Consider the following 55661-nt stretch of genomic DNA (forward strand, 5'->3'; position numbering starts at 1 on the left):
GACAGCGAGCGCTACGCGGTGCTGGACGCGGCCCCGGTGGACGCCGTGCCGCCCGCGCACCGGGCGGTGGAGCAGCCGCCCAGCCACCGGCACGCCGAGTCGGACACCGAGCCCGAGGTGGTCGACCTGACCGCGCACGACGAGACCGAGCTGCTGGAGCTGCCCGAGCTGCGGGCCGGCCGCTCCTGACCGGCCGCTGACGCGCAACGGCCCCCCGGGAGGTTCCGGGGGGCCGTTGCGCGTCCTGCTTCGGGGTCAGACGTTGACGCCGAAGTCCTGGGCGATGCCGGCCAGGCCGGAGGCGTAGCCCTGGCCGATGGCGCGGAACTTCCACTCGGCGCCGTTGCGGTAGAGCTCGCCGAAGATCATCGCGGTCTCGGTCGCGGCGTCCTCGGAGAGGTCGTAGCGGGCGATCTCGGCGCCGCCCGCCTGGTTCAGCACCCGGATGTAGGCGTTGCGGACCTGGCCGAAGCTCTGGCCGCGGTTGTTGCCGTCGTAGATCGACACCGGGAAGGTGATCCGCTGCACGTCGGCGGGCAGCGCGGCCAGGTTGACGTTGATCTGCTCGTCGTCGCCCTGGCCCTCGCCGGTGCGGTTGTCGCCGGTGTGCACGACGGTGCTGTCCGGGGTGCTGGTGTTGTTGAAGAAGACGAAGTGCCGGTCCGAGTAGACCTTGCCCTCGCCGTTCAGGACGATCGCGCTGGCGTCGAGGTCGAACTCGGCACCGGTGGTGGTGCGCACGTCCCAGCCGAGGCCGACGGTGACCGCGGTCAGGCCGGGGGCCTCCTTGGTCAGCGAGACGTTGCCACCCTTGGAGAGGCTCACGGGCATGGTCTGTGGTGTCCCTTCGGTCGGTTCTGCCCAGAGAACGCCGGACGGCCGGTGAATGGTTCCACCGCTTCGCGGACGGACGGATTGCGCCGCCCGCGCGGCGCCCGGCGCCGGATTCAGATTCTCGGGTAGCGGCCCTGCAGGGTCCAGACGTTGGGGTTCTCGGCGAGTCCCTCGTGCAGCTCGGTCAGGTCGGCCAGCAGGTCCTGCAGGAAGTCCCGGGCCTCGCGGCGCAGTTCGGCGTGCCGGACGACCAGCGGCTGCTCGTCGGGGAGCCAGGTCGCGGTGACCTCGACCCAGCCGAAGCGGCGGGCGAAGCGCAGCAGCTCGGTGTTCTGGGTGAAGTCGAGGTCCTCGGTGCGGACCCGGGCCTCCCGGCTGCCCCGCGGGCCGTCGTCGAGCCGCTCGGCGATGTCGCACACCGCCCAGGCGAAGTCCAGCACCGGGACCCAGTGCCAGCGGGTCTCCAGGCCCGCGCCCTCGTCCGTCTCCAGGTACACGTCGCCCGCGAACAGGTCGTGCCGCAGCGAACGGACCGACGCGGTGCGGTAGTCGGTCTGCGGGGGGTCGGGGAAGCGGGTGGAGAGGGAGTAGCCGAGCTCGATCACGCCCGCCATTGTGCCGGTTCGGCCGGAACGGTCTTAACCAGGTGACGGGGCCGGGGGCGGGCGGGATGATGGGCGGCATGACTGAGCCCGTGCGCGTACGGGGTTCGGTGGTCGTGCCCGACGCCGAGCTCGTCTGGCGCTTCTCCCGTTCCTCCGGCCCCGGCGGGCAGCACGTGAACACCTCCGACTCGCGGGTCGAGCTCCGGTGGGACCTCGCGGCCTCCGGGGCGCTGCCCGCGGTGTGGAAGGAGCGCGCCCTGGAGCGGCTGGCCTCCCGGCTGGTGGACGGGGTGCTGGTGGTCCGGGCCTCCGAGCACCGCTCGCAGTGGCGCAACCGGGAGGTGGCCGCGGCCCGGCTGGCCGCGCTGCTGGGGGAGGCCACCGCGCCGCCGCCGAAGGCCCGGCGGGCCACCAAGCCGAGCCGCGGCATGGTCGAGCGGCGGTTGGAGGGCAAGCGGCACCGCTCGGGGCTGAAGCAGGGCCGGGGCCGGATCCGTCCGGAGTGACGGGCCGTCAGCCGAGCTGCCGGTAGCCGCCGCGCAGGTACAGCAGCGGGCGCCCGGCGGGGGACGGCACCCGGGCGGACAGCACGCGGCCGAGCACCAGGGTGTGGTCGCCGGCCGCGATCCGCTGCTCGGTGCGGCACTCCACGGTGGCCAGCGCGCCGTCGATCAGCGGGGCGCCGCTGTGCGGGCCGCGGTGCCAGGCGGCGTCGGCGAACAGCAGCCGGTCGCCGAGCCGGCCCTTCATCGCGAACCGGGAGGCCAGCGTGCGGTGCTCCTCGCCGAGCAGCGACACCGCCCAGGTCTCGGCCCGGGCCAGCAGTTCGTCCATCCGCGAGTCCTCGCGGACCGAGACCAGCACCAGCGGCGGCTCCAGCGACACCGACAGGAACGAGGTGGCGGTCATGCCCGCGTCCTCGCCGTCCCCGGGGTCGTGCACGGTCAGCAGCGAGACGCCCGCGGCGAGCTGCCCGAGGGCGGCCCGGAACTCCTCGGGGGTGGCGCCGGCCGCCGCCGCGGGGGCGGGGGCCGCGGGGGCGGCGGGGGACTGCTGGGAGCTGTACACGTACCGCACGGTAGTCGCCGGTCGGGCGCGCCGGTATCGGGCCGTGGTCGTAGTCCGGTCGTAGGTCCGCCCGGTCCCGGGTCGCAAACTCCTTGATCATTATGTGATTTGAGTCACAGTCACCGGCTATTGCTGACCGAGCGTGCCTATCGCAGTGCTCCCTGTGATTCAGTTCTTCTGGCAATCGGACGACAACCTTTCAAGAACCATCCGAAGCAGCCGGGGAGCCCCCGCATGGAAGCCGAGTCGGAGCCCTACGTCCGCCTCGCGACCCTCCGCACCTTGCACCGGGTCGTGGCGGACCTCAACGCTGCCCGGAGCCTGGCGGGGACCCTGCAGGCGGTCGTCGAGGGCGCGGTCCACGGGCTCGGGTTCGACGCCGCCGCGGTCAGCCTGGTCCGCCCCGACGGCGACCTGGTGGTCGCCGCCGTCTGGGAGATCGAGGAGAGCGCCTTCGGCGGCCCCGCCGTCCTGCTCGGCCAGGTCGGATCGCGCGAGTCCTGGGAGCGGATGCTCCAGGTCGCCGACCACTGGGGCACCCTGCGCTTCCTGCCGCACGACCGCGGCTGGGCCATCGCCACCGACGTCCCCACCTGGACCGGCGACGGCCCGATGCCCGTCTACGGCAACGACTGGCACCCCTCCGACGTCCTGCTCGCCCCGATGTACAGCGCCGGGGGCGACCTGCTCGGCATCCTCTCCGTCGACCGCCCGCGCAGCGGCAAGCGCCCCGGCGCCTGGACCCGCGAGGCCCTGGAGATGTTCTCCCTGCAGGCCTCCATCGCCATCGGCAACGCCCGGCTGCGGGCCGAGATGCAGCGCGCCCTGGCCCGGCTGGAGAAGGAGCAGCAGGCCCTGCGGGCCAGCGAGGAGTCCTTCCGGCAGGCCTTCGAGTACGCCCCCAGCGGGATGGCCATCACCGAGCTGCACGGCGAGGCCACCGGCCAGCTCAGCCGCGTCAACGACGCCCTGTGCCGCCTGCTGGGCCGCCCCCGGGCCGCCCTGCGCCAGCAGCGCTTCGTCGACCTGGTCCACCCCGACGACCTCGACCTGCTGCGGCGCACCAGCGCCGAGGGCGGCCGGGCCGAGCTGCGGCTGTCCCGGCGCGACGGCAGCTACCAGTGGGTCTGCCTGCGCAACTCGGTGGTCGCCGACGCCGCCGAGGGCCCCAGCTTCCTGCTCACCCACGTCGAGGACATCGAGGACCGCAAGCGGCACGAGCTGCAGCTCGCCCACCGGGCCAGCCACGACGCGCTCACCGGCCTGCCCAACGGCGCCGAGCTGCGGGCCCGGCTCGCCCGCCGGCTCTGTCCGCTCGCGCCGCCCCCCGGCCAGGCACCCCCGGGAGCGCCCCAGCAGGGCGCCCACGCCGCCCCGGACGGCCGACCGGCCGCCGAGGTGACCGCACCCCCCGCGCACGGCTACGCGGCCCCCGACGGGGCCCTGGAGCGCGACCGGGCCGCCTTCGCCGCCGGGGAGGTGCTGCAGCACACCGGCGTCCCCGCCCACCACGTGCACGCCGTCGTCCCCGCCGAGCAGCCCCCCGGCGACCTCTGGCACGGCCACCGCCGCGGCGCCCCCGGCGGGGAGCGCGGCCTCGCCGTCCTCTACTGCGACCTCGACGGCTTCAAGCTGGTCAACGACCGGCACGGCCACAACACCGGCGACGCCGTCCTGATCGAGATCGCCCGCCGCCTCCAGCAGGTCGTCCGGGAGGGCGACACGGTCGCCCGGATGAGCGGCGACGAGTTCGTCGTCCTCGCCGACAACATCGGCCGCGAGGAGGCCAAGGAGCTGGCCGGGCGGCTGCGCGGCGCGATCCTGCCGCCGATGCGGATCGACAACCGGGCGGTGCGGGTCGGCGTCAGCCTCGGCATCGGCTGGGCCGGCTGCGGCATGAGCATCGACGAGGTGCTGCACTCCGCGGACGAGCGGATGTACGACGAGAAGCGCACCCGCGGCGGCGCCGCCCGGGGCTCGCGCGGCGAGCGCTCGCACCGCCGGGCGGGCTGAGGCCGGACGGTCCACCGCTTGCCCCCCGCTCACCGGGGACAGGTAGGGTGCCCTGGGTACGAGAGCAACCAGTCCAGTGGGAGTCGAACGTGACCACGCCCGGCAACAGCGGCGCAGCGCCCGAGGGCGCGGGCGAGGAAGACCCCTTCGCGTACCTGTACCGCCCGGCGGAGGGCGAGCAGCCCGCCGCCGCCGACCGCCCCCGCAGCGGGTACCAGCGCCCGATGGAGGTCGGCCGCGCCACCTACGGCGAGCGGCCCGCCTACCCGCAGGCCCCGCAGCCCGGGTACGGCCCGGGCCCCGGCGGCGCGCCCGGCTACGGCGGCCCCGGCCAGGAGGCCACCACGGCGCTGCCCCAGCAGCCCCGGTACGCCGAGCGCTCGCGCCCGCGGCCCGGCGAGGACCGGCCCGCGGGCCGCGGCAAGGCCGCGATCATCGGCGCCGTCGCCGTGGTCGCCGCGATCGCGATCGGCGCGGGCGTCGCGCTCTCCACCGGCGACCCGGGCGGCAAGCCGGCGGCCGACCCGACCGGCAAGGCCGTGCCGACCGCGGCCGCGAACGCCGGGAACAGCCCGAGCGCGCCCGCGAGCAGCGCCGCGCCCAGTCCGGGCGCCGCGACCGAGCCGATCACCGACGCGGTCAAGCTGCAGGCGACGGGCGCCGCGACCGACAGCACGGTCAAGGGCGCGATCTCCGCCGACGGCAGCTACCTCGTCCTGCAGGCCGGGTCGACGTTCACCTGGACGGTGAACGCGGACGCCGAGGGCAAGGCCAAGTTCTGGCTGCACTTCAACAACACCGGCACCGACCAGCCCGCGCAGGTCACCGTCAACGGCAAGGACCACACCGGCGGCGTGACCTTCAAGAACTACTCGAAGAACGGGTCGGCCGACCCGGCGTACTCCTGGTTCAGCACCAACATATGGCCGGTGCTGCAGGCCGGGTCGAACACCATCACGCTGACCGTCCCGGCCGGGGCGGGCAACCCGGTGCTGCTGGACCAGGTCGCGCTGACGCCGATGAGCGTCAACGACTACCCGAAGTAGCGGCCGCGGCGCGGGGGAGGGTTCCCCCGCGCCCCCGGTTCAGGCCCGGCCGGAGACCACCCGGGCCAGGTGCTCGACGGTGGCCGCCATCGCGTCCCGGGCCGCGGCCAGGTAGCCGCGCGGGTCGGTGGCGGCGGGGTCGGCGGCCAGCCGGGCGCGGATCGCCGGGGTGCAGGCCAGGTTGAGCGCGGTGCCGATGTTGACCTTCACCATGCCCCCGGCGACCGCCTCGGCGAGCGCGGCGTCCGGGACGCCGGAGCTGCCGTGCAGGACCAGCGGGACGGGGACGGCGGCGGCCAGGGCGCGGATCAGGGCGTGGTCCAGGGCGGCGGTGCGGGTGGTCATCGCGTGCGCGGAGCCGACCGCGACGGCCAGCGCGTCCACGCCGGTGTCGGCGACGTAGCGGGCGGCCTCGGCCGGGTCGGTGCGGGCGCCGGGGGCGTGCGCGCGCAGCGGCGGCTCGCCGTTCTTGCCGCCGACCCGGCCGAGTTCGGCCTCCAGGTGCAGGCCGTGCCGGTGGGCCCAGGCGGTGGCCTCCGCGGTGGCCTTGACGTTCTCGTCGTGCGGGAGCGCGGAGGCGTCGAACATCGCGGAGGAGAACCCGGCGGCCGGGGCGGCGCGCAGCAGGTCCGGGTCCTCGACGTGGTCGAGGTGCAGCGAGACGGGGACGCGGGCGGCGGCGGCGACCTCGGCGCAGGCGCGGGCGATCGGCAGCAGCCGTCCGCCGCGGTAGGCGATCGCGTTCTGGCTGAGCTGCAGCACGACGGGCGTCCCGGCGGCCTCGGCGCCGGTGGCGACGGCCTCGGCGTGCTCCAGGGTGATCACGTTGAAGGCGGGCAGGCCGCGCCGGTCGTGGACGGCGGCGGCGAGCAGCTCGGAGGTGCGGGCGAGCGGCAAGGGGTGCTCCCGGTGGGGTGAGTAGCGGGGCGCAGGTTTCCGCTGCTCACCCGACCGCGAAGCGTGCCGGGAGGCCGGGCCGCCCGTGCCGGGCGGCGCCCGGTCAGGCCGGGTTGCCGGCCCGGGCGAAGCGGTCCGCGCCGACGATCCACTCGCCGCGGCGCATCACCGCGGCGAGTTCGTAGCTGTCGGAGTCGAGGACGACCAGGTCGGCGTTCTTTCCGGCCTCCAGGGTGCCGATGGTGTCGCCCAGGCCCATCAGGCGGGCGGGGACGGTGGACAGCGAGGTGACGGCCTGGTTCAGGGACAGGCCGAGGACGGTGACGGCGCGGCGGAAGGCGACGTCCAGGGTGAGGGTGGAGCCGGCGATGGAGCCGCCCTCGACCAGGCGGGCCACGCCGTCCTCGACCCGGACCTGCAGCGGGCCGAGCGGGTACAGGCCGTCGCCCATGCCGGCCGCGCCCATCGCGTCGGTGATCAGCGCGACGCGCTCGGCGCCGGCCGTGCCGTAGGCCAGCTCGACGACCGAGGGGTGCAGGTGGACGCCGTCGTTGACCAGCTCGACGGTGACCCGCTCGTCCTCCAGCAGGGCGACGATCGGGCCGGGGGCGCGGTGCTGGATGCCCGGCATCGCGTTGAACAGGTGGGTGGCCACGGTGGCGCCGGCGTCGATCGCCCGCAGGGTGACCTCGTAGTCGGAGTCGGTGTGGCCGACGGCGGCGATGATGCCGAGCTCGGACAGCATCCGCACCGACTCCAGGCCGCCGGGCAGCTCCGGGGCCAGGGTGAACATCTTCGTGTGGCCGCGGCCCGCGTCGGCGAGCTTGCGCACCAGCGCCGGGTCCGGGTCGCGCAGCAGGTCGGGGCGGTGGGCGCCGCACCGGTTGTGCGAGATGAACGGGCCCTCGAAGTGGATGCCGGCCAGGACCCCGTCCTCGACGAGCTCGGAGAGCACCGCCGCCTGGCGGCAGACCTCGTCGATCTCGCCGGTGACGGTGGAGGCCATCGTCGTGGTGGTGCCGTGCTCCAGGTGCGTGCGGGCGGCGGTGAGCGCCTCCTCGGCGATGCCGGAGGCGTACGAGGCGCCGCCGCCGCCGTGCACGTGCAGGTCGACGAAGCCGGGGACGACGGTGTACCCGGTCAGGTCGAGGTCGCTCGGCTCGGCCTCGCCGCCGAGGCCCGCGACGCGGGTGCCCGCGACGGAGATCCGGCCCGCGTCGATCACCCCGCCGGGCAGGACCAGTCGGGCTCCGGCCAGTGCAGTACGGTCCGCGGTCACGCGGTCACCTCCATGGAGAGCAGATCCCAGGCGAGCAAGCCGGCGCCCAGGGACGCGGCGGTGTCTTTGAGCATGGCCGGAACGACCTTCGGGGGCATCTGGAAGGTCAGGCGCTCGGTCACCGCGGCGCGCAGCGGCGCGAAGAGCGTGTCACCGGCCTCGGCCAGCCCGCCGCCGACGATCACCGTGGACGGGTCGAGCAGGCTCTGCGCCAGCACGATGCCGTCGGCGAGCGCGTCCACCGCTTCCTGCCAGACCGCGAGGGCCCGCGGGTCGCCGGCGTCGACGGCGGCCGCGCAGGCGGCGGCGTCGGCCTCCGGGTCGCCGCTGGCGCCGGCCCAGGCCCGGGAGACCGCGGAGGCCGAGGCCAGGGTCTCCAGGCAGCCGCGGGCGCCGCAGCCGCACTGCGGGCCGCCGGGGCGGACCACCACGTGGCCGATCTCGCCGCCGTAGCCGTGGGCGCCCGCCTCGATGGAGCCGTCGATGCCGATGGCGCCCGCGATGCCGGTGCCCAGCGCGATGAACAGGAAGCGCCCGACCCCCTGCCCGGCGCCGACCCGGCCCTCGGCGAGGCCGCCGGAGCGGACGTCGTGGCCGAGGGCGACCGGGATGCCGCCGAGGCGCTCGCCGAGCAGCTTGCGCATCGGCAGGTCCCGCCAGCCGAGGTTGGCGGAGAAGACCGCGATCCCGTTCCTCTCGTCGATCGTCCCCGGCACGGCGACGCCCGCCGCGAGGGGGGCGGCACCGAACCGGGTGCGGCCCTCCTGCGCCAGGTCGGCGGCGAAGTCGAGGATGGTGGCGACGACGGCGTCGGGGCCGTGCTCCCGCCCGGTCGGTCGGCGTGCTTCGAACAGCACGGAGCCGTCCTGGGCGACCAGCGCGGCCTTCATGCCGGTGCCGCCTACATCGAGTGCGATGACGTGCTTCACGGGGGACAGTTTCCCTTGGCCGGGTCTAAGAGGTCTAGTCCAGTTGCTCGATTGGTCTGGTCCTGAGAGGTGAGGTTTATCGCTCTTTGCCGCCTCCTGGGCGGTTTGGGTGGCGAAGCCGTTACCGGCCGTGCCGCAGGACGGGAGGTCAGCCGAGGACGATCGAGCGGGTCAGGTTGCGCGGCGCGTCCGGGTCCAGGCCGCGGTGCGCGGCCAGTGCGACGGCCAGCCGGTGCACCCGCACCAGGTCGGCCAGCGGGTCCAGGCCGCCCGGACCGGAGTCGGCCACCAGGCGGCCGCCGACCGCGGCGACCTCGTCGGCCAGGCCCGCGGGCAGCTCGCCGAGCATCCAGGCGGCCCGGCCCGGGGCGGTGATCGAGACCGGGCCGTGCCGGTACTCCATCGCCGGGTAGGCCTCCGTCCAGGCCAGCGCCGCCTCGCGCATCTTCAGGCCGGCCTCCTGGGCCAGGCCGTTGGTCCAGCCCGCGCCCAGGAAGGAGATCTGCTCCAGCGCCACCAGCTCGTCCGGCACCTGCCAGGCGACCGCCAGCTCGGCGTCCGCGGCCGCCTCGGCGACGGTGCGCACCCCGGCCGGGAGGGCCTCCTCCTGCTCCAGGTGGGCGCGGAGCAGGGCGAGCACGGTGGTGGCGAAGCGGGTCTGCACCACCGAGCGCTCGTCGGCGAAGCCCAGGTCGACCAGGTGGCCCGCGGCCGCGGCCACCGGCTGGTCGGTGCAGGCGGTGACCGCGGTGGTCGGCAGGTCGGTGCCGTCCAGCAGCCGCAGCACCTCGGTGGTGGTGCCGGAGCGGGTGATCGCCAGCACCCGGTCGTAGCGGCGCGCGCGGGGGAACTCGGAGGCGGCGAAGGCGTCGGTCTCGCCGTGGCCGCCCGACTCGCGCAGCGCGGCGTACGCCTGGGCCACGAACCAGGAGGTGCCGCAGCCGACCACGGCCACCCGCTCGCCGCGCCGCGGCAGGCCGGCCGGGCCGGTCGCGGCCAGGGCGGCGGCGGTGCGCCAGTCCTCGGGCTGGGTGGCGATCTCCTGGGCGGTGCGGGAGGGGTGCGGCATGGGTGAGGGCTCCTTCGGCTTCCCCGGGGACTGCGCACGGACGAGGGAGTTCCATGCGCAAAGCTGATTGATTTATAGCCGTTTCGCGCACGAGTGCGCAATGAGGGGGGTGGGGTCCGGGTGTGCGAAGCTGTCCCGACCGGGCGCGGGGCCGCCCGGGGCGAGCGCGGGAGGAGCGGGGACGGTGTCCAGGTACGAGCGGTGGAACGCGCTGCTGGAGCTGCTGGCCGAGCACGGCAAGCTGGAGGTCGACGAGGCCGCCGCCGCGCTGGACGTCTCGGCCGCGACCATCCGCCGCGACCTCGACCAGCTGGCCCGCCAGCAGATGCTCACCCGCACCCGCGGCGGCGCGGTCGCGCACAGCGTCTCCTACGACCTGCCGCTGCGGTACAAGACCGCCCGCAACGCCGACGCCAAGCAGCGGATCGGCGCCCTGGTGGCGGGCCTGGTCGAACCCGGCGAGGTGGTCGGCCTCAACGGCGGCACCACCACCACCGAGGTCGCCCGCGCGCTGGCCGTCCGCCCCGACCTGGCCGAGCACCCCGAGGGCGGCCGGCGCCTCACCGTGGTCACCAACGCGCTCAACATCGCCAACGAGCTGACGGTCCGTCCGCAGGTGAAGATCGTGGTCACCGGCGGCGTCGCCCGCCCCCAGTCGTACGAGCTGATCGGCCCGCTGGCCGCCCAGGTGCTCGGCGAACTCGCCCTGGACACCGCGGTGCTGGGCGTCGACGGGTTCGACGCCGGGCACGGCGCGACCGCCCACCACGAGGGCGAGGCGGCGGTCAACCGGCTGCTCGCCGAGCGGGCCCGGCGGGTGGTGGTGGCCGCCGACTCCTCCAAGCTGGGCCGCCGGGCCTTCGCCCGGATCTGCGGCCTGGAGGCGGTCGACACCCTGGTCACCGACGACCAGGTGCCGGACGCGGTGGCGGCCGCCTTCGCCGAGGCGGGCGTGACCGTCCTGACGGCCTGACGGTTCGAACGCTCCGGCGGGGCGACCGCCCTGACGGACCGGATGTCCGGATACCGGACGGTTGTGCAGTCCACGTTGCGCGGGGTGCAACACGATCTGACACTTCGATAACTTCCGCCCCCACAGGTCTGGACCACTGCGCACGGCAACTGCCAGGGTCGCCGCTGTCACCCTCCCGAAGGCGGTTCCCCTTGAAGCGATCAGCGCTGATCCCTCTCCCCCTCGCCGGATGCCTGCTCCTGGCCGGCTGCGGCGTCCTGCCCGGCGGAGGAGAGGTGACGCTCGACCTGGTCGCGGCCGACTACGGGACCGACGCCTCCAACAGCAGCAGCATCTACTGGAACAAGGTCGCCAGGGCCTTCGAGGCCGCCAACTCCGGCATCAAGGTGCACGTCGACGTGGTCGCCTGGGCCGACATCGACAAGCACGTCGCCGAACTGATCGCCAAGGGCGACACCCCCGACATCGTGCAGACCGGCGGCTTCGCCGACCAGGTCGCCGCCGACCGCCTCTACCCCGTCGGCGACGTGCTCTCCATGGAGGCCCAGGCCAACCTGCTCGGCTCCTTCAGCAAGGCCGGCCAGGTCCTCGGCAGCCAGTACGGCATCCCGTTCATCTCCTCCAGCCGGGTGTTCGTCTACAACAAGACGATCTTCGAGAAGGCCGGCATCGCCGAGCCGCCCGCCACCTGGGAGGAACTGCGCAAGGACGCCGACCTGATCCGCACCAAGCTCCCGAAGGTCACCCCGTACGCGCTGCCGCTCGGGCCGGAGGAGGCGCAGGCCGAGTCGATGATCTGGACGATGAGCGGCGGCGGCGCGATCTCCGACAGCGTCGGCAACTACACCATCGACAGCCAGGCCAACCGCGACACCTTCAAGTGGCTGCGCACCAACCTGGTCGACAAGGGCCTCACCTACGACGACCCCGGCAAGGTCAACCGGCAGGACGCCTTCACCGCCTTCACCAAGGGCGAGGTCGGCATGCTCAACGGCCACCCCGCCCTGATCAAGGCCGCGGCCGCGGCCGGCGTCCAGTACGGCACCGCCCCGATCCCGCGCCGGAGCAAGGACGTCAAGGACGTCACCTTCGGCGTGGCCGACTGGCTGATGGCCTTCAAGGCCAACGGGCACCGCGCCGAGATCAAGAAGTTCCTGAACTTCACCCTCAACAAGCAGAACACCCTCGACTTCGACGAGGAGTACAACATGCTCCCCGTCACCCAGGACACCCTCGAGGACATGTCGCAGAACCCCGCCCACCAGGACCTCACCCAGTTCCTGCAGAACCTGCCCACCGCCAGCTTCTACCCCTACGGCGACCCGTCCTGGGACAAGGTCAGCAGCATGATCAAGCAGAAGATCGGCGGCGCGGTGCGGTCCGGCGGCGACCAGGTGCTCGGCGAGCTGCAGTCGGCCGCCGGGGCCGAGGCGTCCCGCGCCCACCAGGGCTGACGCGGCGGGCCGACGGGGCGGGCGGCTAGCCTGGGGGCATGGCCGAACTGACCGAACGCGACCGGGCGGTGCTCGAACTGGAAGCGCGCGGGTGGCGGACCGCCGGGGCCAAGGAGCAGGCGATCCGGCAGGAGCTGGGCATCTCCGCCACCCGCTACTACCAGGTGCTCAACGCCCTGCTCGACCGCGCCGAGGCGCTTGCCCACGACCCCGTCCTGGTCAACCGGCTGCGCCGGGTCCGGCAGGCCCGGCGCGACGCCCGGCAGTGAGCCGCGCCGATCGCCGACAGCTGATCGCCGCCCGCCGCCGCCCGGCGGCCGGTAGCGTCGGGGTCATGGGAATCGCTGAACAGATCACGACCCAGGCGGGGCGGACCGGACTGGCGGGGCTGCTCGCCGACCCGAAGTCCGCCGTCGTGGGGCTCGACTTCGACGGCACGCTCGCCCCGATCGTCCCCGACCCGGACCGGGCCCGCGCCCACCCAGGGGTTCTCCCCGCGCTCACCGCGCTGGCCCCGCTGGTCGGCGCGGTCGTCGTGGTCACCGGACGGCCCGCCGCGACCGCCGCCGCGTACGGCGGTTTCGCCGCCGCCCCCGGCCTCGGACACCTCACCGTCCTCGGCCACTACGGCGCCGAGCGCTGGGACGCGAGCAGCAACGCCGTCACCGCCGCCCCGCCGCCGCCGGGGGTGGCCGCCGTACGGGAGGAACTCCCGGTGCTGCTGCGGGAGTTGGGCGTGCCGGAGGGGACGTTCGTGGAGGACAAGGAGCGCGCGCTGGCCGTCCACACCCGGCGGGCCCCCGAGCCGGACGCCCTGCTGGAGCGACTGCGCGGCCCGCTCGGCGAGTTGGCGCACCGGAACGGGCTGGTCGTGGAACCCGGCCGGATGGTCGTCGAGCTGCGCCCGCCGGGGGTCGACAAGGGCGTCGCCCTCCGCGGGTTCCTGGCGGAACGGGACGCGGGGCCGGTGCTCTTCGCCGGGGACGACCTCGGCGACCTCGCCGCCTACGCGGAGGTCGCCGCCCGCCGCGAGAGCGGCCACCCCGGCCTCCTGGTGTGCAGCGGACCGGTCACCGGCGAGCCCCCGGTCGCGGAGCTGGCCGAACGCGCGGACCTGGTCGTGGCCGGGCCGGCGGGGGTGGTCGACCTGCTGAACGGGCTGACGGAGCTGCTGAGCTAGGGCGGAGCCAGGGGAACGCGGGGGAGGAGCACGTCAGCGAGGTCGCGGGGCAGGGCAACTGACTGCCTGCTCCGCGACCCGGCTGTGCGTGCGCGGTCGGCCGCCGAGTGATTCGGGTTCACACCTCTGGAGTGAGCCCCCGTGTCGACCGCCATCACGCCCCTGACCAGCGGAAAGAATTCGTCCTACTCCTCTACTGGTATGGAGAACTTCAGCAACGGGGGACCTCTGGTTTCCCCAACCAGTGTGGCCAGTGACAGCGGCAGGCCATCGTTCCCCTCTTCCAACAGTGTGGGGACTTTCAGCAACAGCAGCCTTCCCGGTACCGAGCGCACCGTGTTCGCCCGGCCCCTCCGTGGGGTCCGGGCGATCCGTCTTTCGGTGATGAGGGACGAGACGACCAGCCCGGAGCGGCAGCGCGAGTCGTGCAACCTCGCCGCCGCGCTACAGAACATCGATTTCGGTGAGGGGGAGAACCTGCGTGAGGCCGTCGACCTCGCGGTGTCGGCGAGCAAGACCGCCCCCTGGCAGCGCCCGGAGTTGGGGGCGTGGCTGGCCCGTCCCGACGAGTGGGACGTGATCGTGTGGTGGCGCTTCGACCGTGCGGTACGCGGGCAGGGCGACATGCACGAACTCGCCAAGTGGGCGAGCGAGCACCGGAAGGTCATCGTCTTCGCCGAGGGCATCGGCGGCGGGGCGCAGGTCTACGACTTCCGCAACCCGATGGACCCCATCACGACCATGATGCTCAACCAGTTCGCGTTCGCGGCCGAGATGGAGTCGTGGGCGACGAAGGAGCGTGTGACGGGTGCGCACGCCGCCATGCGGACGATGAACTACCGGCACGCCAACGGTGCCCCCGCCTACGGCTACAAGATCGTGCCCATGCCCGCCGAACTCGGCGGCGTCGGTAAGACCCTGGTGCAGGACGAGAGCGCCGTGAGGGTGCTGCTGCGGATCATGCGGGACCTGTTGGACGGCGTTGCGGTGTACAAGATCTGTGCCGCGCTGACCGCCGAGGGGGTGCTGACGCCCCGCGACCACTGGTCCCACCTCAACGGCAAGCCGACCGGCGGCAAGGTCGGTGCCGGGCGCAAGGGCTCGAAGGTGGTCAAGGTGTTCCGCTGGACCCGGCAGCTCATTCGGCGCATCCTCACCACGCCCGCGCTGCTCGGCTGGAAGATGCACCGCGGCAACCCGGTCCGCAACGCGCAGGGCGAGCCGGTCATGGCCACCACCGAGCCGATCCTCACCCGCGAAGAGTTCGACGTGATCGGCGCCCTGTTCGAGGACAAGAAGCTCGGCGAGCAGAAGGAAGCCCCCGCCGACGCATCCCGGCTGCTCCACATCGCCCTGTGCGGGGCGTGCGAGGGCCCTATGTACAAGCAGGGCCGGGCCACCTCCCGCACCCAGCAGGACACCTACCGGTGCAGCAGCAGCGCCAACCACACCCCGTGCGCCGCCCCGACCACGATCCGGGCGGACTGGTTGGAGGAGTGGGCCGAAGCCCGGTTCCTGGACCTCGCCGGACGGATACCCGTGCTGAAGACGCTGATCACCCCCGGCTACGACCCGCAGCGGGAGATAGACGAGGTGGCGGCCGAGTACGACGCCCACCAGGAGCTGAAGGGACAGCAGCGCTCCCGTACCGCCCTCAAGTCGTGGGAGCAGCGTCTCGCTGCTCTTGACTCCCGCCTCGCCGAACTGGAGGCGACCCCGGCACGCCCGGAGAAGCGGGAGCGGTTCGCCACCGGGCAGACCCTCGCCGACGTGTGGACCACAGCGGATGACGAGACGCGCCGCGGGCTGCTGCTGGAGGCAGGGTTCCGGGTGTTCGTCGGCAAGGCCCGTCCGGGCGGCTGGAGGCGCCTTGACGAGTCCCGGCTGCGCCTGTCGGTGGTCGGCGATCTGGATCCGGCCATCGAGTCGTGGGCGGGGCTGCGCGACGAACTCGGCACGGGACCGGACGGCGCCCCCGCGGCGGGCAGCAAGATGCGGATCCACACGCCCGTGGACCTGGCCGCGTAGGCCGTCAGCGCCCGGGGTGGTGACGGGGTGACGCAGATGACGCAGAATCCAGGTTCTCTTTACACGCGAGTGTCTATAAGAAACTGGTTTTTGCCTCACCAGCGTCACCCCGTCACCACCGCTGGCCATCGTCCCCCTCTCTTACTTCCGGGAGGGGAGCGGGCGACCAGGACGGCAGCGCCCGGCGAGCGCTGGAACTCGTCCCCCTCCTCTACTTCCGGGAGAGGAGGGCACCGGACGCCCCGGGTGTTGCCGGTCGGTACTCGCAGGAATTCGTCCTTGTCCTCTACCAGTGAGAGGCAGAAGCGACCAGGGCAGCCGAGCACCGAAGGAGAGAACGCCCCACTCCCCACAACAGTGAGGGCAGCACGCACCAGGGGACGTCTGGTTTCCCATGCAAGTGAGGGCACAGAACAGCACCACCTCGCCCCTTCCCGGCTCCGGGCAGGGGCTTTTTCATGCCGCCGACACGGCAGCGAACCGGAGGAAGCACCGTGAGCATCCCGAACAGTTCCCGCTACACCGAGGAAGACCGCGAGACCCGCAGGCTCCGCTCCCGCGCTGACGCCTTCCGCTACAGCGCCCCCATGGAGCGGCTCGCCGAACTCAAGCGCGACCGCCGAACTGGACGGCGCAGTGAAGGCCGACAAGCACCGTCCCGAGGCAGAACAACGCTCCGAGGCGCCGAGGGCGGGACGGACGTCCGTACGCCTCGCAGAGCCCGTTTCAGGACCCGTCGGCGACGACCAGGCCGACACCCTCGCCCCGCCCCGTCAGCTTCCCGAGGCAGCCCTAGCGGCGTAGCGGACCGCCCTACAGCGTTCGGGGTGACGGGGTGACGCTGGAGACGGAAAATCTGTGTTCTCTTTACACGCGAGTGTCTATAAGAACCTGGTTTTTGCCTCACCAGCGTCACCCCGTCACCCCGGAGGGAATGTCTGGCCTCTCCTTAACAGTGAGGGGGAAGTTCGACACCGCCTCGGCCGAGGCCCTGCGACCAACTCGGGAGCACCTGCGGCAGGTCGAGGACCAGCACCGCGCGGCATGGGCGGACGTGCTCGATGCTGCCGTCAGCGTCGGGTGAGCCACAGGGCGGCAACGCTGCTGCCCAACGTCGCCGTGCTGAGGGCCCATGCTCGGATGCGGGAAGCGCGCGGCATGCGTCGGATGGTCAAGTGCAGCCCGCCCCAACGGAGTTCGAATTGCGGACGGCCGTTCAGTTGCTCGCTCATGCGTACTAGGTAAGCGAGTCGAGCTCTCGGCCGCGAGCCTCCGCAGGTAAGTCATATGGAAGGGTGGCCAACCAGAATGCCGCGAAAGCCCCGTCCCCCGTGCTCTGTCCCCGGGTGCCCCGAGCTGACCACGGGCGGACGCTGCCCGAAGCACCAGCGCGAGGCAGAGCAGCAACGAGGGGCAGCAGCAGAGCGCGGGTACGACGCCCGGCGCTGGGCCCGGATTCGCCGTGCCTACCTGTACGCCCACCCCTGGTGTCTCCTGTGCGCGAAGCAGGCGACCACCGTCGACCACCACCCGGAGTCGCGCCGCTCGCTGGTCGCCCGAGGTGTCGCCGATCCGGACGCTTGGCACCGGCTCCGCCCGCTGTGTACGCAGTGTCACAGCCGCGAGACGGCACAGCACCAGCCCGGAGGCTGGGCGAGCGAGCGCGTCAAGCCCCTCCGAGGCCCTGACCTGCGGTGATGCCCAGGGGGGTGACTCCCCTCCCCGGGCCAAAAGACCGGCAGGGAGGGAAAAAACTCTGATGGCTAATACAACCATTCTTGCGGAAATCCCAAGGAATCTTTCGTCCCTGCTGGGCCGAGTGGCCTTGCTTGAAATACCCACTGATTAGGAGAAACCATATGGCGCTCACCCTTGCCGAGTCCGCGAAGCTCTCGACCGAAGACCTTCAGAGGGGTGTGGTCGAAACCTTTGTCCAGGAGTCGCCGATCCTTGACCGGCTCCCGCTGATCCACTTCGAGGGCACTGCGTTCCGCTACAACGAGGAGTCCGCCCTTCCCGGGGTGTCCTTCCGCGCGGTCAACGAGGGGTATCCGGAGAGCGTGGGCGCAGTCAGCCCGCGTATCGAGACCCTGGCGATCCTCGGTGGTGACTCCGACGTGGACAAGTTCATCGTCAAGACCCGCGGCAACATCAACGACCAGCGCGCGATCCAGGAGACGCTGAAGGTCAAGGCCGCGTCCGTCCACTTCTCGGACCAGTTCTTCAACGGCGACACGCAGGTGAACCCGCTCGGGTTCGATGGCCTGCGTAAGCGCCTGATCGGGCGCCAGGTCCTCGACGCCAAGGGAGCCGGGCCGGTCGCAGGCGGCTACGACTTCTTCGACGCCCTGGACGCGCTGACCGCTCAGGTACGCGGGATCACCAGCCAGAACGGCGCGCTGTACATGAACGCCGCGATCATCGCGAAGATCCGCTCAGGGTTCCGCCGACTGGGCGGCTCCGAGCTGCTGACCGCCGAGATCCACGGCAAGGAGGTCACCATGTGGAACGGCATCCCCATGCTCGACCCCGGCCAGAAGCTCGACGGTACCGACGTCCTCCCCCTGACCGTCGGGAGCGGCGGCACGGAAACCGGTGACATCTACGCCGTGCGCTTCGGAAGCTCCGACGCCGATGCGGGCGTGACCGGCCTGACCAACGGCGGCATCCAGGTGACTGACCTAGGCGAGGCCCACGACAAGCCCGTGTACCGCACCCGCATCGAGTTCTACTGCGGCATCGCGCTGTTCGGCGGCAAGGCCGCTGCCCGTCTGATGAACGTACTCAACGGCTGACCCGCACCACGCTGACAAGCCCCGCCCCGTCCTCCCCTCGCTGGGTGGCCAGGGCGGGGCTTTCTGGCGTTTCTCGCGCACCTCGCGGACCAGGGCCAGACGAGACGGCTGCTCGTTACCAGGGGCCTGTATCCCGGATACTGTCCTCCTGAAGGGCAGGCGTCACCGATTGGCGGGAGGGGCGGCAATGTTGGACGAACGGGAGGCGATCGGGAAGCGCGTTCGTCGACAGCGGCTCCGCCTCGGGATGACCCAGGCAGACCTTGCGGCGAAGCTCCGGCGTTCGCAAGGGTGGGTGTCGAAGGTTGAGCAAGGGCGCATCGAACTCGACCGGGCCAAGCTCATCAACGAAGTTGCAGCAGCCCTGCACTGCCATCCGAACGATCTGATCGAGCGTCCGTTCATCGCTGGCAAGGCGTCAGAGAACCAGTGGCAGGTAGCCGCTGCTTCCATTCTGCGCGAGCTGCGTCGGTACGACCTGACGCCCACCTTCGACGGGCAGCCCCGTACTTCCCGGCAGTTGTGGCAAGAGACGGAGCGACTCCACCGTTTGCGGGACGCTGCCGCGAACGTCTCCATTCTGCGCGTACTGCCAGACCTGCTGCGCGAGGCGCAGGCCCTGGCAGAGGTCGCTACCGGGCATGAACGCGAAGAAGCGTTTGGCGTCTACGCGGTGTGCTGCAAGTTCGCTCACACGGCCGCACATGCGCTTGGGCACCCCGAGTTGGTGGCCATGTCATGCGAGCGGGCCAGTTGGGCAGCCGAGCGGTCAGGAGACGTCGTCCTGCCTGCTGTGGCAAGTTGGATGCGGGTCTGGGACATGTGGGCAACTGCTGACTGGCACGACGCAATTACCTTGTCAGACAAGGCACTTCAGGCGATCGAAGGGGAGTACGCCGCAGGGGAGCCGCTCGCAGTTCGAGCCTGGGGAACCCTCCAACTTCGTGCCGCTGTTTCGGCTGCACGGGCCGGGCTGCCCCAGGAGACCGAGGACCGCATTCGGATGGCGCGCACCGCCGCTGAGCGCATGGTCGTGAGTGAAGCCCCGGTCTTCGACAGGCACTCCCTGACCTTCTCGCCCGGAAACGTGCAGATCCACTCCATTTCTGTGCAGTTGGAGATGGGGGATCACGCCAAGGCCCTGCTGCTTCATGAGCGAGCCGACCATGAGCAGGTCGCCATACTGCCCGGCTCGCGGCGCGGCTACCACCACATGGACATCGCCCGCGCCTGGCTCTGGGACGGCAACAGGGACAGGGCCCTCGCGGAGTTGGAGAAGGCCGAGAAGATCGCGCCTCAGCTTGTACGGAATCACCCGGTTGCCCGCGCCACCCTTCGCAAGATCGTTTATGCGGAACGGACCGTCACCCGTGAACGGCTGCGTCGCATGTCCGACCGCTTCCACCTGGACGGATAGCGGTATTCCGCCGATTCATATTCGACCGTAGTCGCACGCATACTCTCGGTCGCATGGACGGACGACGGATCAGAGACCAGGAGGCGGCAGACCCCCCGCCGCCCTGGAGGCCCGGCCTTGGGGATCTTGCCTATGACACTGCCGTTCGAATGGTGGGTGTTGTGGTGGAGGTCCCCGGGGATGGTGTTTACGCCTACCACCTGAGTCCGCCCGCCGGTGGGAGCGAGTGGACGGCGGAACGCGGCGGCTCCACCCTTCGGCCCGTGAACACCAAAGCGGATGACGGTGCCTGATGACGCATCTGGAATCCTCTCGGGTGCCCCGGCGTGGTGACGTGCTGCACTGTTCGGAGGGGGCGGCGTGACCCGGGTGACGCTGGTGACGGGCACGCTGGTGCTCGGGGTGTGCGCTGTGCCGTCGGGTGTGGTGCTCGGGCTCGCACTGGCGGCGCCGAACGACGGCCGCCGTTGGTTGGCGTTCTTCGTCGCCCTGGCGCTCGCCATGGTCGGCGGCGCGTTCGGCCCGGACTGGGTGGAGGGGTGGCAGCGCCGACGGCATGCGACAGCACAGATTCGGCGCGCACTCCGTGACGGAGGACGTGTCGTACGGGTGGAGTACGTCCGAGCTGTCGGTTTCCTGCTGGAGATCGAAGGCACAGGCGATGACCACTTCGTCCCCGAGGACGATGCCGCAAGGCTCACCCGGCGGTGCGCCGAGGACGCCGCGCGCAAGTCGCTGGGCATCCCCGAGGACGTGCCGGTCACGCTGGTCATCACGTCAGAGGATGACTGGCTGCTCCGGCAGACGCGCGGCGTCGTGGTGCCGGTCGAAGACTGACGCTCACTGATCTTCCGGAGCGACCCTCCGCGTTCCGGAGCTTCGCCGGTCCCACCCGGCGCAGGGGCGCGCTGGTCGCGCCTCGGGGCGCCCCGCCCCCTTCTCCAGACAACAGGGCGGAGTGCCCCCTTTCCCAACTCCCTGCCCCGGTCGAGCCGTACGGCGGACAGCGCTCGACCGAGGGCGGGGCTCATAGACAACGAGGAGTAGCACATGGGCTTGTTCGGCAGGAGCAGCGGAAGCGGCGGCGACGGCAGCGGGAGCCACCCGAACGCCGACGCGATGAGCGACGACGAGTTCTTCGAGAACCTGGGCAACCTGACGGACGCCGTCCGCAACGGCCCGGTCGGAGAGACCACCGACGCCGCCGACGCCGCCGCCGCGAAGTTCGGCAACGACGGGCGGGCGTGATGGTGCACAGCGACATTCCGCAGGACAGCCACCCCGAACGCCGAGCGGGCTGCGTGGTCCTGGTCACGCTGGAGACGGACGACCCCGACGACCGGCGGAACGGCTCGGTGCTGCTGGTGGTGCCGTCCTACAAGACGCACCCGATCCTGCCCGGGGGCGCGGCACACAAGGGCGAGCTGATCGGGCACGCCGCCGCGCGGGAACTGCTGGAGGAAACCGGACTCGTGCGGGCGATCACGCGCGGCCTGGTGGTCGACCAGACCCCGGCAAACGACCAATCCGGCGCCCCCGAGGGCATCAACTTCGTGTGCGACGGCGGGACGATCTCCACGTCCGACGCCATGGCGATGGCCATCCCGGTGCAGTCCGAGATCACCGCGTTCGCGTGGGTGCACCCGGACCGGCTCCACCAGGAGCTACCCGCATACCAGGCGCGCCGGATCGAAGCAGCCTTGACCGCACGCGAGTTGAACATGGGGTACTCGCTGCTGTTCGAGGGCGAGACGTACGGCGCCGCTGCCTAGCAGTAGTGCAGCGCGCTTCCGATCGGCCCCGTCCGCAGACCAGTAGCGGACGGGGCCTCTACCTGCCGGGAGTACTACGCGCCAGCACTCGGCGGGGCTGCCCGGTCCGTGACGAACGTTCCCCGTGGGTGGCGCACAGTCACCCATCCTTGATCTTCGAGAAGTGCCACTGCCTGGCGGACGGTCGGGCGGGACACACCGTAGTGGTCGGCCAGCGCTTCCATGGGATCGATTGCACGGCGCGGTGCCCAGTCTCCTCGCTCGATTCGGGCCCGCAGGATGCCCGCTAGCTGCTCGCGCAGGGCTTCGGGCGCATCGCGGTCCACCAGGTCATCCGGGCCAAAATCCATGGTCAGACGGTATCTGGGACAGGTTGCCAAACGCATATCGTCAGGTCATGGCTATTTACATTGACTTACATTGAATGATGTAAAGGCGTATCGTCTGCCACGCAAGAACCCCCCGGGCGGCTACCCGGGGGGCTCAACGTCCGCACAGCTTTCGAGGAGCTGCCAGACATGTTCGATCGTATCGTCCTTGCCCTGCTCTGGGCCCTCTGCTGGGCTCTGCCGACTCGGCGCCGAGCCGTCCCGATGGAGCCCGAAGTGACGCCCGCGCCTACCTCGCTGCCCGTCTGCAAGCGGGTCCAGCCGATCCACCCTCACCACCTGCGCAAGACCATCCCGCCCCGGCCGTTCGAGCACCGGATCTCGCCGCGGGTTCTCCAGTGGGAAGCGACCCCGGAGCCCGAGCGGCGCGCGATCCTTGCCGAGCTTGCCGAGCGGGACCGCGTGGCGTGGCTCAAGCGTGAAGCAGAGATCCGGCGGCGCCGGGACACCCCCGCGGCACAACGGCGCCGACGGGTCGAGATGTTCGCCGCGGTGTCGGACCTGCCGAGCGTGGTCGAGTTCGAACTGAGCATGCGGGAGGTGCTGGCGGTATGAACGACACGACCAGCACCCCCGGGAGCACCGCCCCCGAACCGTCCGCCCGACGCTGCTGCCTCTGCGGAGCCGAGGGCCCCGAGGTGGCCATAGCGGGCACCGCAGAGCGGCCGAGCGGCCCCGCTATCGAGTACTGGGCCTGCCCCGCCTGTGCGCCCACCGTGGCGCTTCTCTGCTAGTCCTAGCAGTACAAGAGCCCCCGCCCGCGACCTACTCCGGGCGGGGGCACCCTTCGCCCCCGTAGAACCGCCAATCCGAATCACACGGGCCGCGCAGTTCCCCGCGCCCCTGGCTTCGCGTCGGTGGGGCGCGGCAGTCCTCCCCGCGCCCCTGGCTCCGCCTACCGGAGCGCGTCGAGCTGGTCCAGGAACCACTGCTGGGGCGGGAGGGCCGTGGCGGCGGCGGCGAGGCGCTTGGTGCGGTCGGTGCGTTCGGCGGGGGGCATGGCGAGGGCTTCGGCGAGGGCGTCGGCGGTGGCGATGACGTCGTACGGGTTGACGGTGATCGCGTCGTCGGCGAGTTCCGCGTACGCGCCGGCCTCGCGGGACAGGACGAGGGCGCAGCCGTGGTCGGAGACGACGGGGACCTCCTTGGCGACCAGGTTCATGCCGTCGCGGATCGGGTTGACCAGGGCGACGTCGGCGAGCCGGTAGGCGGCGAGGGAGCGCGGGAAGTCGTCGTCGACGTGCAGGATGAGCGGCTGCCAGTCGGCGGTGCCGAACTCGGTGTTGATCTCCTCGGCGACGCGCTGCACGGCGGCGGTGTAGTCGCGGTACTCGGCGAGGTCGGTGCGGGAGGGGTAGGCGAAGGCGATGTGGACGACGTTGCCGAGCCACTCGGGGCGGGTGCGCAGCAGGTGCCGGTAGGCGAGCAGGCCGCGGACGATGTTCTTGCTGAGCTCGGTGCGGTCGACCCGGACGATGGTGCGGCGCTCGCCGACGGCCTCGCGCAGGGCGGCGAGGCGTTCGTCGACGTCGGGCCGGTGGGCGCGTTCGCGCAGGAACTCGGCGTCGGCGCCGAGGCCGTGCACGCCGAGGCGGGTGGTGCGGCCGCCGTGCGTGACGGTCAGCGCGGTGCGGTCGACCTCCGCGCCGAGGACGGCCTCGCAGCAGTCGGCGAAGGCGAGGGCCCAGCGGCGGGTCAGGAAGGCGGCGCGGTCGGCGCCGAGGATGCCCTCCAGGACGGCGGCGGCGACGTCGTCGGGCAGCAGCCGGTAGTACTCGGGCGGGGCCCAGGGGGTGTGCGAGAAGTGGCCGATCCGCAGGTCGGGGCGGAGTTCGCGGAGCAGGGCGGGGGCCAGCGAGAGGTGGTAGTCCTGCACCAGGACGGCGGCGCCGGGGGCGGCCTCGGCGGCGAGGGCCTCGGCGAAGGCGGCGTTGTAGGCGCGGTAGGCGGCCCACTCGGTGCGGAAGTCGGCGTCGAAGGCGGGCTGCACGGGCGTCTGGTAGAGCAGGTGGTGGACGAACCAGAGGGTGGAGTTGGCGACGCCGTTGTAGGCGCGGGCGAAGGTCTCCGGATCGATGTCCAGCATCCGGACGGCCTGTCCGCCGACGTCGTGCCCGGCCAGGTCGAGGCGCCCCTCGGGGGCCTGCCGGGCGGCGGTGCGGTCGGCGTCGGAGAGCGCGGCGCAGACCCAGACCGCGTGCGGGTCGTCGATCGCGGAGAGCCCGGAGACCAGGCCGCCGCCGCCTCTGCGGAGGGTCAGCGAACCGTCGTCCTCCGTGCGGAAGGACACCGGGCCGCGGTTGGAGGCCACCAGGATCGGGGCGGCTCCGGACTGCTGGGGGCGTTCGGACGCGTGATCGGCCATACAGCCAACCTTGCCGTGCGATCAGCCGACCAAACCACTCGGCGCGACCCGCGGCGGGTGAACTCCCGGGGTCGGCCGCGGCCCGCGGGGCCGCTCAGCGGTTGCGGTACTCGGGGACGGTGGCCATCGGGGGGCGTTCGGTGGCGGGGACGGGGTGGGTGCGGGGGGTGAAGCCGTCGGGGGTGCGGGTGTACTGGGTGAGCAGCGGGCGGACCAGGTCGGGGTCGGCCTTGAGGCGGTGGGTGCGGTCCAGGCGCTCCAGGGCGGTGCGGTAGATGGTGGCGGCCATCCGGCCGAGGGCCTGGCCGTCCTGGTGCCGGTGGTGCCGGACGCCGACGTCGACCTGGGCCAGCGCGTCCAGCCCGGCGAGCTCCAGGGCGTCCACCAGCAGGCCGAGCTCGACGCCGTAGCCGGTGGGGAAGGGCAGCTGCTCCAGCAGGGAGCGACGGGCCGCGTACTCGCCGCCGAGGGGCTGGACGAAGCCCGCGAGCTGGGGCCAGTGCAGGTTGAGCAGGGGGCGGGCGACGAGCTCGGTGACCCGGCCGCCGCCCGCCGGGACGACCGCGCCGCCGTCCTCGAAGGGGCGGTCGTACATGGCCTTGACCAGCTGCAGGGCCGGGTCGGTGAGCAGCGGGCCGATGGTGCCGGAGACCAGGGCGGGGTCGAACTCGCGCAGGTCGGCGTCGACGAAGCAGACGATCGCGCCGCTGGTGGCGAGCAGCGAGCGCCACAGCACCTCGCCCTTGCCGGGTTCGGCGGGCAGCCGGGGCAGGATCCCGTCCCGGTGCACGACCCGGGCCCCGGCGGCGGCCGCGGCGGCGGCGGTGCCGTCCTGCGAGCCGGAGTCGACGACCAGCAGTTCGTCCACCAGCGGGACGCGTTCGACCAGCTCGGTGCGGATCGCGGTGACGATCTCGCCGACGGTGGACTCCTCGTCCAGCGCGGGCAGCACCACGCTGACCGTCCCGGCCTCCCCGGCGGCGCGCTTGGCGGCCAGCAGCAGGTCGAGCGGACGGTCGGCGGCCGTCCAGGACCGGCGGCGCAGCCAGTCGGCGACCTCAGGCAGTGCCCCGGGCTCGGGCTGCTCCGGCAAGTCTCGCTCCCTGTCTCGGTTCGTCTCGGGTGTCGGACGCGGGGGTCTGTCCGACCGGGCCTTCGGATACAGTCTTCGTACTGCGACCGTGCCTTCGCACGCGGGGGTCGCTCGCAGCGTACGACCACAACTTCACAGAGCTCATCCAGAGGGACTGAGGGAACGGCCCGTTGAAGTCCCGGCAACCCTCCCGCGCGGCCAGCAGGCCCGGCGGGACAGGTGCCAATTCCGTCCCGGCGCGACCGCGATCCGGGGAAGATGAGGAGAAAGGGCCTCGCCACCATGGCTGTTGACACCGCCGCATCCACCGCCGTCGACCTCGGTCCCGCGACCGCGCTGTCCTGTCGCGAGTGCGGCACCCGCTTCCCGCTCGGCCCGAGCTTCGCCTGTCTGGAGTGCTTCGGCCCGCTGGAGATCGCGTACGACTACGCGGGCTACGACGCCGAGGAGCTGCGCAAGCGGATCGAGGCCGGTCCGGCGTCGATCTGGCGCTACGCCCCGCTGCTGCCCGTCCCGGCCGACGTGGCGGGCAAGCCGAACCTGAACCCGGGGTGGACCCCGCTGGTCAAGGCCGACAACCTGGGCCGCGAGCTGGGCTTCACCGCGCAGCTGCACGTCAAGGACGACTCGGGCAACCCGACCCACTCCTTCAAGGACCGGGTGGTGGCCTGCGCGATCGAGGCCGCCCGCGCCTTCGAGTTCACCACGCTCTCCTGCTCCTCCACCGGCAACCTGGCCGGCGCGGTGGGCGCCGCGGCCGCCCGGGCCGGCTTCAAGTCCTGCGTGTTCATCCCGCACGACCTGGAGCAGGGCAAGGTCGTGATGGCCGGGGTGTACGGCGGCGAGCTGGTCGGCATCGACGGCAACTACGACGACGTGAACCGCTTCTGCTCCGAGCTGATCGGCGACCCGGCCGGCGAGGGCTGGGGCTTCGTGAACGTCAACCTGCGCCCGTACTACGGCGAGGGCTCCAAGACCCTGGCGTTCGAGATCTGCGAGCAGCTCGGCTGGCGGCTGCCCGACCAGATCGTCATCCCGATCGCCTCCGGCTCCCAGCTCACCAAGATCGACAAGGGCCTGCAGGAGCTGATCAAGCTCGGCCTGGTCGAGGACAAGCCGTACAAGATCTTCGGCGCCCAGGCCGAGGGCTGCTCCCCGGTCTCGGCCGCGTTCAAGGCCGGCCGCGACGTGATCAAGCCGGTCAAGCCGGACACCATCGCCAAGTCGCTGGCGATCGGCAACCCGGCCGACGGCCCGTACGTGCTGGACATCGCCCGCCGCACCGGCGGCGCGGTCGAGGACGTCACGGACGCCGAGGTGGTCGAGGCGATCAAGCTGCTGGCCCGCACCGAGGGCATCTTCGCCGAGACCGCGGGCGGCGTCACCGTCGGCGTGCTGAAGAAGCTGGTCGAGAACGGCCTGCTGGACCCGTCCAAGGAGACCGTCGCGATCAACACCGGCGACGGCCTCAAGACCCTCGACGCCGTCGCCGACGCCGGCATGACCGCCGTGATCCGCCCGACGCTGGAGTCCTTCCGCGCGGCCGGCCTCGCCACCGCCTGACACCCCCAGCCGCAGGACACCCCCCACGCCCCGAGGAGCACCGCATGAGCGCCACCGTCCGCATCCCGACCATCCTGCGCACCTACACCGGTGGCGCCGCCGAGGTGACCGCCGAGGGCGCCACCCTGTCCGCCGTCATCGCGGACCTGGAGGCGAACCACGCCGGCATCGCCGCCCGCCTGCTGGACGACACCGGCAAGCTGCGCCGCTTCGTGAACGTGTACGTGAACGACGACGACGTGCGCTTCGCCGACGGCCTGGAGACCGAGATCAAGGACGGCGCCTCGGTGTCGATCATTCCGGCGGTGGCCGGCGGCTGCTGACCGCGCGCATTCCCGGGGCCGCCGTTTGGTTCGGAATTCAATTTTCCGGACCGGACGGCGGCCCCGCGCGCGTGCCGGGGGCAATGGCCCGGGCACCTGCGGTTTTCCCGTCCGGAGGCCCGCCGGAATTCCGCCGGGCGGCGGGGAGTAGAGTGCCGGTCAGGGTCGTTTCCCCTCCGCGGCCCGGTTCAATCATCGATTTCCGCACCGCGCCCCGCCCGTGCAGGACCCCGTTCCGTCCCGCGCGCCGAGCCGTGCGCCGGACAGCTTGCCGCCCGTTCTGTCAGGCCGCCGTCAGAATTGTTCCGGCGTTTTGCGGCGGCGCGTCCGTTATGTCCGGTGGCAATTGTCGACCGATGCTCCTTTCGCCCCGTCATATCCCCTGCGGGGCCCGGGCTTTCCCCGGAAATTGGGCCTGTTGCAGAGGGCGCATATCCGGATACATTCAGCCGCGACAGAGGCTGCGCCGTACGGGGGGGAGTCCCCAGGCCGGCCTTCCAGACCTCCGGGTCCGCGTCCCGCGGATCTCTGAAGGGCCAGCACAGCACAAGGGGAGTTCGGAATGGCTCAGGGCACCGTCAAGTGGTTCAACGCCGAGAAGGGCTACGGCTTCATCGCGGTCGACGGTGGAGCGGACGTGTTCGTCCACTACAGCGCGATCCAGATGGACGGCTACCGCACCCTGGAAGAGGGCCAGCGGGTCGAGTTCGAGATCTCGCAGGGTCAGAAGGGTCCGCAGGCCGACATGGTCCGCGCCGCCGGCGCCTGACGGCCCCGGCAGACCGCACGCACCGCGCCAGACGCACTGGCAGGCCCGTCCCGACGCCGCACGCGGCGCCCGGGGCGGGCCTGTCGGCTTTCCCGGGCGGCCTGCGGGCCTCCCGGGCGGCTCCCGGGCGGCTCCCGGGTGGTTCCCGGGCGGCTCCCGGGTTGCGGGGGGCTCCCGGGCGGCCTGCGGGTTTCCCGGGCGGGGCGTCCGCGGGGCCCGAATGGGCTTGCACTCGCCACCCGAGAGTGCTAATCATTGGCGTTAGCACTCACCGTGTGAGAGTGACAAACGGACCGGGCCGGTGAGGCCCCGGAAGCGGTAGGGGAAGGGACCCCCGCTCTCCTGGGCCGTCCGTCGCGGGCACCCCTTGGTCCGAGCAGTCGACCGTGTCCCGGAGGACCACTTCTGATGGCCAAGATCATCGCCTTTGACGAGGAAGCCCGCCGCGGCCTTGAGCGTGGCATGAACCAGCTTGCCGACGCCGTGAAGGTCACGCTCGGCCCCAAGGGTCGCAACGTCGTCCTGGAGAAGAAGTGGGGCGCCCCCACGATCACCAACGACGGTGTCTCCATCGCCAAGGAGATCGAGCTCGAGGACCCGTACGAGAAGATCGGCGCCGAGCTGGTCAAGGAGGTCGCCAAGAAGACCGACGACGTCGCGGGTGACGGCACCACCACCGCCACCGTGCTCGCCCAGGCGCTCGTCCGCGAGGGTCTGCGCAACGTCGCCGCCGGCGCCAACCCGATGGCCCTCAAGCGCGGCATCGAGAAGGCCGTCGCGGCCGTCTCCGACCAGCTGCTGGCCCAGGCCAAGGACGTGGAGACCAAGGAGCAGATCGCCTCCACCGCCTCCATCTCGGCCGCCGACACCCAGATCGGCGAGCTCATCGCCGAGGCCATGGACAAGGTCGGCAAGGAAGGCGTCATCACCGTCGAGGAGAGCAACACCTTCGGCCTGGAGCTCGAGCTCACCGAGGGCATGCGCTTCGACAAGGGCTACATCTCCGCCTACTTCGCCACCGACCTGGAGCGCATGGAGGCGAGCTTCGAGGACCCGTACATCCTCATCGCCAACTCCAAGATCTCCTCGGTCAAGGACCTCCTCCCGCTGCTGGAGAAGGTCATGCAGAGCGGCAAGCCGCTCGTCATCATCGCCGAGGACGTGGAGGGCGAGGCCCTCTCCACCCTGGTCGTGAACAAGATCCGCGGCACCTTCAAGTCCGTCGCCGTCAAGGCCCCGGGCTTCGGCGACCGCCGCAAGGCCATGCTCGGCGACATCGCCATCCTCACCGGCGGCACCGTGATCTCCGAGGAGGTCGGCCTCAAGCTGGAGAACGCCGGCGTCGACCTGCTCGGCACCGCCCGCAAGGTCGTCATCACCAAGGACGAGACCACCATCGTCGACGGCGGCGGCGACAGCGACCAGGTCGCCGGCCGGGTCAACCAGATCCGCGCCGAGATCGAGAACTCCGACTCGGACTACGACCGCGAGAAGCTCCAGGAGCGCCTCGCCAAGCTGGCCGGCGGCGTGGCCGTCATCAAGGCCGGCGCGGCCACCGAGGTCGAGCTCAAGGAGCGCAAGCACCGCATCGAGGACGCGGTGCGCAACGCCAAGGCCGCCGTCGAGGAGGGCATCGTCGCCGGTGGTGGCGTCGCCCTGCTGCAGGCCGGTGTCGCGTTCGACAAGCTGGAGCTGGAGGGCGACGAGGCCACCGGTGCCAACATCGTCCGCGTGGCCCTGGAGGCCCCGATCAAGCAGATCGCGACCAACGCCGGTCTCGAGGGCGGCGTCGTGGTCGAGAAGGTCCGCAACCTGCCCTCCGGCCACGGCCTGAACGCCGCGACCAACGAGTACGTCGACCTGATCGCCTCCGGCATCATCGACCCGGCCAAGGTCACCCGCTCCGCCCTGCAGAACGCCGCCTCCATCGCGGCGCTGTTCCTCACCACCGAGGCCGTCATCGCCGACAAGCCGGAGAAGGCCGCCGCGGCCGCCGGCGGCGGCATGCCGGGCGGTGACATGGACTTCTGATCCCCCTCGGGATCCGACGTTCCACGCGTTCGCTCGTGAGGGCGGTCTCCTTCGGGAGGCCGCCCTCACGGCGTTCTCGCCCGGGTCACCCCTTCGTGGGACGCTGGGCCCATGGACGGTTTCGGCGGCTTCGGGCCCGACTACCTTGAGGGCGAACAGCGTCATGAGGAAGAGGGGAGGCCGACGATGGCGGTCATGGCGGTCGAGTCGGACCAGCAGTGGTCCTACCTGCTGGACACCTGGCGGGAGCTGGACGCCCCCGAGGGCTGGCGCACCGAGATCGAGGGAGGCCGGATCCAGTTGGTGCCACCGCCGGGCAAGCCGCACAACTTCATCGCCGGAAAGATCCACCGCGCCTTGGTGCGGCACCTGCCGGACGAGGTCGGCGTCTACCAGACGCTCGGGACGCAGATCGCCCGGCTGGAGAAGCTGTACATCCCCGACCTGGTGGTCGTGGACTCCACGCTCCTCGCGGGGGACGACGACGACCCGATCGACGCGGCGGACATCCTGCTGGCCGTCGAGATCACCTCGCGCAGCACCGCCCGGCAGGACCGGACGAAGAAGCTCTGGGGCTACGCGCATGCGCCCGTCCCGCTGTACCTGCTGGTCGACCGCTTCGACCAGCCCGGGCCGACGGTGACGCTCTACTCCGAGCCGTCCGACGGGGCCTACGGGCAGAGCGTGCGGGTGCCGTTCGGGAAGCCGGTCGAGCTGCCCGAGCCGTTCGGGACCACCTTGGACACGACGGGTTTCCCGGTGCCGTAGCCCGGTGCGGGACAATGGGCGGATGGCCAGTTCCGACATCGAAGCCGCCCTGCACAGCGCGCGGGCGCTGATCCTCGCCGACCTCACTGCCCGGGACGTCGCCGACGCGGCGATCGTCTCGCTGGTGGAGGACGCCGTCACCCATCGCCGCTGGTGGCTCGAACAGTGGCCCGCGGGCTGCGAGTTCGTGCTCGGGCTGATCGCGCAGGACGTGCAGGACGCGCTGCTGGAGTCGTACGGACGCTGGCCGCTGTGCACGGTCTGCGCGGAGGAGGACGACGATCCGCACGCGCTGGGGGTCGAGCCGGAGCTCGGGGCGGATCCGCAGTGGGTGTGCGGGAAGCGGGGCGTGGTGGTGGCTCCGGTGGGCGGGCTCGCGTGACCCCGGTCGGTGACGTGTCGTCGGGGCTGCGGGTGCGCGAGGTGCGCGGGGCGTAGGGGAGTTCAGGCGTCCTCGTCGGCTCCCGGGGGCGGCGGGGCGGGGTCGGGGTGGGCGGTGAAGGTGATCCGGCCCAGGCCGAGGAGGGCCGCCGCGGCGGCGGCCAGCAGTTGGAGCAGGCCGAAGACCAGGTAGAGGATCTCGCCGGTGGCCAGGCCGGTGGGGTGGTCGGAGGCGATCAGGGTCAGCAGGAACGGGACGACGGCCGCGGCCGTGAACAGCAGCGGCCAGCTGCGGTCGGCGCGGTGGTGGGAGGCCAGGGCCCGGACGGCGGCCAGGCCGCCCAGGAAGAGCAGGGCGGGGAGCCAGGCGAAGGCGCCGCGCTGGTCGTAGTAGGAGAAGGACGAGCTGTCGTACCAGCCGTCGACGACGTCGGTGAAGCCGAGGAACAGGTTGGTCGCGCCGAGCAGGGCCGTCGCCGCGAGGAAGGCCCCGGCGGCGTCGAAGCGCGGTGGCCCGCCCGCCTGCCGTCCGGTGTCCGCGGGGGGAGGGGGGTGGGCCATGGCGGGCCTCCTCGGTCGCTGGTGTCCCGGCATTCAAGTCGAGCACAGCGGACGGGTGATCGCCCGTCGGGCCGGGGATCAGCCTTCGAGGGCGGCGAGTTCGCGGTGCATGTTGGTGCGGGCCCGGGCGTCGTAGCGGGCGTGCGCCTCGGGGGTGCGGTAGAGGGCGGGCAGGGCGAGGAGTTGGCGCAGGACGGCGGCGCGGCCCGCGCGGAAGGCGTCCGGGGGGACGAAGGAGTACTCCTCGCGGACGGCGGCGGCGTAGGCGTCGTACGCCTCGGTCCGGCCGCCGAGGACGGCGAGGTCGGCGTCGCAGAGCACCTCGCCGTTGCGGTCGCCGGGGGCGGGGTGGTGGTCGGTGGTGAGCCGGACGAGGCGGTCGACCTCGTGGACGAGGGGTTCGGGCAGGCCGACCTCGCGCAGGGCGCGGCAGGCGAGGGCGGCGCTGCGTTCCTCGTTCTCGGAGCGGTCGGGGCGGTAGACGGCGTCGTGGAACCAGGCGGCGAGCCGGACGGCGTCGGGGTCGTCGGCGTGGGCGGCGAGTTCGTCGACGCGGTCGAGGACGGCTTGGAGGTGGGCGGTGGTGTGGTAGCGGCGCTGCGGCTCGGCCCAGCGGGCGAGCAGGTCGCGGGCGTAGGGCTCGGGGTCGGCGGTGGCGCCGCAGCGGGTGAGCAGGTCGTGCCAGCGAGCGGACAGCGATGCGGTCATGACGCCCATTCTGCTCCCCGGGAACCGGGCGGCGGGTGTGATCCGTCCAATAGGTAGTTCGCCGACTTATGTCGCACACTTGAGTAGTCGGCGTCCGGCGGCTATACATACTCGGTATGCAAGACGTTCCGCTGTTCCGAGGGGGAGCCATGACCGGATCGAACGCGCAGGCCGTCCTGCGCCTGGAGGGGGTCGGGCGGGTGCACGGCCGGGGCGCGGCCGAGGTGCACGCGCTGCACCCGACCGACCTGGAGGTGCGGGCCGGGGAGTTCCTGGCCGTGATGGGCCCGTCCGGCTCGGGGAAGTCCACGCTGCTCGCGCTGGCCGGCGGCCTGGACCGGCCCTCCACCGGCCGGGTCCTGGTGGAGGGCACCCCGCTGGAGGGCCTGGGCCGGGCCGCACTGGCCGACGTGCGCCGCCGCTCGGTCGGCTACGTGTTCCAGTCGTACAACCTGCTGCCCGCCCTGACCGCGGCCGAGAACATCGCCCTGCCGCGGGAGCTGGAGGGGGTGCCGGCCCGCACCGCCCGCGCCGAGGCGCTGGAGGCGCTCGCCGAACTCGGCATCGGCGACCTCGCCGACCGCTTCCCGGAGGACATGTCCGGCGGCCAGCAGCAGCGCGTCGCGATCGGCCGGGCGCTGTCCGGTCAGCGGCGGCTGGTGCTCGCGGACGAGCCCACCGGGGCGCTGGACTCGGCGACCGGCGAGGCCGTGCTGGAGGTGCTGCGGGCCCGCTGCGACGCCGGGGCGGCCGTCGTGATGGTCACCCACGACGCCGCCCACGCCTCCTGGGCGGACCGGGTGGTCTTCCTGCGCGACGGCCGGATCGTCGCCGAGGAGACCGCCGCCGGAGGGGCGGTGCGCCGGTGAGCGGCCTGCGGGCGGTGCTGCGGATCGCGCGCCGCGACGCCTGGCGGGCCAAGGGCCGCAGCGCCCTGGTCGCCGCGATGATCGCGCTGCCGGTGCTCGGCGCGACCGGCGTCGACGTGGTGCACCGCAGCGGACATCTGACCGCCGAGCAGCGCGCCGACCGGCTGATGGGCCGGGCCGACGCCCTGGTCGGCGCGTACGACCCGGGCCGGACGATCGAGCAGGCGGTGTTCCCCGCCGACGGCGTCCGCACCCTGCCGCAGCGCCCCGGCGCCGCGCCGAGCGCCGAGCAGCAGCGCGCCACCGACACCGAACCGGCCGCCCTGCTCGCCGAACTGCTGCCGCCCGGCAGCACCCTGACCCCGGCCCGCACCGGCCCGGTCGCCGCCGTCCGCACCGCCGACGGCCTGGCCCCCGCCGACACCTTCGAGGCCGACCTGACCGGCGGCCTCTGGCGGGGCCGGATCGACCTGGTCTCCGGCCGCGCCCCCGCCGCCGCGCACGAGGCCGCCGCCACCCGGGCGTTCCTGGACGCCACCGGGCTGCGGATCGGCGACACCGTCACCGTCCGCGGCCTGGAGTCCGCCCCGTTCACCCTGACCGGCACCGTCGAGCACCCCGGCGACCTGAACGCCGCCGAACTCGTGGCCCGGCCCGGCGAGTTGTACCGGCAGCTGGACGAGGCGCAGGTCGCCGCCGGGCTCGCCCCGCAGACCCCGTCCGCCGAACAGGCCGCCGCCCGCAAGGCCGCCTGGCTGGTCACCCTGCCCGCCGGGGCGACCCTCGACTGGCCGCAGGTGCGCGAACTCAACGCGTACGGCTACACCCTGGCCAGCCGCCGGGTCGCCGCCCACCCGCCCGCCGAGGCGCTGGAGCGGCAGGAGGCCGTCGGCGCGCAGGACGAGCGCGAACGCGCCCTGATGACCGCCGCCACCACCGCCGCGATGGCCCTGCTGGAGGTCGCCCTGCTGGCCGGACCGGCCTTCGCGGTCGGCGCCCGCCGGGCCCGCCGCCAACTCGCCCTGCTCGGCGCGGCCGGCGGCCGACCCGGACACGTGCGGGCCGTGGTGCTCGGCGGCGGCCTGGTGCTCGGCGCCCTCGGCGCCGCGCTCGGCAGCCTGCTCGGCACCGGCCTGGTCGCCGTGCTGCGCCCGTGGATCGAGGAGCGCGGCGGCAGCCGCTTCGGCCACCTCGCGCTGCGCCCCGCCGAACTGCTGGCCATCGCCGCCGTCGGCGTCGCCACCGCCCTGCTCGCCGCCCTGCTGCCCGCGCTCCGGGCCGGCCGCCGCGAGGTGCTGGCCGGGCTCACCGACCGCGACCCGCAGCGCCGCACCTCCCGCCGCGCGCCGCTGCTCGGCCTGGCCGCCGTCCTGACCGGTGCCGCGCTGGCCCTGTACGGGGCGGTCGCCGGGCCGGTCGCCGGACCGCCGGTACTGGCCGGGCTGAGCGTGCGCACCCTGGCCGTGCTGGGCGGCGCGGTGCTCGCCGAACTCGGCCTGCTGCTGTTCACCCCGCTGCTGCTCGCCCTGCTCGGCCGCCTCGCCCGCCACCTCCCGGTCGGCCCCCGCCTCGCCCTGCGCGACGCCGCCCGCCACCGCACCCGCACCGCCCCCGCGGTGGCCGCCGTGCTCGCCGCCGTGGCCGGCGCGGTCGCGGTCGGCGTGCACTCCACCGGCGCCGAGGTCCAGGACCGGGCCGCCTACCGGCTGGAGCAGCCCGTCGGCGCCGTCCGCCTCCTCCTGCACGGCGACCAGGACGCGATGGCGCAACTGCGCACCGCCCTCCCGCAGGACCTGCCGGACCTCGGCGAGCGCGCCGACCTGTACGAGGCCGAGTACGTCTTCTGCGAGGGCTGCAAGGGCCTGGTGTCCGCCGTCGGGGCCCCGCGCTACGGCGGGGACGCCACCCGTCCCGCGGTGGTCGGCGACCGCGCCGCGCTGCACAACCTGCTGGCGCTGCACGACCCGGCCGCGGAACAGGCGCTGCTCGCCGGGAAGGCCGTGGTCACCGACCCTTCCTACCTGCACGACGGGCGGGCCGTGCTGCGGATGCAGGGCGTCGGGCAGCAGGAGCGCGAACTGCGGGTCGACGCCGTGCTGGTCGCACGCCCGGCCGCGCAGCGCTACGCCCCGCTGCTGATCTCCCCCGAGGCCGTCCGCGGGCTGGGCCTGACGGCCGAACCCGCCGGGGCCGTCTGGCTGCCGTCCGCGCCGGTCGGCGAGCGCGCCGAGCAGCGCGCCGCCGCCACCGTCGCCCGGCTCGCCCCGCACGCCGAGTTCGGCGTGGAGCACGGCTTCACGCCGAAGGACGACACGGTGCGGCTCGCGCTCGGCGGTTTCGCCGCCCTGGTCGTGCTCGGCGCCGCTGTGGTCTCCACCGCGCTGGCCGCCGCGGACGCCCGCCGCGAACGCGCCCTGCTCTCCGCGATCGGCGCCCGCCCGCGCACCCGGCGCACCGTCGCCGGACTGCAGGCCGCCCTGATCGCCCTGCTCGGCGCGCTGCTCGGCACCGTCAGCGGCTTCGTCCCCGCCTTCGCCCTGCTGCGCTCCCGGGCCGCCGGGGTGCTGGGCGGCCCGCCGGTCAGCCTCGCCGACGCCCCGTGGGCGACGATCGCGCTGCTCGCCCTGGGCCTGCCGCTGCTGGCCGGGGTGCTGGGCGCGCTGCGCCGGGACGACCCCGCGGGGTGGCGGGGGTAGCGCCGGCCGGGCCGGCGGTGGCGCCGGCCGGAGCGGCGGTGGCGCCGACCGGGCCGGCGGGAGCGCAGGCCGGGCTGGCGCCGATAGGACGGTCGGCGATATATGTAGTCGCATGACCGAACGCGCCCTGCAGGAACCCACCCTGCTGCTGCTCACCGCCCTCGCGGACGCCCCCCGGCACGGGTACGCGCTGATCCAGGAGGTCGACGCGATCTCCGGGGGGCGGGTGAAGATGCGCACCGGCACCCTGTACGGCGCGCTCGACCGGCTGCTCCAGCAGGGCCTGATCGAGGTCGCCGCCGAGGAGGTCGTCGACGGCCGGGCCCGCCGCACCTACGCCCTCACCGGCGGCGGGCGCGACCTGCTCGCCGCCGAGGCCGAACGCCTCCGCTCCGTCGCCGCCGAGGCCCAGCGCCGCCTCGGCGGCGCCGCCGCGCCCCGGGGGGCCACCGCGTGAGCACCGTCGCTCCCGGCGGGCAGCACCGCACCGGTGTCGCGCTGCGCGCCGTCCTCGCGCTCTACCCCGCCCGCTACCGCCGCGACCGGGGCGCCGAACTCGCCGAGGTGTTCGCCGACACCACCGCCGGAACGGGCCGCCTCGGCACCGCCCGCGAGGCGCTCGACCTCGCCGCGTACGGCCTGCGGCTGCGCACCGGGCTCACCTCCACCGCGCTCGGCGGCCGCCTGCTCGCCGCCGCCGCCCCGCTGCTCGCCGGCACCCTGTGCGGGCTCGTCGCGCTGCCCGGCGACACCCGCTTCTGGCGGGTCGCCGACGCGGCCCGCTCCGGGTTCGACGTCCCGTGGCAGCAGCTGCCCGACCGGCTCGCCCTGCTCGGCCTGACCGTCGTCCCCGTCCTGCTGGCCGTCGCGGCGGCCCTCGGCGCCTGGCGGGCGGCCCGCACGCTGGCCGGGACGGTCGTGCTGCTGGCCGCCGTCCGGCTCGGGATCCGCCTGCTGACCGCCGACGTCGAGCCCGGGGGCCCCTGGCTCACCGAGGCCGACGTCTGGCTGCTGCTCCTGGACGCCACCGCCCTGCTGCCCTACCTCGCCGCGGGCGCCCTGATCCTGGCCGCCCCCGCCGACCTGCTGGAACGCCCCGGCCGCCTGCCGGTCGCGATCGGCGCGGGCACCGGCCTGCTGGTGACGAGGGCTCAGGGCGGCTACGACAGCTGGCACCTGATGGACGGGTGGACGCCGCTGCTGCTCCTGCTCGCCCCGCTGCTGCTGATCCTGTGCGCCGCCCGCGGACGGCTGCTGCCCGCGGCGCTCGGCCTGGCCGTCCTGCCGCTGACCGCCTGGTTCAGCCTGTTCAGCCTCTGGGAGCAGGTCGGCGGGGTGTGGCGGCTGGCGCCCCTGGCGGCGGCCGGTGCGGCGGGTCTGCTGCTGACCGGGCAGGCCCTGGCGGCCCGTCAGGACGGGCGGGCGCGGGTCTCCTAGCGGCCCTTCCGGGGGGACGAGCGGGGCGAACGGGACGCGAGTGCTGCGCGAACGGGACGCGAACGGGGGAGGAACCGGGGCCGAACGGCGGCGGGGGCTCGCCCGGGGCCTGCCGATGTGGCAGGCTATCGGATATGTCTAGACCAATGTTCGAAGTCATCGCGCTGACCCCCCAGGACGCCCGGGCCGCCGAGTCGGGCGGCGCCGACCGCCTCGAACTGGTCACCGACATGGCCGCCGACGGACTCACCCCGTCGGTCGCGGACTTCGCCGCGATCCGCGCCGCCGTCGACCTCCCGCTGCGCGTCATGCTCCGCGTCCGCGACGGCTTCACCCCCGGCGACCTCGACGACCTGCTCGCCCGCACCGCCGCACTGCGGGCCGAGGGCGCCGAGGAGTTCGTGCTCGGCTTCCTCACCCCCGACGGCGCGGTCGACCTCACCGCCACCCGGGCCGTCGCCGAAGCGGTCCGCGGCTGCCGCTGGACCTTCCACCGCGCCATCGACCACAGCGCCGACCGCTCCGAGGTCCGCGCCGCCGTCGCCGACCTCCCCGGCCTCGACACCTTCCTCACCTCCGGCGCGGCCGTGGGCGTCGACGCCGGCCACGAGGTCCTGCTCGGCGAACTCGCCAAGTCCGGCGAACCCGGCTACCGCCAGCAGATCCTGATCGGCGGCGGCCTGCGCGCCGAACACGTCCCCGAACTCCGGGCCGCGGGCTTCGACGCCTTCCACGTCGGCGGCGCGGTCCGTGAGGGCGGCTGGACGGGTGCGGTCGACCCGGCGAAGGTCGCCGAGTGGCGGGCCCTGATCGGGAGCTGAACCACCAGCGCGCGGGGGGAGTCGCTGCGTGGGCGGGATGGTGCAAGGCAGGGGCGCGGGGAACTGCGCGGCCGGGCGAGCACGCACAGCCGGATCGCGACGCAGGACAGTGCCTTGCACCGTCTCGCGACCACGCTGACGTGCGACTCCCGCCGCGCGCAGTTCCCCGCGCCCCTGCCTTCGCAGCGCCCCTGGCTGCTACGCCAGTTCGGAGGGCAGGGGCTCCGCGTGGAGGACCGTCAGGCCGGAGACCGCGCGGGTCAGGGAGACGTAGAGGCGGCGCAGGCCGGTGCGGTGGTCGGGTTCGCCGGTGACGATCGCGGTGGGTTCGTCGAGGACCACGTGGTCGTACTCGAGGCCCTTGGCGAGGGAGGCGGGGACGAGGGTGAGGCGGGCCTCGGCGGTGGTCTCGGTGCCGGGGGCGAGGTGGGGGAGCCCGGCGGCGGCGAGGGCCGCGGCGAGGGCGGGGACGCGGGCGTCCGCGGCGATCAGGCCGACGGAGCCCTCGTGCCGGAGGGCTTCCCGGCAGGCGTCGAGGACGGCGCCGTCCAGCCCGTCCGGGACGTGCCGGAGGACGAGCGAGCCGGGCAGGTCGCGGACGGAGGTGGCGGGGGCCAGGCCGGGGGCGATCGCGGGGAGGAGCCGGGAGGCGTAGGCGATGACCTCGCCGGGGACGCGGAAGCCCTGGGTGAGCTCCTCGACGTGGGCGCCGTCCTTGCCGAGGTGGTGCAGGGCCTCCTGCCAGCTGCCGGTGGCCCACGGGGTGGTGCCCTGGGCGAGGTCGCCGAGGACGGTCGCGGAGCCGGTGGTGCAGCGGCGGCCGACGGCCCGGTACTGCATGGGGGAGAGGTCCTGGGCCTCGTCGACGACCACGTGGCCGAGCGAGGGGGTGCGGTGCACCAGGTCGGCGGCCTCGTCGATCAGGACGGCGTCGGCGGCGGACCAGGGCGCGGTGCGGGCGCTGCGCGGGGGCTTGGCCCAGCGCAGGGCGGCCTGCTCCTCGGCGTCCAGGATCCCGTCCGCGGCGGCGGCGAGGAACTCGGCGTCGCCGAGCAGCCGGTGCACCAGCTTGACCGGGTCGACGGCGGGCCAGCACGCCTTGACGGTGGCCTTGACCGCGGCGTTGCGGGCGACCGCGTCCTGCACCCGGTCGTCGGGGGCTTCGCCGCCCTGCTCCATCTTGACCAGGACGGCGTGCGCGATGCGCTGCGGGAGGGCCTCCAGGGCGGCCCCGTAGCGGATCTCGCGGTCCGCCAACTCGCGGACGATCTCCTCCAGTTCGTACGCGGGCACCCGCCAGCGGCGGGAGCCGCGGACGACCACGCAGGGCTCGGTGGGCACGGTGATCCCGGCGCGGACGGCGTTGCGCAGGACGCGGGCCATCCGGGCGTCGCCCTTGATCCGGGCGGTGTCGGCGCCGTCGGTGCCGCGGACCTCGACGTGGCCGACGAGTTCCTGCACGGTGGCCTGGGCGACGTCCAGCTCGCCGAGGGCGGGCAGCACCTGCTCGATGTACTGGAGGAAGGAGCGGTTCGGGCCGACCACCAGGGTGCCGGTGCGGGCCAGGCGCTCGCGGTGCGCGTACAGCAGGTAGGCGACGCGGTGCAGGCCGACGGCGGTCTTCCCGGTGCCGGGGGCGCCCTGGACGCAGATGGTGCCGGTGACGTCGGCGCGGACGATCTCGTCCTGCTCGGGCTGGATGGTGGCGACGATGTCGCGCATCGGGCCGACGCGGGGCTTCTCGATCTCGGCGGCGAGCAGCGCGGAGCCGGTGTCGGCCTCGTCCGGGTCGGAGAGGTTCTCGTCCTCGTAGGCGGTCAGTTCGCCGCCGGTGTAGCCGAAGCGGCGGCGCTTGGCGACGTCCAGCGGCTCGGTGCGGCTGGCCCGGTAGAACGGCTGGGAGACCGGGGCGCGCCAGTCGATGACCATCGGGTCGCCGCCGGCGTCGTGCACGTGGCGGCGGCCGATGTAGAAGCGCTCGCCGCCGCTGCCCTCGGAGGCGGCCTCGCTGATCGCGTGCAGGTAGTCGAGGCGGCCGAAGAACAGCGGGGTGTGGGCGAGGTCGGCGAGGGCCTTGATCCGCTCGTCGACCTGCTTCTGCAGCACCTGGGCGGACACCCAGGTGCCCGCCACGTCGCGCAGGTCGAGGGCCTCGACGTCCTCGCGCATCGCCTTCAGGGCGGCCCGCGAGGCGGCCAGGTGGGAGCGTTCGCGGCCGAGCGGGTCGGTGCTGTCGGCGGCGGGCGCGTCGGTGGGGGTGGGGGAGTGCACGGCGGACCTTCCCGGCCGCCCGGCACAAGGGGGGGGGCGGCGGACTCGTCTGGGCTCACGGCGAAAGGACACCGGCCGGTTCCCGAGCGGCCGGCACTCCCACGGCTGCCGACGGCGCTGGCACCACGGTTCGGGAGGGGCAGACGGACGATCCTAGACCCGGCGCCGTCCGGGTGCGAATCCTTTTCCCCGGGGGATCCCCGGTACCGGAGTAGGGGGGCCGTACACCCGCAGGACGAGGCGCGCCACCGCGGGCTCGGGCCTTTCGGCCGATGCGCCCGCTCCGGTCGTGAACATACCGTGGAGACATGACCACCGAACGAGTGAACCCGCAGGTCGAGGCCGTCCACGGCGCGCACCGCGCCGAGGGGCGCCGCCGCCACCCCGTGGCCAACGCCGTCCGCAACGTCGGCATCGTGCTCGACACCGCCGCGCGCGTCCTGTTCCTCGGGCGCGACGGCGTCAAGCTCTGACCTGCCGCTACAGGTCGTCGGCGTCGACGATCCGGTACGCGTAGCCCTGCTCCGCCAGGAAGCGCTGGCGGTGCGCCGCGAAGTCCTGGTCGACGGTGTCCCGGGCGACCACCGAGTAGAAGTGCGCCGCGTGCCCGTCCGCCTTCGGGCGCAGCACCCGGCCCAGCCGCTGGGCCTCCTCCTGGCGGGAGCCGAAGGTGCCCGAGACCTGGATCGCGACGGTGGCCTCCGGCAGGTCGATCGAGAAGTTCGCGACCTTCGAGACCACCAGCACGCGGATCTCCTTCGACCGGAACGCCTCGAACAGCTTCTCCCGCTGCGCGTTCGTGGTCTCGCCCTTGATCACCGGGGCGTCCAGCGCCTCGCCGAGCTCGTCCAGCTGGTCGATGTACTGGCCGATCACCAGGGTCTGGTCGCCCGCGTGCTTCTCCACCAGCCGCTCCACCACCCGGCGCTTGGTCGCCGTGGTCGAGCAGTACCGGTACTTCTCCTCCGGCTCGGCCGTCGCGTACGCCAGCCGCTCCGAGTCGGTCAGCGTCACCCGCACCTCGCAGCAGTCGGCGGGCGCGATGTAGCCCTGCGCCTCGATCTCCTTCCACGGGGCGTCGAACCGCTTCGGGCCGATCAGCGAGAACACGTCGCCCTCCCGGCCGTCCTCGCGCACCAGCGTCGCGGTCAGGCCGAGCCGGCGGCGGGCCTGCAGGTCCGCGGTGAACTTGAACACCGGCGCGGGCAGCAGGTGCACCTCGTCGTACACCACCAGGCCCCAGTTGCGGGCGTCGAACAGCTCCAGGTGCGCGTACACGCCCTTCCGCTTGGTCGTCATCACCTGGTAGGTGGCGATGGTGACCGGGCGGATCTCCTTGCGGGTGCCGCTGTACTCGCCGATCTCGTCCTCGGTCAGCGAGGTCCGCTTCACCAGCTCGTGCTTCCACTGCCGGGCCGAGACGGTGTTCGTCACCAGGATCAGCGTCGTCGACTTGGCCTCCGCCATCGCCGCCGCGCCCACCAGCGTCTTGCCCGCGCCGCACGGCAGCACGACCACGCCGGAGCCGCCGTGCCAGAAGCCGTCCACCGCGTGCCGCTGGTACGGGCGCAGCTGCCAGCCGTCCTCGTGCAGGTCGATCGGGTGCGCCTCGCCGTCCACGTACCCGGCGTGGTCCTCGGCGGGCCAACCCAGCTTCAGCAGCACCTGCTTGATCTGCCCGCGCTCCGAGGGGTGCACCAGCACCGTGTCCGGGTCGACCCGGGCCCCCACCAGCGGGGCGATCTTCTTCGAGCGCAGCACCTCCTCCAGCACCGGCCGGTCGGTGGTGGTCAGCACCAGGCCGTGCACCGGGTGCTTCTGCAGCTGCAGCCGCCCGTAGCGCGCCATGGTGTCCGCGACGTCCACCAGCAGGGCGTGCGGCACTGGGTAGCGCGAGTACTCCACCAGCGCGTCCACCACCTGCTCCGCGTCGTGCCCCGCGGCCCGCGCGTTCCACAGCCCCAGCGGCGTCACCCGGTACGTGTGCACGTGCTCCGGCGCCCGCTCCAGCTCGGCGAAGGGCGCGATCACCCGGCGGCACTCCGCCGCCCGCGGGTGGTCGACCTCCAACAGCAGCGTCTTGTCGCTCTGCACGATCAGCGGTCCGTCCACGCCTGTGCATCCCCTTTCGCGCGGGCCAAACCTCCAGTGTGCCGCATCGCCGCGGTGCCCGGTGCAGGCCGGTCAGCCCAGGAAGAAGTTGTGGCCGACGTCGGGCGGGATGACCTCCTCGTACGGGGTGGAGCCCGGGCCGGGGAGGTGGGTGCCGGGGACGGGGTCGGTGCCGGTGCGGTGCAGCAGGGTGACGCCGTCCTGGTCGAAGAGCTCCTGGTAGCCGTGGGCGAGCAGCAGGGCGCGGTACTCGGCCTGCTCGGGGTCGCGCTGGAACGGGAAGGCGCGCTGGGTGTAGCGGAGGACGACGTACTCCTGGCCGCGCGGGGTGCCGTCGGCCAGCACCACCTCCGTGCGGTTGGTCAGGCGCGGCGCGATCTGGTTGTCGGCCTCGACGGTGGCGCCGTCCGGGATCAGCGCCGCCGCCCGGACCAGCGCCGCCGTCGTGGCCTTCGGCTGCCACTCGTACGGGACGGCCAGGTGGTACAGGCCGAGCGCGGCGGACGCGGACAGCGACAGGACGGCGGCGGTGGCGCCCAGGCGGCGGGCCTGCGTGCGCCTGCCGCGGGACCACAGCACGCCCAGCGCCTCGATCGCGGCGGTCACCAGGATCGGCCACAGGAAGGCGTCGTAGTGCCGGGCGATCGACCAGTGGTTCGGGTTGTCGGAGAATATCCGCTCGGCCAGCAGCGGCAGCGCGACGAGGGCCGTCCCCGAGCGCAGCGGGAGAGCGGCCGTGGTGAGCACCAGCCAGCCCAGCAGCATCGGCTTCAGCGGGCTGGAGAACGCCGACTCGGCCAGCAGCCACGGATCGCCCAGGACGTGCCGCAGCGCCTCGCCGCCGTCCGCGCCGAGCTGCCCGTAGTTCCAGTAGTAGCCGGGCGCGCCGCCCATCGCCGGGATCAGGTAGGCGATCTCCACCGCGCTGGACAGCGGACCGCCCAGCAGCAGCGCCCACCCCAGCAGCTTCGCCCGCCGGTCCGCGCCGCCGCGCTCGCGCCACAGCAGCACCGCGCCGTACGCGCCCACCGCCAGGCCGATGTCCTCCTTGGTCGCGCACAGCAGCAGTGCCGCGACCGCGGCCCCGCCCCAGCGCCGCGCCCCCGCCCGCTCGAACAGCAGCAGGAACAGCGGGACGGCGAACCCCACCTCGTGGAAACCGCTCCGGGAGGAGATCAGCAGCGGCCAGCCCAGGCCGTACACCAGCGCCGCGACGTCCCGCACCCGGGTGCGGACCCGCTGGTCCGCGTCCGCGAACGCCCGGGTCGCGATCCGGCGCACCAGCGGCACGCCCGCCGCGAACAGCGCGGCCTGGCCGACCAGCAGCATCCGCGGGTCGTCCCACAGCCAGTACAGCGGGGCCGCCAGCGCCAGCACCGGCGAGAAGTGGTCGCCCAGCAGCGAGAACCCGGGCGGGAACTCGTGGTGCACGCTCTTCAGCGTCGACACCGGCAGCCCGAAGTGCGCGTAGCCGCGCACGCCCTGGTCGAAGATGCCCAGGTCGAAGCCGCCCAGCTGGAGCGAGGTCCACTGCTGGACGCCCAGCGCCAGGCAGGCGGCGAAGCACAGCAGGGTCAGCAGCACGGTGCGGGCCCGGCGCGAGGACAGCCGCACCCCGGACGCGCGGACCGCCGCCCCACGGGCGGCGCGGGGCGGCAGAGCGGAGGTAGTGGTCACGGCTTCGGTCCTGTCGGGGGCCGACGAGGCCCGGTCGCACGGGTGGACCCAACCACCCCCGGTCGCTCCGCAGTCTAACCGCCGCCCCCGGGGCGGCTCCGGCGTCCCCGCGAAGCGGAAGCCGGGCCGCCGCACCAGTGACCCGCGCCGCGCTCGCTCGTTGGGCAGGGCATGATCAAGCCCAACCGATTCCTGGCCGGCCTGGCGCTCTCCGGCGCGGCCCTCGCCACCGCCCTCGGGGCGGCGCCCGCCCACGCCGCCGACACCGAGGCCATGGCCCTCGACCAGGTCGCCGACATCGGCCAGCCCGGCGGCCTGATCGGCACCGTCGCCTTCACCGGCACCGGCCTGCTGACGGGCGTCGAGCCGAAGATGCCGGACCCGCACGCGATCGTGGACGAGGCGAAGAAGCAGAAGGCGGAAGAGGACGCGAAGCAGGCCGCCGGCAAGTAGGCGGAGCGCGGACGGACGCGCTGACAGGGGTGCGTCCAGGGGCGCGGGGACGGGGACTACACAGCGGTGCGTGCTTGCTCGGTCGTGCAGTTTCCCGCGCCCCTGTGCAGTTCCCAGCACTCCTGTGCAGTTCCCTGCGCCTTCGCGCAGTTCACCAGTGCCCCTGTGCAGTTCCCAGGGCCTCCGTGCAGTTTCCCGCGCCCCTGTGCAGTTCCCAGGGCCTCCGCGCAGTTCTTCGCGCCCCTGCGCTACTCCTCGACCTCGGCGACGCCGGTGATCCGGTGCAGGGCGAAGGTGCGGACCTCGTCGGAGAGGTGGTCGTAGGCGGTGACGAACCCGCCCTCGACCTTGACGGGGTCGATGACGCGTTGCGAGGAGAGGCCCTCCGCGTTGATGTAGCCGATCCACATGCGCTCGCCGAGCAGGACGGCGGTCTGCAGGGCCGCCAGGGTGTCGGCGGAGGCGGTGCGGGGCACGGCGGCGCTGGTGCGGGAGGCGGGCCCGGCGACCGGGTCCTTGCGGACGGCGGTGGCGGCGCGGTCACCAGCCCGGATGGCGCGGACGGCGGCGGTGAGGAGGGCGTCGTCGGGGCGGGCGGGGCCGTCGGGGACGGGTAGCGGCGGGGTGCGGGGCGGGGTGCGGCGGCTGTCGGGGCGGGTGATGACGACGTCGCCCTCGGCGGACTCCGCGGCGGGCGCGTACCCCATGGTGCGCAGGACGGCGAGCAGGGTCTCCGGCCCGGCCTGGGCGGCGAGGACGGTCGGGGCGAGCAGGCGCAGCCGCAGTTCGGCGGCGCGCCGGTCGGCGAGGACCTCGTCGAGCAGGCGGGGGTCGTCGCAGCGCAGGTAGGAGGAGGCGGCGCCGACCCGGAGGATGCCGTGGCGGCGGGCGACGTCGTCGATCAGGTAGGCGAGCGGCTGCGGGACGGGCGTGCGGGAGTGCTGGGCGAGGAAGGCCTGCAGGTCGGCGGCGGTGCGCCCGGCGTCGAGGGCGCGGCGCACCGACCCGGGGGTGAAGCGGTAGACGGTCGCGCCGCCCTTGGACTCGATGTCGGCGGCGAGGGCGAGGGCCTGGGCGAGCGGGGTGAGCAGCGGGCCGGGGGCGATCGCGGTGAGGTCGGGCTGCAGGATGACGTGGTCGAGCGGTTCGGGCAGCAGCGGCGCGAGGACGGGCACCGGGTCGGCGCCGTCGAGCAGGGCCCGGACGGGGGCGGCGAGGGCGCCGCGGCCGGTGGCGCCGAGCAGTTCGGCCTCGTGCAGCGTCCAGCCGGTGAGCTGCTCGCGCAGGTCGTGGCCGTCGGGGCCGGTCGGCCCGCCGCGCAGCGGGCGGTGCCAGCGCAGGACGGGCAGCAGGGCGTCGGCGGACGCGGCGGTGCCGGGCGGGAGCTCGGCGAGCCGGGTGAGGACGGCGCGGCGCACCGACGGGGCCAGGGTGCGGTCGAGTTCGGGGCCGAGCACGGCGCGCGGGCGGCCCTTGCCGTCGGGGGTGCCGGTGAGGCGGCCGACCCGGGTGGCGGCGAGCCAGCTGCGGGCGAGCAGGGCCCAGCGCTCGGCGGTGTCCTGCTGGAGCCACTGGTCGTACGCGGGGGTGGGGGCCCAGACCTCGTCGACCTCGCCGTCGGGGGCGAGCAGGCCCGCGGTGTGGGCGAGTTCGATCCAGAACGCGGCGTCGCCCTCGCCGCACTCCAGCAGGGCGGCGGTGCGCTTGAGGTCGCGGACGCCCAGGCCCCCGGCCCGCAGGGTGGGCGGCGGGGTGAGGCTCCAGGACTCCAGGAGCTCCTCGACGGTGCGGACGGCGGTGCCGGCCTGCCCGGCGGCGGTGCGGTCGGTGGTGGCCGGGTCGCGCGCGACGACGGGGTCGACGGCGGGCGGGACGGGGTCGACGCCGCGGTGGGCGCGGCCGCCGCGCAGGTGCAGGGCGAGCTCGCGGGGCAGCACCACGGAGGTGGGGCTGGAGGGCAGCAGCAGGCCGCGGGCGAGCAGCCACTCGACGGGGCTGTGCGCCTGCTCGGCGGTGACCTGCCGGGCGGCGTCCGGGACGGTGCCGGTGGGCGGGCCCCAGACCAGGCGCTCCAGCAGCTTGTGGGCGGCGGGCGGCGCCTGGTCGAGCAGGGCGCCGAGGCGCTTGCGGTCGCCGAGCAGGGCGGTGAGCGCGGCGACGGCGGTGACCGGGTCGGGGGTGGGCGGCTGCCCGGTGTCGGCGAGCAGTTGCTGGAGGCGGGCGGGCGACATGCCGGTGGTGGCCTCGGCGAAGGTCGGGCCGAGGCCGGTGCGGCCGGGGTTGAGGGCGCTGGGGGCGAGCGCCTCGCGGACGGCGAGGACCAGGCGCAGCGCGGAGTCCGGGCCCCACAGCAGGGCCTGCTCGCGCAGCCGGTCGAGCGCGGCGGGGAGGGCGGCGGTGACGGCGGCCCGGTCGACGGGCTCGGCGCCCGGGTGCGGCTTGACCCGGGCGGGCCCGGTCAGCAGGTTCCGCACCACGGTGTCGGGGGCGCCCTCGGGGGCGGCGGCGAGCGCCTCGGCGACCTGCAGGGTGAACCGGTCGAGCCGTTCCAGGGCGCGCAGCACGGACGCCCGGCTGGAGAGCCGCGCGGACAGCTGGGTCAGATCGGTCGGCACCGGGTTCAGCAGGTCGGGGCGGGCCCGGAGCAGCGCGGCGACGGCCTCGTCGCCCCGGCCGCGGAGTTCCTCGGCCAGGGTGCGGGGTGCGGTGGCGCGGGTGGCGCGCGGCGCGCTCTGCGGTGCGGTCATCCGGTCCAGACTAGTCAACGCCGCCCGTTCGGGCCCAGAACGGCGGCGGAACTCGGGGAGGACCGGCACCCGCTTCAGTGCCGGGCGTGCCGGACCCAGGCCTCCGGCGGCTCGGCGAGGACGCGCTCCAGCGCCCACCGGACGCCCGCGCCGAGCGCGGTGACGGCCGCCACCGGGTCGTCGAACGTGCGCTCGTCGAGCTCGTGGACGTAGTGCGCCCCGCAGTCGTCCGGCTCCGCGCAGCGGACGCAGACCCGCACGCCCAGCTCCCACGGCGGCCCCGGCAGCGGGGTCCACTCGACGGGATCGCGCGGCGCCCACAGCTCGGCCTCGCACCACGGGCCGGGGCCCTCCGCGTACCCGGACAGCGCGGACGGGCCGAGCGGCACCTCGTCCCAGGTCAACTGCCAGGCGCCGTCGAAGCGTTCGGCGAAGGCGCGGAGGGCTTCGGCGGCTCCGCGCAGCGGCGGCAGGAGGACTGACGGGTCGTCGAGGCCGGGGAACAGCCGGCGCGGGTCGCCCTCGTCCCAGCGGGTCGTCTGCATGCCGGGCAGTGTCCCAGGGCCGGACGGGGCTCGCTTCGGGAGGGCGCGGGTGGGTACCGTCTCGGTGGGCGGCGGGTTCGTGGACGTGAGGCGGGTGGCGGGGCGATGGCGGGCGGCTCGTGGTGGCGCGAGGACGGGGCGGCGGCGGACGGAGCGGACGGCGGGGAGAGCGTGTACCTGCCGCGGCAGGCGGTGGATTCACCGGCCCCTGCCCCGGCCCCGACTCCGGCCCCGGCCCCGGCGGTTGGTGCGGAGCGGCCGCGGCCGCCCGCGATGTCCTCCCCGGCCGAGGTCGAGAAGGCCTTCGCGTACTCGGAGGACCCGGACGGCCCGGAGTTCGGCGCGGGCCAACCGGGGTGGACCGTCACGTACGACGACCTTCCGGAGCCCGAACCCGCGCCCGCGCCCGAACCGGAGCCCGAGCCGGAACCCGAGCCCGGCCCGGAGGCGGCGCCGGAACCCGCGGCGGCCCCCGGGCGCGAGCGGCCGGGGCTGGGGCGGACGGTCCTGGCGGTGCTGTTCGGCACGCCGAAGGCCGCCCCCGAGGCCGCACCGGCCCCCGCCCCCGCGGCAGCGGGCGGCGCCCGCAAGCCCGCGCCGCTCCTGCTGCTCGGGGCGGCCCTGCTGCTGGGCGGGGCGGCGACGGGCACGCTGCTGGCGATGCTGCTCGGCTGGGCGGCGGCGTACCTCTCGCAGGGCTGGACCGACCTGATGAAGAAGTTCGCCGTCCTGGGCATCCCGCTGATCACGGTGACCGGCCTGACGGTGTGGAACTGGGGCCGTGAGAAGGGCCGCTGGGGCACCGCGCTGTCCCCCGGCACCGACGCGGGCGCAGTGACCTGGGCCGCCGCACCGGGCGTGCTGCGGATCGCGGCGGTGCTGTCGGCGCTGTTCGTGCTGGCGGTGACGCTGCGCCGCCGCAAGGGGTGACGGCGGGCCCCTTGACGGCGGCCCCCTGACGGCGGCTCGGCCGCGCGGCAGGGAGCGCCCCGGCGGGGCTCAGTTCGCGCCGAGGAGGTAGAGCAGTTCGGCGATCAGGAAGTGCGCGCCGGTGTAGCCGATGCCCTGGAACCACAGTTGGTCGTCGACCGGGAAGGCGCGGTGGGTGCGGACGGCGTTCAGGGCCTGCCAGGCGGGGGAGGCGAGGGTGGTGTGCAGGCCGTTGCGGTCGGGGCTGCCGTAGCCGGCGTAGAGCAGGAGGTCCCCGTCGGCGGCGGCGAGTTGGTCGGGGGTGGTTCCGGTGTCGAAGCGGTCGGTGTTCTGCGGGGCGGGCCGGGGGAGGCCGAGGTCGGCGAGGACGCTGCCGGGGAAGTTCTGCCGGGCGTACAGCCGGACGGTGGGGGAGCCCTCGACGAAGCGGACCAGGCTGATCCGCTGCCCGGCGGTCCCGGAGGAGGAGAGCGCGTTCCGGGCCTGGTCGAGGTGGCGCCCGTACGCGGCGACCACGGCGGCGGCCTGGCCGTGCCGGTCCAGGGCGGTGGCGTGCAGTTGGAAGTCCTCCTTCCAGGTCGCGCCGGTGGTCCGGGTCGCCACGGTGGGGGCGATCTCCTGGAGGGCCGCGGTGTGTTCGGCGTCGCGGGCCAGGTTGGTGAGGACCAGTTGGGGGCGCAGGGCGGTGAGCGCCGCGGTGTCGGGCGGGGCCCCGATGTCGCCGACCAGGGTGACGGCGGCCAGCCGGGAGGCGGGCCAGTAGGCGGGGAGGGCGGTGTCCAGCGGGGCCTTGGCGGCGCCGACCGGGGTGATGCCGAGGGTCATCGCGGAGTCGAGTCCGGCGGTGTCCAGGGTGATCACCCGCACCGCCCCGCCGGGGACGGTGACCGGCCCCTCCGCGGCGGGGACGGTGACGTCGGGGCGCGGGCTGGGGCTGGGCGTCGCGGGCGTCGCGGCGCCGGTGCCGGTCCCGTCGGCGGCGCCGGGCAGCGGCGGGCCCGCGGGCAGCGCGCGCGGGCCGCACCCGGTCAGCAGGGCGGCACCGAGCCCGGCGAGGGCGGCCCGGCGGGAGAGCGGCGGGGGTGGCACCTGGGGACCTCCGGCGGCAGGGGGCGGACGGCGGCCGCACCGCCCCGGGGCGGCGGCCCGGATCCACCGGAGGGGTGCGGCACGGCACTGGCCAGTATGTCCGCAATGCGGCTTTGCCCCCGGCTTTTCCGGCCGGAAACCCCGCTGGCTAGGCTGGCGGCATGGCTCTCACCGTCGGCTTCGACCTCGACATGACGCTCCTCGACACCCGCCCCGGCATCAAGGCCACCTACGACGTGCTGGCCGCGGAGACCGGCACCGCGATCGACTCCGACCTGGTGGTCAGCCGGCTCGGCCCGCCGCTGGTGCAGGAACTGGCCAACTGGTACCCGCCGGAGCGCCTGGAGGCCGTCACCGACCGCTACCGCGAGCTGTACGTGGAGCACGCCATCGGGCCGACGCTGGAGCTGCCCGGGGCGCTGGCCGCGGTGGCCGCGGTCCGGGCGGCCGGGGGCCGGGTGCTGGTGATCACCGGCAAGTGGGAGCCGAACGCCCGCCGCCACCTGGACGGCTTCGGGCTGCAGGTGGACGCGCTGGTCGGCGACCTGTGGGCGGAGACCAAGGGCGAGGCGCTGCGCGCGCACGGCGCGGACGTCTACGTCGGCGACCACCTGGGCGACATCCGGGGCGCCCGGGCCGCCGACGCCGTCGCGGTCGGCGTGGCCACCGGCCCGTACAGCGCCGCCGAGCTCGCCGCGGCGGGCGCGGACGCGGTGCTGCGCGACCTCACCGAGTTCCCCGCCTGGCTGGCCGGACACCTGGCCGGACGCCCGGCCTGACGCACCCGGGGCCCGACGCGCCCGGCTCAGCCCGCGGCGGCCGCCTCCCGGGCGCGCCGCCGCCGGGTGTTGGCCCGGGCGTCGGCGAACAGCCCGCCCAGCGCGACCAGCAGGCCCAGCGGCATCAGCATCGCCATCCAGTAGGCGAACGAGGGCAGCCTGGCCAGGTCGAAGACGTACGGCACGAAGACGGCGATCACGGACAGCATGCCGATGCCGAACACGATGCCGCCGACGCGGACCAGGACGTCACCGGGGCCGTCGGACCGGTCGCTCACTCTCACCACTCCTTCACGCGGGTCGTTCCCCCTGATTGTCCCACCTGTCCCACCCCGCCCCCTCCGATCGGCGGGGGCGGGGCGACGCGCGCTCCGACCGGACGCTCAGGGTTCCCAGGAATTCCTCAGGCATGCTGATGATCGGAACGGGGACGGCGACGGGCGAGCGGGGCGTGCGGCGGGATGGGACTGACCAGTCACAAGGTGCTGGCGCTGGCGGCGCTGCTGTCGGTGCTGACGGTGGCGGGCACCGCCCGGTACTGGCCCCGGCTGGCCGGGCCGGGCTGGCGGGCGGTGCTGGGGCGGCTGGCGACCATCGCCGCCACCCAGCTCTCGGTGCTCTGCACGCTCGCCCTGCTGGCCAACAACTCCTTCGCGTTCTACAGCAGTTGGGACGACCTGCTGGGCACCGGCGAGGACGGCCCGGTCACCGTCCAGAACCAGCTGCTCGGCCGCGCCCCGGGCGTCCAGCAGCTGTCCACCGAGAACGTCCGGGGCGCCGGGGCGGGCGGCCGCGACCCCGAGCGGTCCGGGCGGCTGGAGCGGGTCCGGCTGCCCGGCGCGGGCACCGGGCTGTCCACCGAGGGCTACGTCTACCTGCCGCCGCAGTACTTCCAGCCCGCCTACCGGGACAGGCGCTTCCCGGCGGTGATCGCGGTCACCGGCTTCCCCGGCGACGCGAAGAACCTGGTCACCAAGCTCAACTACCCGTCCGTGCAGCTGAAGCTGACCGAGCAGGGCCGGGCCCGGCCGACCGTGCTGGTGCTGATGCGGCCCTCCCCGGCGATGCCCCGCGACACCGAGTGCGAGGACGTGCCGGGCGGCCCGCAGGCCGACCGGTACTTCAGCGCCGACGTGCCCGCCGCGCTGCGCGCCTCGTACCGGGTCGCGGCCGGGCCGGGCAGCCTCGGGGTGATCGGCAACTCCACCGGCGGGTACTGCGCGCTGAAGCTGGCGATGCGCCACCCCGACGTGTTCGCCGCCGGGGCGTCGCTCTCCGGCTACTACCGGGCCGCCGAGGACCCGACCACCGGCGACCTGTTCGGCGGCGACCGGCAGCGCCGCGACCGGGCCGACCTGGAGTGGCGCCTCGGCCACCTGCCCGCCCCGGCCACCGCGCTGCTGGTCGGCGGCAGCCGGGAGGGCGACGGCGACTACCACGAGCAGACCGAGCGGTTCCGGGCCGCGGCGAAGGGCACCGCGACCAGGGTCTCCGCGATCACGCTGGACCGCGGCGGCCACAACTTCGCCACCTGGTCCCGGATGCTCCCGGCCGCGCTCGGCTGGCTCTCCGACCACCTCGCCGACCCCGCCTGACCGGCCACGCGTCACAGCGCGCAACTCCCTGCGCGCAAGGAGTTTCGACCCGCGCCACGCCCGGGTATGCAGCCATCGCGCGGGCGGACCTGACGGATGGTCCACGAACGCCCGCCCGTTCACCGATCGGGGGTGTGAGCCAGTGGAGGGCGCAGCAGGCGCGGGGCACGGCCGCGCCCCGGTCCGGAATCCCTTCGCCGTTCCGGTGAACGCTGAGGGATCATTGCTCCACTGAGCGAAACCGGCCGCCCGCCCGGGGCGCCCGTCCGCACATCCACCCGCGGCCCGACGTGGCCGCACGCACCCGATACCGAGGACTGTTCGAGATGCCCACCGGCCAGGTCAAGTGGTTCAACGAGACGAAGGGCTACGGCTTCCTGTCGCGCGACGACGGCGGCGAGGTCTTCGTCCACACCAAGGCGCTGCCCGCGGGCGTCACCACGCTGCGGCCGGGCCAGCGGGTCGAGTTCGGCGTCGCCGCCGGCCACCGCGGCGACCAGGCGATGAGCGTCCAACTGCTGGACGCACTGCCCTCGGTGGCCGCCGCCCAGCGCAAGAGCGCCGACGACATGGCCCCGATCGTCCAGGACTTGATCACCAAGCTGGACAGCGTGCTGCCGGGCCTGCAGCGCGGCCGCTACCCGAGCAAGCCGGAGGGCCAGAAGATCGCCATGGTGCTGCGCGCCATCGCCGACCAGTTCGACGTCTGAGCGGGCCTCAGACGAAGGCCAGCGCGTCCGGGCCGACGGCGGGGACGAGTCCCTGCCCGGCGGCCCGGGCGAGCAGGCCGTGCACCGCCGCGTAGCCCTCCTCGCCGAGGTCTGCGGTGAACTCGTTGACGTACAGCGCGATGTGCTGCTCGGCGACGGCCGGGTCCATCTCCTGCGCGTGCGCCAGCACGTACTCCCGGGACGCCGCCGGGTCCGCCCAGGCCGCCCGCACCGACGCCCGCACGGCGTCGGCCAGTTCGCGCAGCCGCTCGGCGCCCAGCGAGCGCCGGGCCACGATCGCGCCCAGCGGGATCGGCAGCCCGGTGGCCGCCTCCCAGGCCTCGCCCATGTCGGCCAGGCAGTGCAGCCCGTACTGCCGGTACGTGAACCGGGCCTCGTGGATGACCAGCCCGGCGTCCACCTCGCCCGCCCGGACGGCCGGCATGATCTCGTGGAACGGCAGCACCACGATCTCGCCGAACCCGCCCGGCACCGCCTCCTGCGCCCACAGCCGGAACAGCAGGTAGGCCGTCGAGCGCTCGCTCGGCACCGCCACCCGCCGCCCCGCCAGCGCCGCCGCCTCCAGCGGCCCCGCGGTCAGCACCAGCGGCCCGCAGCCCCGGCCCAGCGCCCCGCCGCACGGCAGCAGCGCGTACTCGTCCAGCACCCAGGGCAGCTGCCCGTACGAGATCTTCAGGACGTCCAGCTCGCCGCGCTCGGCCAGCCCGTTGGTGACGTCGATGTCCGCGAACCGCACCTCGGGCGCGTCGGCGCCCGGCACCAGGCCGTGCGCCCAGGCGTGGAACACGAAGGTGTCGTTCGGGCAGGGCGAGTACGCGACGGACAGCGGCTCGGCCATCTCAGACCTCCAGGAGCAGGTGCGGCACCGGCGGCAGCGCCGCGAAGGCCCGCTCCAGGGCCGCCAGCGCCTCGCCGATCCGCCAGGCGGCGCGGTCGCGCGGCCCGACGGCATTGGACACGGCCCGCAGCTCACCGGCCACGAGCCCGAACCGGGCGGCCGCCTCGGCCACCCCGAAACCCTCCATCGCCTCGGCCAGCGCCCGCGGGTGACGCCGCCTCAGCAGCTCGGCGCGCTCCGCCGAGCCCGTCACCGTGGACACCGTCAGCACCTCGCCGACCGCCCCGCCGCAGGCCCCCGCGAGGGTCTTCACCAGCGCGGGCGGCACCGGGTGCCGGACGGTGCCGAAGCCCAGTTCGGTGACGTCCGCGAAGCCGTCCGGCGTCTCGGCGCCCAGGTCGGCCGCCAGCACCGCGTCCGCGACCACCAGCGACCCGACCGGCGCGCCCGGCGCGAAACCGCCCGCGATGCCCGCCGACAGCACCAGCCGGTGCCCGCCGCGGGCCAGCGCCACCGCCGTGCCCGCCGCCGCGGCCGCCGGACCGACGCCCGCGGCCAGCACCTCGGCACCCGAGCCCGGCCCGAGCCCGCGCCGCACCGCCTCGGCCTCCGCCTCCACCGCGACGACGACGAGCAGCCCGGCCGCGCGGCCGGGCTGCTCGTCGGTGCGCTCAGCGGTCATCGACCGGAGGGTCAGCTGGTCTTGTTCTTCAGCTCGAAGAACCAGACCGCGTAGACGTCGTTGGTCTCCGGGTCGCTGACGGCCACCGTCACCGAGGTCTTGTCGCCGGAGGACATCACGGTGTGCCCGGCCACCGTGCCGGAGAAGGTGGTGCCGCGGGCGTTGCCGATGATCGGGGCGGTGCCCTGCGACTGGCTGGAGCCGCCGTCGGTGTACGCGAACCAGCCCTTCTTCGCCAGGTCCTTCGGCACGCCGATGCCGACCTGGTCGCTGGACCGGACGTCCAGCAGCGGCAGCTCGTCCTTCTTGCCCGCCGCCTCGGCCGCGTCGGAGCAGGCACCGAGCGCGGCCCGCGCGATCGGCTTGCCGTCGTTGTAGCAGAAGGGGGCCGCGGTGGTGGACGAGGTGCCGACGACCAGGGTCGCCACGTTCTCACGGGGCTCGCCCGCGTTGTGTGCCCAGTAGATACCGGTACCGAGGGAGGCGGCGCCGACGACGACGACGCCGGCGATACCGGCGATGGCACGGGTGCTGAGGCTCATGCGCAAGAGGCTACTCGCCTTCCGTGATCACACGACGCCGGGGTGCCCGAGTCGTCCGAGGTTACGCCGTGCGCGGACGCGCCGCGGCCGCCGCGGTCCCGCCGCGGCCCCCGCCCGGCCCCGCCGCGGGCCGGGCGGCTCAGGCCATCCGGGCCCGGGCCGCCGCCCGGCGCGGCCCGATCCGCAGCAGCGAGCGGAACGACCACAGCAGCATCACCGTCATCACCGCCGCCGCCACCGTCAGCCCCAGCACCGGGTTCAGCGGCAGCGCGATGCCCACCGCGCCGCCCGCCACCCAGCACAGCTGCAGCACCGTCTCCGACCGGGCGAACGCGGACGTCCGGACCGCCTCCGGCACGTCCCGCTGGATCAGCGCGTCCAGCGCCAGCTTCCCCAGCGAGGCCGCCATCCCGGCGACGCCCGCCACCACCGTCACCGTCACCGCCCCGTACCAGAGCGCCGCCGCGCCCGCCGCCACCGTCGCCAGCGCCAGCACCGACGTCACCAGCACCTCCGACCCGCGGGTGCGCAGCCACG

At 73.9% G+C, this 55661-nt stretch carries 55 protein-coding genes and 1 riboswitch (2 of these 56 cut by a window edge); of the genes, 32 read left to right on the forward strand and 23 right to left on the reverse strand.

Annotated elements, in window-relative coordinates; all coding sequences use genetic code 11:
- Positions 1-189: the 3' portion of a hypothetical protein gene (locus tag OO57_RS02200; protein WP_158715000.1), read on the forward strand. Its footprint begins 819 nt before the window's first position; the window shows 189 of its 1008 coding nt (coding positions 820-1008); the start codon falls outside the window, past its left edge; it ends in the stop codon at positions 187-189.
- Between the two features lie 66 nt (positions 190-255).
- Here the strand turns inward: OO57_RS02200 and OO57_RS02205 are convergent, their stop codons facing one another.
- Both OO57_RS02205 and OO57_RS02210 read right to left on the reverse strand, forming a co-directional pair.
- The gene (locus tag OO57_RS02205) at positions 256-831 is read right to left on the reverse strand and encodes a TerD family protein (RefSeq protein WP_033250513.1); all 576 of its coding nucleotides are present in this window, start codon (positions 829-831) and stop codon (positions 256-258) included.
- Between the two features lie 116 nt (positions 832-947).
- Positions 948-1439: a hypothetical protein gene (locus OO57_RS02210; protein ID WP_033250584.1), complete on the reverse strand. Its 492-nt coding sequence runs from the start codon at positions 1437-1439 to the stop codon at positions 948-950.
- Positions 1440-1516: 77 nt separating this feature from the next.
- Between OO57_RS02210 and arfB the strand changes: the two genes are divergently transcribed.
- The gene (gene arfB, locus OO57_RS02215; protein ID WP_033250585.1) at positions 1517-1945 is read left to right on the forward strand and encodes an alternative ribosome rescue aminoacyl-tRNA hydrolase ArfB; all 429 of its coding nucleotides are present in this window, start codon (positions 1517-1519) and stop codon (positions 1943-1945) included.
- Positions 1946-1952: 7 nt separating this feature from the next.
- On the opposite strand, the gene OO57_RS02220 is transcribed toward arfB, so the two are convergent.
- Positions 1953-2507 (reverse strand): flavin reductase family protein, encoded by a 555-nt coding sequence (locus OO57_RS02220; RefSeq protein ID WP_033250586.1) that lies wholly within the window; start codon positions 2505-2507, stop codon positions 1953-1955.
- A gap of 234 nt (positions 2508-2741) precedes the next feature.
- Between OO57_RS02220 and OO57_RS02225 the strand changes: the two genes are divergently transcribed.
- Both OO57_RS02225 and OO57_RS02230 read left to right on the forward strand, forming a co-directional pair.
- Positions 2742-4520: a sensor domain-containing diguanylate cyclase gene (locus tag OO57_RS02225; protein WP_033250514.1), complete on the forward strand. Its 1779-nt coding sequence runs from the start codon at positions 2742-2744 to the stop codon at positions 4518-4520.
- Positions 4521-4609: 89 nt separating this feature from the next.
- Positions 4610-5566: a hypothetical protein gene (locus tag OO57_RS02230; RefSeq protein ID WP_033250515.1), complete on the forward strand. Its 957-nt coding sequence runs from the start codon at positions 4610-4612 to the stop codon at positions 5564-5566.
- Positions 5567-5605: 39 nt separating this feature from the next.
- Here the strand turns inward: OO57_RS02230 and OO57_RS02235 are convergent, their stop codons facing one another.
- The 4 genes from OO57_RS02235 to OO57_RS02250 form a co-directional block, all read right to left on the reverse strand.
- Positions 5606-6463 carry a class II fructose-bisphosphate aldolase gene (locus tag OO57_RS02235; protein WP_033250516.1) on the reverse strand — a complete coding sequence of 286 codons (858 nt, stop codon included), beginning with the start codon at positions 6461-6463 and terminating at the stop codon, positions 5606-5608.
- 103 nt (positions 6464-6566) lie between these two features.
- Entirely contained in the window at positions 6567-7742 is a 1176-nt protein-coding gene (nagA, locus tag OO57_RS02240) for an N-acetylglucosamine-6-phosphate deacetylase (protein WP_033250517.1), read from the reverse strand.
- Positions 7739-8671, reverse strand: coding sequence for an ROK family protein (locus tag OO57_RS02245; RefSeq protein WP_033250518.1), 933 nt, complete (start codon positions 8669-8671; stop codon positions 7739-7741). Before OO57_RS02245 ends, nagA begins: the two co-directional genes overlap by 4 nt.
- Positions 8672-8819: 148 nt before the next feature.
- Positions 8820-9740 carry an SIS domain-containing protein gene (locus OO57_RS02250; protein ID WP_033250519.1) on the reverse strand — a complete coding sequence of 307 codons (921 nt, stop codon included), beginning with the start codon at positions 9738-9740 and terminating at the stop codon, positions 8820-8822.
- 184 nt (positions 9741-9924) lie between these two features.
- On the opposite strand from OO57_RS02250, the gene OO57_RS02255 reads away from it, so the two are divergent.
- The 10 genes from OO57_RS02255 (at position 9925) to OO57_RS02300 (ending at position 21359) form a co-directional block, all read left to right on the forward strand.
- Positions 9925-10713 carry a DeoR/GlpR family DNA-binding transcription regulator gene (locus OO57_RS02255; RefSeq protein ID WP_033250520.1) on the forward strand — a complete coding sequence of 263 codons (789 nt, stop codon included), beginning with the start codon at positions 9925-9927 and terminating at the stop codon, positions 10711-10713.
- 191 nt (positions 10714-10904) lie between these two features.
- Entirely contained in the window at positions 10905-12167 is a 1263-nt protein-coding gene (locus OO57_RS02260; protein ID WP_234337184.1) for an extracellular solute-binding protein, read from the forward strand.
- Between the two features lie 38 nt (positions 12168-12205).
- On the forward strand, positions 12206-12436 hold the full coding sequence (locus OO57_RS02265) for a DUF3263 domain-containing protein (RefSeq protein ID WP_033250521.1): 231 nt from the start codon (positions 12206-12208) through the stop codon (positions 12434-12436).
- Positions 12437-12501: 65 nt separating this feature from the next.
- Complete coding sequence (otsB, locus tag OO57_RS02270) at positions 12502-13347, forward strand: trehalose-phosphatase (protein ID WP_033250522.1); 846 nt, start codon at positions 12502-12504, stop codon at positions 13345-13347.
- Between the two features lie 336 nt (positions 13348-13683).
- Positions 13684-15375 (forward strand): recombinase family protein, encoded by a 1692-nt coding sequence (locus tag OO57_RS02275; RefSeq protein WP_033250523.1) that lies wholly within the window; start codon positions 13684-13686, stop codon positions 15373-15375.
- 1859 nt (positions 15376-17234) lie between these two features.
- Positions 17235-18170 (forward strand): major capsid protein, encoded by a 936-nt coding sequence (locus OO57_RS02280; protein ID WP_033250524.1) that lies wholly within the window; start codon positions 17235-17237, stop codon positions 18168-18170.
- Positions 18171-18357: 187 nt separating this feature from the next.
- Positions 18358-19587 carry a helix-turn-helix domain-containing protein gene (locus OO57_RS02285; RefSeq protein ID WP_033250525.1) on the forward strand — a complete coding sequence of 410 codons (1230 nt, stop codon included), beginning with the start codon at positions 18358-18360 and terminating at the stop codon, positions 19585-19587.
- Between the two features lie 360 nt (positions 19588-19947).
- Positions 19948-20424, forward strand: coding sequence for a hypothetical protein (locus tag OO57_RS02290; protein WP_033250526.1), 477 nt, complete (start codon positions 19948-19950; stop codon positions 20422-20424).
- A 213-nt stretch (positions 20425-20637) separates the two neighbouring features.
- Positions 20638-20835, forward strand: a complete 198-nt coding sequence (locus tag OO57_RS02295) for a hypothetical protein (RefSeq protein ID WP_033250527.1) — start codon at positions 20638-20640, stop codon at positions 20833-20835.
- Positions 20835-21359, forward strand: a complete 525-nt coding sequence (locus OO57_RS02300; RefSeq protein ID WP_051776402.1) for an NUDIX domain-containing protein — start codon at positions 20835-20837, stop codon at positions 21357-21359. The genes OO57_RS02295 and OO57_RS02300 overlap by 1 nt, the downstream gene beginning before the upstream one ends.
- Positions 21360-21433: 74 nt before the next feature.
- Here the strand turns inward: OO57_RS02300 and OO57_RS40585 are convergent, their stop codons facing one another.
- Positions 21434-21745, reverse strand: coding sequence for a winged helix-turn-helix domain-containing protein (locus OO57_RS40585; RefSeq protein ID WP_324606762.1), 312 nt, complete (start codon positions 21743-21745; stop codon positions 21434-21436).
- Between the two features lie 132 nt (positions 21746-21877).
- Between OO57_RS40585 and OO57_RS02305 the strand changes: the two genes are divergently transcribed.
- Positions 21878-22303, forward strand: coding sequence for a hypothetical protein (locus tag OO57_RS02305; RefSeq protein ID WP_033250528.1), 426 nt, complete (start codon positions 21878-21880; stop codon positions 22301-22303).
- 340 nt (positions 22304-22643) lie between these two features.
- Here the strand turns inward: OO57_RS02305 and OO57_RS02310 are convergent, their stop codons facing one another.
- Entirely contained in the window at positions 22644-24113 is a 1470-nt protein-coding gene (locus OO57_RS02310) for an alpha,alpha-trehalose-phosphate synthase (UDP-forming) (protein WP_033250529.1), read from the reverse strand.
- A gap of 94 nt (positions 24114-24207) precedes the next feature.
- On the reverse strand, positions 24208-25206 hold the full coding sequence (locus OO57_RS02315) for a glucosyl-3-phosphoglycerate synthase (RefSeq protein ID WP_234337186.1): 999 nt from the start codon (positions 25204-25206) through the stop codon (positions 24208-24210).
- A 138-nt stretch (positions 25207-25344) separates the two neighbouring features.
- Positions 25345-25471, forward strand: a riboswitch (SAM riboswitch).
- A gap of 17 nt (positions 25472-25488) precedes the next feature.
- Here OO57_RS02315 and thrC point away from each other — a divergent pair.
- The 6 genes from thrC to OO57_RS02345 all read left to right on the forward strand — a co-directional run bounded on the left by thrC (position 25489) and on the right by OO57_RS02345 (position 31042).
- The gene (thrC, locus tag OO57_RS02320; protein ID WP_033250530.1) at positions 25489-26769 is read left to right on the forward strand and encodes a threonine synthase; all 1281 of its coding nucleotides are present in this window, start codon (positions 25489-25491) and stop codon (positions 26767-26769) included.
- A 44-nt stretch (positions 26770-26813) separates the two neighbouring features.
- Positions 26814-27092 (forward strand): MoaD/ThiS family protein, encoded by a 279-nt coding sequence (locus OO57_RS02325; protein WP_033220742.1) that lies wholly within the window; start codon positions 26814-26816, stop codon positions 27090-27092.
- Positions 27093-27654: 562 nt separating this feature from the next.
- A complete protein-coding gene (locus OO57_RS02330) occupies positions 27655-27861 on the forward strand; it encodes a cold-shock protein (protein ID WP_014137493.1) in 207 nt (68 codons plus the stop codon).
- A 408-nt stretch (positions 27862-28269) separates the two neighbouring features.
- Positions 28270-29892 (forward strand): chaperonin GroEL, encoded by a 1623-nt coding sequence (gene groL, locus OO57_RS02335; protein WP_033250531.1) that lies wholly within the window; start codon positions 28270-28272, stop codon positions 29890-29892.
- Between the two features lie 186 nt (positions 29893-30078).
- A complete protein-coding gene (locus OO57_RS02340; RefSeq protein ID WP_033250532.1) occupies positions 30079-30660 on the forward strand; it encodes a Uma2 family endonuclease in 582 nt (193 codons plus the stop codon).
- A gap of 22 nt (positions 30661-30682) precedes the next feature.
- A complete protein-coding gene (locus OO57_RS02345; protein WP_033250533.1) occupies positions 30683-31042 on the forward strand; it encodes a hypothetical protein in 360 nt (119 codons plus the stop codon).
- Between the two features lie 62 nt (positions 31043-31104).
- On the opposite strand, the gene OO57_RS02350 is transcribed toward OO57_RS02345, so the two are convergent.
- Positions 31105-31602, reverse strand: coding sequence for a DUF5336 domain-containing protein (locus OO57_RS02350; RefSeq protein WP_051776403.1), 498 nt, complete (start codon positions 31600-31602; stop codon positions 31105-31107).
- Between the two features lie 78 nt (positions 31603-31680).
- Positions 31681-32310, reverse strand: coding sequence for a hypothetical protein (locus OO57_RS02355; protein ID WP_033250591.1), 630 nt, complete (start codon positions 32308-32310; stop codon positions 31681-31683).
- A gap of 149 nt (positions 32311-32459) precedes the next feature.
- Between OO57_RS02355 and OO57_RS02360 the strand changes: the two genes are divergently transcribed.
- From OO57_RS02360 to OO57_RS02380, 5 genes are all read left to right on the forward strand, one after another.
- Entirely contained in the window at positions 32460-33179 is a 720-nt protein-coding gene (locus tag OO57_RS02360) for an ABC transporter ATP-binding protein (protein ID WP_033250534.1), read from the forward strand.
- Positions 33176-35875 (forward strand): FtsX-like permease family protein, encoded by a 2700-nt coding sequence (locus OO57_RS02365; protein ID WP_033250535.1) that lies wholly within the window; start codon positions 33176-33178, stop codon positions 35873-35875. The genes OO57_RS02360 and OO57_RS02365 overlap by 4 nt, the downstream gene beginning before the upstream one ends.
- Before the next feature lie 112 nt (positions 35876-35987).
- Complete coding sequence (locus OO57_RS02370) at positions 35988-36332, forward strand: PadR family transcriptional regulator (protein ID WP_033250536.1); 345 nt, start codon at positions 35988-35990, stop codon at positions 36330-36332.
- Positions 36329-37312, forward strand: a complete 984-nt coding sequence (locus tag OO57_RS39055) for a hypothetical protein (RefSeq protein WP_051776404.1) — start codon at positions 36329-36331, stop codon at positions 37310-37312. Before OO57_RS02370 ends, OO57_RS39055 begins: the two co-directional genes overlap by 4 nt.
- 134 nt (positions 37313-37446) lie before the next feature.
- Positions 37447-38133 carry a copper homeostasis protein CutC gene (locus OO57_RS02380; RefSeq protein WP_033250537.1) on the forward strand — a complete coding sequence of 229 codons (687 nt, stop codon included), beginning with the start codon at positions 37447-37449 and terminating at the stop codon, positions 38131-38133.
- Between the two features lie 198 nt (positions 38134-38331).
- Here OO57_RS02380 and OO57_RS02385 read toward each other — a convergent pair whose 3' ends face one another.
- Positions 38332-40404, reverse strand: a complete 2073-nt coding sequence (locus OO57_RS02385) for a HelD family protein (protein ID WP_033250538.1) — start codon at positions 40402-40404, stop codon at positions 38332-38334.
- A gap of 308 nt (positions 40405-40712) precedes the next feature.
- On the opposite strand from OO57_RS02385, the gene OO57_RS43485 reads away from it, so the two are divergent.
- A complete protein-coding gene (locus OO57_RS43485) occupies positions 40713-40877 on the forward strand; it encodes a hypothetical protein (RefSeq protein ID WP_158715001.1) in 165 nt (54 codons plus the stop codon).
- Positions 40878-40884: 7 nt separating this feature from the next.
- On the opposite strand, the gene OO57_RS02390 is transcribed toward OO57_RS43485, so the two are convergent.
- Both OO57_RS02390 and OO57_RS02395 read right to left on the reverse strand, forming a co-directional pair.
- Positions 40885-42516, reverse strand: coding sequence for a DNA repair helicase XPB (locus OO57_RS02390; protein ID WP_033250539.1), 1632 nt, complete (start codon positions 42514-42516; stop codon positions 40885-40887).
- Positions 42517-42588: 72 nt separating this feature from the next.
- Entirely contained in the window at positions 42589-44193 is a 1605-nt protein-coding gene (locus OO57_RS02395) for a DUF2079 domain-containing protein (RefSeq protein ID WP_081973410.1), read from the reverse strand.
- Between the two features lie 171 nt (positions 44194-44364).
- On the opposite strand from OO57_RS02395, the gene OO57_RS02400 reads away from it, so the two are divergent.
- Positions 44365-44646, forward strand: a complete 282-nt coding sequence (locus tag OO57_RS02400) for a hypothetical protein (protein ID WP_033250540.1) — start codon at positions 44365-44367, stop codon at positions 44644-44646.
- Between the two features lie 248 nt (positions 44647-44894).
- Here OO57_RS02400 and OO57_RS02405 read toward each other — a convergent pair whose 3' ends face one another.
- Positions 44895-47393, reverse strand: a complete 2499-nt coding sequence (locus OO57_RS02405; protein ID WP_051776406.1) for a helicase-associated domain-containing protein — start codon at positions 47391-47393, stop codon at positions 44895-44897.
- A 74-nt stretch (positions 47394-47467) separates the two neighbouring features.
- Positions 47468-47938: a hypothetical protein gene (locus OO57_RS02410; RefSeq protein WP_033250541.1), complete on the reverse strand. Its 471-nt coding sequence runs from the start codon at positions 47936-47938 to the stop codon at positions 47468-47470.
- Positions 47939-48043: 105 nt separating this feature from the next.
- Between OO57_RS02410 and OO57_RS39060 the strand changes: the two genes are divergently transcribed.
- Entirely contained in the window at positions 48044-48868 is an 825-nt protein-coding gene (locus tag OO57_RS39060) for a hypothetical protein (RefSeq protein ID WP_158715002.1), read from the forward strand.
- A gap of 69 nt (positions 48869-48937) precedes the next feature.
- Here the strand turns inward: OO57_RS39060 and OO57_RS02420 are convergent, their stop codons facing one another.
- Positions 48938-49957, reverse strand: a complete 1020-nt coding sequence (locus OO57_RS02420) for an ABC transporter substrate-binding protein (protein WP_033250542.1) — start codon at positions 49955-49957, stop codon at positions 48938-48940.
- 161 nt (positions 49958-50118) lie between these two features.
- Here OO57_RS02420 and OO57_RS02425 point away from each other — a divergent pair, with 161 nt between their 5' ends.
- On the forward strand, positions 50119-50736 hold the full coding sequence (locus OO57_RS02425; protein ID WP_033250543.1) for an HAD family hydrolase: 618 nt from the start codon (positions 50119-50121) through the stop codon (positions 50734-50736).
- A gap of 26 nt (positions 50737-50762) precedes the next feature.
- Here OO57_RS02425 and OO57_RS02430 read toward each other — a convergent pair whose 3' ends face one another.
- Positions 50763-51014: a hypothetical protein gene (locus OO57_RS02430; RefSeq protein ID WP_033250544.1), complete on the reverse strand. Its 252-nt coding sequence runs from the start codon at positions 51012-51014 to the stop codon at positions 50763-50765.
- A gap of 183 nt (positions 51015-51197) precedes the next feature.
- Here OO57_RS02430 and OO57_RS02435 point away from each other — a divergent pair, with 183 nt between their 5' ends.
- Together OO57_RS02435 and OO57_RS02440 are read left to right on the forward strand one after the other, a co-directional pair.
- Positions 51198-52331 carry an alpha/beta hydrolase gene (locus OO57_RS02435; RefSeq protein WP_033250545.1) on the forward strand — a complete coding sequence of 378 codons (1134 nt, stop codon included), beginning with the start codon at positions 51198-51200 and terminating at the stop codon, positions 52329-52331.
- A 326-nt stretch (positions 52332-52657) separates the two neighbouring features.
- Positions 52658-53041 (forward strand): cold-shock protein, encoded by a 384-nt coding sequence (locus tag OO57_RS02440; RefSeq protein ID WP_033250546.1) that lies wholly within the window; start codon positions 52658-52660, stop codon positions 53039-53041.
- 7 nt (positions 53042-53048) lie between these two features.
- Here OO57_RS02440 and OO57_RS02445 read toward each other — a convergent pair whose 3' ends face one another.
- The 4 genes from OO57_RS02445 to OO57_RS02460 all read right to left on the reverse strand — a co-directional run.
- Positions 53049-53900 (reverse strand): 1,4-dihydroxy-6-naphthoate synthase, encoded by an 852-nt coding sequence (locus OO57_RS02445; RefSeq protein WP_033250547.1) that lies wholly within the window; start codon positions 53898-53900, stop codon positions 53049-53051.
- A gap of 1 nt (position 53901) precedes the next feature.
- Positions 53902-54582 (reverse strand): futalosine hydrolase, encoded by a 681-nt coding sequence (locus OO57_RS02450; protein ID WP_051776410.1) that lies wholly within the window; start codon positions 54580-54582, stop codon positions 53902-53904.
- A gap of 11 nt (positions 54583-54593) precedes the next feature.
- On the reverse strand, positions 54594-55124 hold the full coding sequence (locus OO57_RS02455) for a DUF2771 family protein (RefSeq protein WP_033250548.1): 531 nt from the start codon (positions 55122-55124) through the stop codon (positions 54594-54596).
- 139 nt (positions 55125-55263) lie between these two features.
- Positions 55264-55661, reverse strand: the 3' end of a protein-coding gene (locus OO57_RS02460) for an MFS transporter (protein ID WP_418909866.1). Its footprint extends 943 nt past the window's final position; 398 of the gene's 1341 nt are visible here — the last part of the coding sequence; its start codon lies beyond the right edge, outside the window — the gene reads right to left on this strand; the stop codon is at positions 55264-55266.

It is taken from the genome of Kitasatospora phosalacinea (assembly GCF_000717185.1).
Taxonomy (GTDB): Bacteria; Actinomycetota; Actinomycetes; order Streptomycetales; family Streptomycetaceae; genus Kitasatospora; species Kitasatospora phosalacinea_A.

Bases quoted from the DNA above. Each gene is read 5' to 3' on its own strand.
- OO57_RS02205 (WP_033250513.1), bottom strand. From the start codon at position 831: ATGCCCGTGAGCCTCTCCAAGGGTGGCAACGTCTCGCTGACCAAGGAG.
- arfB (WP_033250585.1), top strand. From the start codon at position 1,517: ATGACTGAGCCCGTGCGCGTACGGGGTTCGGTGGTCGTGCCCGACGCC.
- OO57_RS02225 (WP_033250514.1), top strand. From the start codon at position 2,742: ATGGAAGCCGAGTCGGAGCCCTACGTCCGCCTCGCGACCCTCCGCACC.
- OO57_RS02250 (WP_033250519.1), bottom strand. From the start codon at position 9,740: ATGCCGCACCCCTCCCGCACCGCCCAGGAGATCGCCACCCAGCCCGAG.
- OO57_RS02265 (WP_033250521.1), top strand. From the start codon at position 12,206: ATGGCCGAACTGACCGAACGCGACCGGGCGGTGCTCGAACTGGAAGCG.
- otsB (WP_033250522.1), top strand. From the start codon at position 12,502: ATGGGAATCGCTGAACAGATCACGACCCAGGCGGGGCGGACCGGACTG.
- OO57_RS02280 (WP_033250524.1), top strand. From the start codon at position 17,235: ATGGCGCTCACCCTTGCCGAGTCCGCGAAGCTCTCGACCGAAGACCTT.
- OO57_RS02285 (WP_033250525.1), top strand. From the start codon at position 18,358: ATGTTGGACGAACGGGAGGCGATCGGGAAGCGCGTTCGTCGACAGCGG.
- OO57_RS02295 (WP_033250527.1), top strand. From the start codon at position 20,638: ATGGGCTTGTTCGGCAGGAGCAGCGGAAGCGGCGGCGACGGCAGCGGG.
- OO57_RS02300 (WP_051776402.1), top strand. From the start codon at position 20,835: ATGGTGCACAGCGACATTCCGCAGGACAGCCACCCCGAACGCCGAGCG.
- OO57_RS40585 (WP_324606762.1), bottom strand. From the start codon at position 21,745: ATGCGTTTGGCAACCTGTCCCAGATACCGTCTGACCATGGATTTTGGC.
- OO57_RS02305 (WP_033250528.1), top strand. From the start codon at position 21,878: ATGTTCGATCGTATCGTCCTTGCCCTGCTCTGGGCCCTCTGCTGGGCT.
- OO57_RS02310 (WP_033250529.1), bottom strand. From the start codon at position 24,113: ATGGCCGATCACGCGTCCGAACGCCCCCAGCAGTCCGGAGCCGCCCCG.
- thrC (WP_033250530.1), top strand. From the start codon at position 25,489: ATGGCTGTTGACACCGCCGCATCCACCGCCGTCGACCTCGGTCCCGCG.
- OO57_RS02325 (WP_033220742.1), top strand. From the start codon at position 26,814: ATGAGCGCCACCGTCCGCATCCCGACCATCCTGCGCACCTACACCGGT.
- OO57_RS02330 (WP_014137493.1), top strand. From the start codon at position 27,655: ATGGCTCAGGGCACCGTCAAGTGGTTCAACGCCGAGAAGGGCTACGGC.
- groL (WP_033250531.1), top strand. From the start codon at position 28,270: ATGGCCAAGATCATCGCCTTTGACGAGGAAGCCCGCCGCGGCCTTGAG.
- OO57_RS02340 (WP_033250532.1), top strand. From the start codon at position 30,079: ATGGCGGTCATGGCGGTCGAGTCGGACCAGCAGTGGTCCTACCTGCTG.
- OO57_RS02345 (WP_033250533.1), top strand. From the start codon at position 30,683: ATGGCCAGTTCCGACATCGAAGCCGCCCTGCACAGCGCGCGGGCGCTG.
- OO57_RS02350 (WP_051776403.1), bottom strand. From the start codon at position 31,602: ATGGCCCACCCCCCTCCCCCCGCGGACACCGGACGGCAGGCGGGCGGG.
- OO57_RS02355 (WP_033250591.1), bottom strand. From the start codon at position 32,310: ATGACCGCATCGCTGTCCGCTCGCTGGCACGACCTGCTCACCCGCTGC.
- OO57_RS02360 (WP_033250534.1), top strand. From the start codon at position 32,460: ATGACCGGATCGAACGCGCAGGCCGTCCTGCGCCTGGAGGGGGTCGGG.
- OO57_RS02370 (WP_033250536.1), top strand. From the start codon at position 35,988: ATGACCGAACGCGCCCTGCAGGAACCCACCCTGCTGCTGCTCACCGCC.
- OO57_RS02380 (WP_033250537.1), top strand. From the start codon at position 37,447: ATGTCTAGACCAATGTTCGAAGTCATCGCGCTGACCCCCCAGGACGCC.
- OO57_RS43485 (WP_158715001.1), top strand. From the start codon at position 40,713: ATGACCACCGAACGAGTGAACCCGCAGGTCGAGGCCGTCCACGGCGCG.
- OO57_RS02400 (WP_033250540.1), top strand. From the start codon at position 44,365: ATGATCAAGCCCAACCGATTCCTGGCCGGCCTGGCGCTCTCCGGCGCG.
- OO57_RS02405 (WP_051776406.1), bottom strand. From the start codon at position 47,393: ATGACCGCACCGCAGAGCGCGCCGCGCGCCACCCGCGCCACCGCACCC.
- OO57_RS02410 (WP_033250541.1), bottom strand. From the start codon at position 47,938: ATGCAGACGACCCGCTGGGACGAGGGCGACCCGCGCCGGCTGTTCCCC.
- OO57_RS39060 (WP_158715002.1), top strand. From the start codon at position 48,044: ATGGCGGGCGGCTCGTGGTGGCGCGAGGACGGGGCGGCGGCGGACGGA.
- OO57_RS02425 (WP_033250543.1), top strand. From the start codon at position 50,119: ATGGCTCTCACCGTCGGCTTCGACCTCGACATGACGCTCCTCGACACC.
- OO57_RS02435 (WP_033250545.1), top strand. From the start codon at position 51,198: ATGGGACTGACCAGTCACAAGGTGCTGGCGCTGGCGGCGCTGCTGTCG.
- OO57_RS02440 (WP_033250546.1), top strand. From the start codon at position 52,658: ATGCCCACCGGCCAGGTCAAGTGGTTCAACGAGACGAAGGGCTACGGC.
- OO57_RS02445 (WP_033250547.1), bottom strand. From the start codon at position 53,900: ATGGCCGAGCCGCTGTCCGTCGCGTACTCGCCCTGCCCGAACGACACC.
- OO57_RS02450 (WP_051776410.1), bottom strand. From the start codon at position 54,582: ATGACCGCTGAGCGCACCGACGAGCAGCCCGGCCGCGCGGCCGGGCTG.
- OO57_RS02455 (WP_033250548.1), bottom strand. From the start codon at position 55,124: ATGAGCCTCAGCACCCGTGCCATCGCCGGTATCGCCGGCGTCGTCGTC.